Consider the following 55,200-nt stretch of genomic DNA (forward strand, 5'->3'; position numbering starts at 1 on the left):
CGGAATCAGACGCTACATTCACTACTACAATCACCACCGCATCAAGCTGAAGCTGAAAGGGCTGAGTCCTGTGATGTACAGAACTCAGCCCTTAGCGGCCTAGCCCAAAACTGTCCAACTTTGCGGGGTCAGTTCATCGCGTGGCCTTTTTGCATGAAGCGTCGAGCGACGCTTACCGCGGCAACTCGCTCGATCCCATCAGATACGCATCCACCGATCGTGCGCACTGACGTCCTTCGCGAATCGCCCAGACGACCAGCGACTGCCCGCGACGCATATCGCCGGCGGTGAAGACTTTATCGACCGACGTGTAATACGCCTTGTCGCCTTCGGTCGCGGCGCGCACGTTGCCGCGCGCATCCTTCTCGACGCCGAACGCATCCAGCACCGGCGACACCGGCTGCGTGAAGCCCATCGCGAGCAGCACGAGATCGGCCTTCATCTCGAACTCGGAACCCGGCACTTCCTGCATCTTGCCGCCCTTCCACTCGACGCGCACGGCGATCAGCTTCTCGACCTTGCCGTTCTTGCCTTCGAAGCGCTTCGTCGCAACCGACCAGTCGCGCTCGCAACCTTCTTCATGCGACGACGACGTACGCAGCTTGATCGGCCAGTACGGCCACACGAGCGGCTTGTTCTCTTCCTCGGGCGGCTGCGCGAGCAGTTCGAACTGCGTCACGCTCTTCGCGCCATGACGATTCGACGTGCCCACGCAATCCGAACCCGTATCGCCGCCGCCGATCACGACGACATGCTTGCCCTTCGCGAGCAGTTGATCCGGCAGCTTGTCGCCCGCGTTGACCTTGTTCTGCTGCGGCAGGAATTCCATCGCGTAGTAGATGCCTTCGAGCTCGCGCCCCGGCACCGGCAGATCGCGCGGCGTTTCCGAGCCGCCCGCGATCACGACCGCGTCGAACTGTTCCTTCAGCTCGTCGGGCGTGATGGTTTCCTTCGCCGTATTCGCGATGTATTCCGGCAGCGCATCCTTGCCGATGAACACGTTCGTGCGGAACGACACGCCTTCCGCCTCCATCTGACGCATGCGGCGATCGATCAGCCACTTCTCCAGCTTGAAATCGGGGATGCCGTAACGCAGCAGACCGCCGATGCGATCGTTCTTCTCGAACACGACGACTTCATGGCCCGCGCGTCCGAGTTGCTGCGCGGCCGCGAGACCCGCGGGCCCCGAACCGACGACGGCGACCTTCTTGCCCGTCTTGTGCTTCGGCGGTTGCGGCACGACCCAGCCTTCGGCGAAAGCCTTGTCGATGATCGCGTGCTCGATCGACTTGATGCCGACCGGATCGTCGTTGATGCCCAATGTGCACGCCGCTTCGCACGGCGCCGGGCAGATGCGGCCCGTGAATTCCGGGAAGTTGTTGGTCGAATGCAGCACGTTGATCGCGCTCTTCCAGTCCTGCTGGAAAACGAGATCGTTGAAGTCCGGAATGATGTTGTTGACCGGGCAGCCGTTGTTGCAGAACGGAATGCCGCAGTCCATGCAGCGCGCGCCTTGAACCTTCGCGTCTTCATCGGTCAGCGCGGCGACGAATTCCTTGTAATGCTTGACGCGGGTAAGCGGAGCTTCGTACGCCTCGTGGCGGCGTTCGAACTCGAGAAAACCGGTTGCCTTGCCCATTTCTTTCTCTGTATTTAGTGAGGATCGCGCGCGCTCCCGGAGCGCGCGTCTGTCTGATTGAACGAGGCTTAAGCCGCGACCGCTTCCTTGCCCTTCTTCGCGCCCATTTCGGTGAGCGCGCGACGGTACTCGGTCGGGAACACCTTGACGAACTGACGGCGAGCCGAATCCCAGTTTTCCAGCAGCGACTTCGCGCGCGGCGAGCCGGTGAACTGGAAGTGACGCTCGATCAGCCCCTTGAGCAGCGCTTCGTCGGTCTTGCCGGCGTGCCACAGCGTGCGATCCACCGTGCGCTCCTGTTCGGCCTGCTGCAGCACCGGATCGAGCGCGACCATCGACTTGTTGCACTTGCCGGCGAACGCGCCTTCCGGGTCGTACACGAACGCGATGCCGCCCGACATGCCCGCCGCGAAGTTGCGGCCCGTCTCGCCGAGCACGACCACCGTGCCGCCCGTCATGTATTCGCAGCCGTGATCGCCCGTGCCTTCGACGACCGCCGTCGCACCCGAGTTGCGCACGCAGAAGCGCTCGCCCGCGACGCCGCGGAAATACGATTCGCCTTCGATCGCGCCGTACATCACCGTGTTGCCGCAGATGATGTTTTCCTCGGACTTGCCGCGGAAGTCGTTGGTCGGGCGAATGATGATGCGCCCGCCCGACAGGCCCTTGCCGACGTAGTCGTTGCCGTCGCCGACGAGATCCAGCGTCACGCCCTTCGCGAGGAACGCGCCAAAGCTCTGGCCCGCCGTGCCCTTCAACTGGATGTGAATCGAGTCGTCGGGCAGGCCGTCGTGACCGTGCGTCTTCGCGATGAGGCCGGACAGCATCGCGCCGACCGTGCGATTCACGTTGCGCACCGGCTGGATGAACGACACATGCTCGCCCTTCTCGATCGCCGCCTTCGACTTCTCGATCAGCACGTGATCGAGCGCCTTGTCGAGACCGTGATCCTGCACGTCGACGTGCTTGCGCGCGACGTCTTCGCCCACCGGCACCTGATAGAAGATGCGCGAGAAGTCGAGGCCCTTAGCCTTCCAGTGCTCGATGCCCTTCTTCATGTCGAGCAGATCGACGCGGCCGATCAGGTCATCGAACTTGCGGATACCGAACTGCGCCATGATTTCGCGCACTTCTTCCGCAACGAAGAAGAAGAAGTTGACGACGTGTTCCGGCTGGCCCGAGAACTTCGCGCGCAGCACCGGGTCCTGCGTCGCGACGCCGACCGGGCACGTGTTCAGATGGCACTTGCGCATCATGATGCAGCCTTCGACGACGAGCGGCGCCGTCGCGAAGCCGAATTCGTCCGCGCCGAGCAGCGCGCCGATCACGACGTCGCGGCCGGTTTTCATCTGACCGTCGGCCTGCACGCGAATGCGCCCGCGCAGACGGTTCAGCACCAGCGTCTGCTGCGTTTCGGCGAGGCCGAGTTCCCACGGCGTGCCAGCGTGCTTGAGCGACGACAGCGGCGATGCGCCCGTGCCACCGTCATGGCCCGCGATCACGACGTGATCCGCCTTCGCCTTCGCAACGCCCGCGGCCACCGTGCCGACACCGACTTCCGACACCAGCTTCACCGAAATGCTCGACGACGAATTCACGTTCTTCAGATCGTGAATGAGTTGCGCGAGGTCTTCGATCGAATAGATGTCGTGGTGCGGCGGCGGCGAAATGAGGCCGACGCCCGGCACCGAATAACGCAGCTTGCCGATGTATTCGGACACCTTGTGGCCCGGCAGCTGACCGCCTTCGCCCGGCTTCGCGCCCTGCGCCATCTTGATCTGGATCTGGTCCGCCGACGACAGATACTCCGCCGTCACGCCGAAACGTCCCGACGCGACCTGCTTGATCTTCGAGCGGAGCGAATCGCCTTCCTTCAGCGGGATGTCGGTGACGACTTCCTTGCCGATGATCGATTGCAGCGTGTCGCCGTTCTTGATCGGAATGCCGCGCAGTTCGTTGCGATAACGCGTTTCGTCCTCGCCGCCTTCGCCCGTGTTCGACTTGCCGCCGATGCGGTTCATCGCGACGGCGAGCGTGGCGTGCGCTTCCGTGCTGATCGAGCCGAGCGACATCGCGCCCGTCGCAAAGCGCTTGACGATTTCCTTCGCCGATTCGACTTCATCGAGCGGAATCGCCTTCGACGGCGACACCTTGAACTCGAACAGACCGCGGAACGTCATGTGACGCTTCGTCTGGTCGTTGATGATGTGGGCGTATTCCTTGTACGTCTGATACGAGTTGCTGCGCGCCGAGTGCTGCAGCTTGGCGATCGCATCCGGCGTCCACATGTGCTCTTCGCCGCGCACGCGATACGCATATTCGCCGCCCGCGTCGAGCATGTTCGCGAGGACCGGGTTGTCGCCGAACGCTTCGCGATGCAGATGAATCGCTTCTTCCGCCACTTCGAAGATGCCGATGCCGCCGACCTTCGTCGCCGTGCCCTTGAAATACTTCTCGACGAGTTCCGACGACAGGCCGACGCCTTCGAAAATCTGCGCGCCGGTGTAGGACATGTACGTCGAAATGCCCATCTTCGACATGACCTTCAACAGGCCCTTGCCGACCGCCTTCGTGAAGTTGTAGATGACCTTGTCCGCCGACAGATCGCCCTTCAGGCCTTCGGCCATGTTGGCGAGCGTTTCCAGCGCGAGGTACGGGTGAACGGCTTCCGCGCCGTAGCCCGCGAGCAGCGCGAAGTGATGCGTTTCGCGCGCCGAGCCCGTTTCCACGACGAGACCCGTGCTCGTGCGCAGACCGTGCGCGACGAGATGCGAGTGAATCGCGGACGTGGCGAGCAGCGCCGGGATAGCGACGTTGTCGCGGTCCATCTTGCGGTCGGACACGATCAGGATGTTGTAGCCGGAGCGCACGGCATCCACGGCTTCCGCGCACAGCGACGCGATACGCGCCTCGATGCCTTCCTTGCCCCACGCCACCGGATAGCAGATGTTCAGCTCATACGAGCTGAATTTGCCGCCGGTGTACTTGTCGATCGCGCGGATCTTCGCGATGTCCTTGAAGTCGAGCACGGGCTGCGACACTTCGAGGCGCATCGTCGGGTTGATGTTCGTCGTGTCGAGCAGGTTCGGTTTCGGGCCGATGAACGAGTTGAGCGACATGACGAGGTTTTCGCGGATCGGGTCGATCGGCGGGTTCGTCACCTGCGCGAACAGCTGCTTGAAGTAGTTGTAGAGCGTCTTGTTCTTGTTGGACATGACCGCGAGCGGCGAGTCGTTGCCCATCGAGCCGACGGCCTCTTCGCCCGATTGCGCCATCGGCGCCATCAGGAACTTGAGGTCTTCCTGCGTGTAGCCGAACGCCTGCTGACGGTCCAGCAGTGCGGCGGCTTCGCGGCGCTGCGTTTCGACGTCTTCCGCCTTCGGCTCGATCTCGTCGAGCTTGATGCGAACCGCGTCGATCCAGCTCTTGTACGGCTTCGCGTTGGACAGGTTGTCCTTCAGCTCCTTGTCCTCGATGATGCGGCCCTGCTCCATGTCGATCAGGAACATCTTGCCCGGCTGCAGACGCCACTTCTTGACGATCTTCGACTCGGGAATAGGCAGCACGCCGGATTCCGACGCGAGGATCACGAGATCGTCGTCGGTGACGAGATAGCGCGCCGGACGCAGGCCGTTACGGTCCAACGTCGCGCCGATCTGGCGGCCGTCCGTGAACGCGATGGCGGCGGGGCCGTCCCACGGTTCCATCATCGCGGCGTGGTATTCGTAGAACGCGCGGCGGTTGTCGTCCATCAGCGTGTGCTGTTCCCACGCTTCCGGGATCATCATCATCATTGCGTGGACGAGCGGGTAGCCGGCCATCACGAGCAGTTCGAGACAGTTGTCGAACGAAGCCGTGTCGGACTGGCCCGGATAGATCAGCGGCCAGAGCTTCGGCAGATCGTCGCCGAGCACGTACGACGCGATCGCGCCGGTGCGCGCGTTCAGCCAGTTGACGTTGCCCTTCACGGTGTTGATTTCACCGTTGTGCGCGATCATGCGATACGGGTGCGCGAGTTCCCACGCGGGGAACGTGTTCGTCGAGAAGCGCTGGTGCACGAGCGCGAGCGCCGACACGACGCGCTCGTCCTGCAGATCGCGGTAATACACGCCGACCTGGCCGGCCAGCAGCAGCCCCTTGTAGACGACCGTGCGCGACGACATCGACGGCACGAAGTATTCCTTGCCGTGCTTGAGCTTCAACGCCTGGATGCGATGGCTCGCCGTCTTGCGGATGATGTACAGCTTGCGCTCGAGCGCGTCCGTCACGACGATGTCCTTGCCGCGCCCGATGAAAATCTGGCGGATCAGCGGCTCGCTCGCCTTCACGGTCGGCGAAATCGGCATGGTCGAATCGACCGGCACGTCGCGCCAGCCGAGCACGACTTGGCCCTCGGCCTTGACCGTGCGCTCCAGTTCCTGCTCGCACGCGAGACGCGATGCGTGCTCCTTCGGCAGGAAGATCATGCCGACGCCGTATTCGCCAGCAGGCGGCAAGGTCACGCCTTGCTTGGCCATTTCTTCGCGATAGAAGCCGTCCGGCACCTGAATGAGGATGCCGGCGCCGTCGCCCATAAGCGGATCGGCGCCGACCGCGCCGCGGTGATCGAGATTCTCAAGAATCTTGAGACCCTGCTGAATGATCTCGTGGCTCTTTTTTCCCTTGATATGGGCGACGAAACCGACGCCGCACGCGTCGTGTTCGTTCGCAGGGTCGTACATGCCCTGCGCGGCGGGAAGCGAACCGGCTGCCGGCTGCTGATGATCGTTCATGGGGACACCGTCTCTACTGTGAGGGGCCGAATCGACTCGGCCGTTGAACCATTTTCTTGTCGCTTGCGACGGTTTCTTTCAACTTGATGTGTCACGAAGCACGGTCGTGCGCGGCACGCTGCACCGCGGCAATTGCCGGAAATCGAAATATACGCGACGAATCAAAGCGATGGCAAATAAAACTTGATGTTCTGACACCGATTATCGATATGGTGCAAATGTGCCCCAACATATTGGGGCCGCATCGTTGACAGTCAAAAAGAAACGGCGAGACTCGGAAAATTCGAGACGCCGTTTCGTTTTTTGCTTCAGGAACGCCCGTGAAGGCCGTTATTGAGTCTGTGGAGTTTCGCGAATCTTGCGCGGACGTCCGCGCGGCAGCGGCGACACCCGGCGGTTGGCAGCATGCGACGCCCATTCCCGATAGGCATCGCTGCCGAGCACCCAGCCTTTAAGTGTCGCTTGCAGGAGACGGTTGGCCTCGCGCTCATCGGGCGGTTGCTCGCACAGTTCCTTGTAGGCGTGCTGGCGTTCGAACGGCGTATTGCCGAGCGACCAGAACAGCGGATGGTCGGTGATGAGGCTATCGAGCGTGAGCCCGATGTGATGACGGAAGCTGGACCATTTGTAGTCCTGCGGCGCCGCGACCAGTTGCGCGCGCACGGGCGCCATTTCTACGACGCGCGTGGCGAGCAGAAAGTATCGTTCGCCCTCGATGACCGTCGCGCGATAGCGGCCTTCCCAGAGCGTGCCGCGTCGCATGTATCGGCGATTGAAGTGCGCCACGTAACGACGTCCCACCGCTTGCATCGCTTTGGGCAGACTGGATTCGTCGCGCGGCGTGACGAGCAGATGTACCGCCTGCGGCATCAGCGCATAGGCGTGGATAGAGAGGTGATGATCACGTGAAGCAGTCCTCAAGCAGTCGATGAAGAGCTCGTAGTCCTGGTCGTCGACGAAGGCGGGTTGCTGGTCGAGACCACGCAGGATGACATGCTGCGGCTGTTCGGGAACGTAGAGTCGTGCAAGCCGTGCCATTCTGGATTTTCCGTTGGTCGCGTTTGTGTTACCCCGTTCGGGGACCTTTTGGAGCCGTTGCGGCAGCGTGGAGAGAACACATGCAATTGCCGTGCAACCAGACCCCAAAGCCGCTCTTTGCCCTAGGGAGAATGCTCTACGGCACCGCTATGGTTAATGTGAAATCTTGTGTTCATAATGAGCGTGCTTTTTCGGAGGAGCACAAATTGAAAATAAAACAAGTCATCACGGGGATCGCGGCATTAGCGTGTGTGTCCACCGCGGCACATGCGCAATCTGCTGGATCCTTCTATGCAACAGCAGGCTGGTTTCACTTCGCCCCGCAAGACAGTAGTGGTCCGCTCAAAGAAACAAGTGTAGGCGGATCTCCGGTCAATATCGACGTTCCCGGCACAGGCGCAGGCATTTCGAGCGCCGACACCGCCGGCTTCACGTTGGGCTACTTCGCGACCGACCACATTGCCGCCGAACTCGAAATGGGCGTGCCGCCCACGTTCGATCTCGAAGGCAAGGGCACCTTGTCCCAGTACGGAAAGCTCGGCAGCGCGAAGCAGTGGAGCCCGACGCTGCTATTCAAATACTTCTTCAATGCTCCCACGGCGAAGTTCCGTCCGTTCGTGGGTCTTGGCGTGACGCGCACCTGGTTCACCGACGCGCAGATCACGAATCAGCAATTCGAAGGCTCGGTCCTGCATGGTCCGACCACCGTCGACACGGATAGTTCGTGGGCGCCCGTGTTTAATGTCGGCGCAACCTACAATTTCACGGAGCACTGGTTCGCCGGATTTTCCGTGTCGTTCATTCCGTTGAAGGCCACCGCGAAGTTGAACACGCAGGCTCAAACGCCTGTCGGCACGCTCAACGTTCAATCGCAGGCGAAAATCACGCTGAACCCGATCGTCACATATTTGCGAGTGGGCTATCGATTCTGAAGTGAGACTGCTCACGAGCATGTAACGACGATATAAGCGCCATAAAAAGAGAGATAACGCCGGCATGATTCACATATGCCGGCGTTACTTTTTGCATCGCCCTTGTAAATGTGACCTTCGTAAAAACGGTTTGCTTGCAGTTCTTACGCGCGATCACGCGCGGAATGTGTTTCGCGGTCGCGCTTACCGAAGCTTTGCGCAACGTCGAAGCATCGGCATCGAATTTGCTGCATGATGAGTTTCCCCGCCACCTCGCGCGGGCTATCCACGACTCATCCATCGACGGAGCGATCTATGAACGCACTGCCTAATACGCGAGACGCCATCGGAGATTCCTGGACCACGACGAGCCGCCGCGCACGACGCATGGCACGGCATGGCCGCGAAGCAGCCGAGGATATCGGCTCCGAACTGCGCACCCTTCTCAGCGAACTCGAAAACACCCTGGCCGAAGGCACGTCGGCCGATGCGGCTGCGCTACGCGCGCAGATCAGCGACCGGCTCGTCAGCGCGCGCGCACGTCTGAACGACACGCACGCGGCGCTTCGCGAGCGCGCGGGCGCAGCGTTCGAAGACGCCGACGCCTTCCTTCACGAAAAGCCCTGGCAAACCATTGCATTGGTTGGCGGGTTGGCGCTGGTTGCGGGCGTGCTGCTCGCTCGCGTTCGCTGACATTTCAACCCTACGACGCCTCCAGAAAATCCGCGCCAATAATGTCGATGCGATCCGTGCAGATCGCATCGACGCCCCATTGCGCGAGCAACCGCGCGCGCGCCGGATCGTTCACCGTGTAGGCGAGAATGCGCAAGCCGGCATCCTTGATCTGCGCGACGAGCGCTTCATCGAGCGTGCGATGGTTCGCGTGCAGCGACACACACGATAACGCTGAAGTTTGCGCGCGCCAGTTCACGGGAACGCGCTCGTAAAGCATCCCTCGCGGAAGATTCGGCGCGACGTCGCGTGCGGCTTCCAGCGCCGCATATGAGAACGACGACATCAGCGGCGCAACTTCAGCGTCTGCCCACAAGTGCGCCGCCTCACGCGCGACGAGCACGCCTGTTTCCACGTCGCGCCCCTGACTCGGCTTGATCTCGATGTTCACCGCAAGCCCATGCTTCACGCATCGCTCGTGCACTTGGGCGAGCGTCGGCATACGCGCGTTTGCGAATTCGGCGCCGAACCAGGTGCCTGCATCGAGCGCGCGCAACTGCGCGTAGGTCATCGCTTTTGCCGCGCCGCGTCCGTTCGACGTTCGATCGACCGCGTCGTCGTGCAGCAGGAAGACGATGTCGTCAGCAGAAAGCTTCGCGTCGAACTCGATCATCTTGTGGCCGAAGCGCGCGCCCACGTCGATTGCTTCGAGCGTGTTCTCCGGCGCGAGTTTGCCGCCGCCGCGATGCGCGACGATCGCGGGATAAGGCCAGGTTCTCATCGCATCGCCTCCTTTAGTTCGCGCGCAGTCGCGTTGCCGGATCGAAAAAATGCAGATGCCGCGCGGGCAACGATACGCTCAACCGCTCGCCACGCTGCGGGCGATGCTCATGCGGCAAGCGCGCTGCGACGTCGTGCTTGCCCCACTTGCCGTGCGCGAGATTGTCCGCGCCAAGCAGTTCAGCCGAATCGACATCGAGCGTGGCGCTTGGCGCGTTCTCGTTGCCGGGCGTCATGTGCTCGGGACGAATGCCCACGATCCACTCGCGCCCGTGCATCGCGCTCGTCACGCCATTCGCGCCCGCGACCGGCAGCTTCGGACCGCCGCCCGCGATCTCGAAAGTCGATCCGTCTTCGGACAGACGTCCTTCGAGCAGATTCATCGCCGGCGATCCGATGAAGCTCGCCACGAATACGGTTGCCGGGCGTTCGTACACTTCGGTCGGCGCGCCGATCTGCTCCGCGTGACCCTTGTTCATCACGATGACGCGCTGCGCGAGCGTCATGGCTTCGATCTGATCGTGCGTAACGTAAAGGCTCGTGGTCGCGAGACGCGCGTGCAGCCGCTGAATTTCGAGGCGCATCTGCACGCGCAGCTTGGCGTCCAGATTCGACAACGGTTCGTCGAACAAGAACACCGCCGGCTCACGGACAATCGCGCGGCCCATTGCAACGCGCTGCCGCTGACCACCCGACAATTCGCGCGGCTTGCGTTCGAGCAGATGTTCGAGTTCGAGGATACGCGCGGCATTAGCGACGCGCGACTCGATGGTCTTCTTGTCCGCGCCGCCGATCTTCAGCGCGTACGCCATATTCTGCGCGACGCTCATGTGCGGATAAAGTGCGTAGTTCTGAAAAACCATCGCGATGTCGCGATCCTTCGGCTCCAGCTTGTTCACGACCTTGCCGCCGATTTCGATCGCGCCTTCGGACACGCTTTCGAGCCCCGCGACCATGCGCAGCAAGGTCGACTTCCCGCAGCCCGACGGCCCGACCATCACGACGAATTCGCCGTCCTCGATCGCGGCGTCGATGCCGTGCAGTACGTAGTTCGAGCCGTCGTATGTTTTCTTGACGCTTTTTAGATTCAATGCAGCCATGTTTTATTTCTCGGAATCGACGAGTCCGCGCACGAACCAGCGCTGCATCGTCAGGACGACCGCGAGCGGCGGCAGCATCGCGAGCAGCGTCGCGGTCATCACGTAGTGCCATTCGGTCGCTGTGTCGCCGGACGCGATCATGCTCTTGATGCCGACCACCGCCGTCTGCAGCGACACTTCGTTGGTGATGAGAATCGGCCAGAGATATTGATTCCAGCCGTAGATGAACGTGATGACGAAAAGCGCCGCGATGTTGGTCTTCGAAAGCGGCAGCACAACGTCCCAGAAGAAACGCAGCGGCCCCGCGCCGTCGATGCGCGCCGCTTCCATCAGTTCGTCGGGCAGCGTCATGAAGAACTGCCGGAAGAGGAACGTAGCCGTTGCGGAGGCGATCAGCGGCAGCGTCAATCCCGCATACGTGTTCGACAGATGCATCGACGAAACGACTTGCACCGTCGGGAAGATACGCACTTCGACGGGAAGCATCAGCGTGATGAAGATGAGCCAGAACGCGAGGTTCTTCAGCGGAAAGCGGAAGAAGACGATTGCATAGGCGGACACGATCGACACCGCGATCTTGCCGATGGAGATGACCAGCGCCATCACGAGACTGTTCGCCAGCATGCGTCCGAAGGGAGCGGCCGCGTTGCCGCTGCCGTGCGCCCAGATATACGCGATGTTCTCGAACAGATGCGTGCTCGGCACGAGCGAGAGCGGCACGCTGAACACTTCCTTCGAATTCATCGTGGCCGCGCAGAACGCGACGTACACAGGAAACACGATCAGCGCGACGCCGAGCAACAGCACCGCGTGACAGAAGATATCGAAGCCGCGACGGTTTTCGATCATGAGTATTGCACCCTGCGTTCGACGAAGCGGAACTGGACCACGGTGAGCACGACGACGATCACCATCAGCACGACCGACTGCGCGCCCGAACTGCCGATGTCGAGTCCCTGGAAGCCTTCCGCGAAGATCTTGTAGATGAGCGTCTTGGTCGATTGCGCGGGACCGCCGCCGGTCGCGGCGTCGATGACGGGGAACGTATCGAAGAACGCGTAGACGAGATTCACGACGAGCAGAAAGAACGACGTCGGCGACAGGAGCGGCAGCGCGATGCCGAAGAAGCGGCGCACGGGACCGGCCCCGTCGATGGCGGCGGCTTCGATCAGCGATTTCGGGATCGCCTGAAGACCCGCATAGAAGAACAGGAAGTTGTAGCTGACCTGCTTCCACACCGACGCGAGCACGACGAGGAACATGGCCTGCGTGCCGTTCAACGCGTGATTCCAGATGACGCCCTGCTTCGCCAGCGCATACGTCACGAGCCCGATGCTCGGATTGAACAGGAACGACCACAGCACGGCGGCGATCGCGGGCGCGACCGCATACGGCCAGATGAGCAGCGTCTGATACGCCTTCGCGCCGCGCGTCACGCGATCGGCGCACGCGGCGAGCAGAAGCGAGATCACGAGGCCCGACACGGTGACGAGCGCGCAGAAGATCATCGTCGTGTTGAACGACGACAGGTAGAGCGGATCGGCGAACAGTTGTTTGAAGTTCTGCAGGCCGACGAACTCGCTCGACGTGCCGAACGCATCCTGGCTTTGCGTGGCCTGCCAGAGGGCTTCGCCCGCGGGCCAGAGAAAGAACAGCGCGGTGATCGCGAGTTGTGGCGCGACGAGCAGATACGGCAAGACGCTCGTATCGAAACGAGAGCGCTTTTCCATGCTTTGATTTCCCGGAAGCGCCCGCGCTTCTACACGCGGGCGCGTGACCTTAATTGCCCGCCTTCTCGAAGCGGCGCAGCAGTTCGTCGCCGCGTTGCACCGACGCGTCCAGCGCCTGTTGCGGCGTCTTCTTCTCGGCCCAAACTTGCTCGAGCTCTTCGTCGACGATCGTGCGGATCTGAGGCATGTTGCCGAGGCGCAGGCCCTTCGTGTACGCGAGCGGCGGCTTGTTCAGCATCTGCTTGATCGCGATGTCCGCGCCGGGATTCTTGTCGTAGAAGCCCTGCTTTTGCGTGAGCTCGTACGCGGCCTGCGTGACCGGCAGATAGCCCGTGTCCTGATGCCACTTCGCCGCCACTTCCGGCGTCGCGAGATACGCGAGGAACTTGGCGACGCCCTTATAGACGGCCGGATCCTTGCCCGCCAGAACCCACAGACTCGCGCCGCCGATGATCGCGTTCTGCGGCGCGCCCTTCACATTCGCGTCGTACGGCATCATGCCGACGCCGTAATCGAACTTCGCGAATTTCGCGATGGTCGCGCGCGAACCCGACGAATTCGTGATGATCCCGCAATCGCCGCTATAGAACTTCGACACCGGCTCGTCCTTGCGGCCGACATACGTGAACGTGCCTTCCTTCGCCATGTTTTGCAGGAACTGGATGTGCGCGACCTGCAGCGGCTTGTTGAATTCGAGCTTCGCATCGAGGCCGTCGAAGCCGTTGTTCTTCGTCGCGAACGGCGCGGCGTGCCACGCGCTGTAGTTCTCGAGCTGAATCCAGCTCTGCCAGCCCGACGAATATCCGCACGAATAGCCCGCGGCCTTCAGCTTCTTCGCGTCGGCTTCGACATCGGCCCAGGTTTTCGGCGGCTGGTTCGGATCGAGGCCGGCCTTCTTGAACGCGTCCTTGTTGTAGTAGAGAACGGGCGTCGAGCTGTTGAACGGCATCGAGATGAGATGGCCGGTCTTCGCGTCGCTGTAGTAACCGGCGATGGTCGGCACGAACGCCTTTTCGTCGAGCGGCACGCCAGCCTGCTTGAACACGTCGGAGACCGGGATGACGGCCTTTTTCGCCTGCATCATCGTCGCGGTGCCGACTTCGTAGACTTGCAGGATCGCGGGCGCATTGCCGCTGCGATACGCCGCGATGCCCGCTGCGAGCGCCTGGTCATACGTGCCCTTGAACACCGGGACGATCTTGTAATCGCTCTGAGACTTGTTGAAATCGTTGGCGATGTCGTTCACGCGCTCGCCGAGCGCGGCTTCCATCGCGTGCCAGAACTGGATTTCCGTCGCGGCGTGCGCGGCGGTGCTGACGCCGAACGTCAAGGCGGCAGCGGTCGTGACCAGGCGAAACAGGGGCTTGCGGACCATCGATGAGTCTCCGTATAAAACGTTATAAGTTAATTGTTATCGATGACAAACAGTCGTTGATATTCCTTCAATGCGTAACGGTCCGTCATTCCGGCGATGTAATGCGCGATGAGCCGCGCCTGCGAACTGTCGTGGCTCGACGAAGCCGCGTCGTTCGCCGATTCCTCCGTCACCGGTCCGCGCGCCTGATACGCGGGCGGCAAGAGACGCGGATCGTCGGAGAAGGCTTCGAAAAGGCCCGTCACGACGCGCTTCGCCTTGTTGGCCATACGCATCACGCGATAGTGCCGGTACAGGTTCTTGAACAGGAAACGCTTGAGTTGCGCCGCCTGTGCCGCGACTTCATCGCTGTGCGCGACGAGCGTGGGCGCGTTGCGCACGTCGTCGAGCGATTGCGGCGCGACGCGTTGGAGATTGCGGCTCGTCGCCTCGATCAGATCGACGATCAGCGTATTGATGATGCGGCGGATGGTTTCGTGAATGAGCCTGCGCCCTTCGATGTCCGGATACTCCGCGCGCGCCGCGTCGAAATGCGTGTGCCAGAGGCTCACTTCGGAAAGCTGCTCGAGCGTGATGAGGCCGGAGCGCAGGCCGTCGTCGACATCGTGATTGTTGTACGCGATTTCATCGGCGACATTGGCGATCTGCGCTTCGAGGGAAGGCTGCTTGCCCGTGAGAAAGCGCTCGCCGAGATCGCCGAGCTTGCGCGCGTTCTCGCGCGAGCAATGCTTGAGAATGCCTTCGCGCGTCTCGAAGCACAGGTTCAGGCCGTTGAACGCGCCGTAGTGCTCTTCGAGCTGATCGACCACCGCGAGGCTTTGCAGGTTGTGCTCGAAGCCGCCGTGATCGCGCATGCAGTCGTGCAGCGCGTCCTGTCCGGCGTGACCGAACGGCGTGTGGCCGAGATCGTGCGCGAGCGAAATGGCTTCGACGAGATCCTCGTTCAGCCGCAGATTGCGCGCGACGGAACGCGCGATCTGCGCGACTTCGAGGCTGTGCGTGAGGCGCGTGCGAAACAGGTCGCCTTCGTGATTGACGAAGACCTGGGTCTTGTATTCGAGCCGCCGAAACGCGGTCGAATGCACGATGCGGTCGCGATCTCGCTGGAACTCGGTGCGCGCCGCCGGGGGCGCTTCGGCGAAACGCCGTCCGCGCGATTGCGACGCGTGCGCGGCGTACGCCGCGAGATGCGCTTCGAGCGCGAGCGTCGACGGCGCGCCCGGCAAAACTTGATGCTCTTCTTCGCTCACCGGCTGCTCCGCATCGTCATGGTTCTGGCCGCTGCTCGCGCGGATCAGACGCTGGCTGCGAGCGTCGCGCGCACGGCCTGATCGGGCGCGCTCGTGATCTCGGTCGCGCCGAAGCGGGTCAGCAAAATGAATTTGATTTCACCGGCTTCGGCCTTTTTGTCGACCTTCATCAGATCGACGTAGCGGTCGTCGCCGAGCTTCGGCGCCGTGACCGGCAGCTTCGCCGCTTCGATCACGCGCACGAGACGCTGGCGCGCGGCTTCGTCGAGCCTGCCGAGGCGCACGGACAAATCCGCCGCCATCACCATGCCGCAACCGACCGCCTCGCCGTGCAGCCATTCGCCGTAGCCGAGACCGGCTTCGATCGCATGACCGAACGTATGGCCGAAATTGAGAATCGCGCGCTGCCCGCCTTCGCGCTCGTCGGATGCCACCACCGACGCCTTGATCTCGCACGAACGCTTCACCGCGTGCGCGAGGGCGTCGTCGTCGCGGCGATTCAGCGCGTCGATATTGCTTTCGATCCAGTCGAAGAATTCGGCGTCCGCGATGGCGGCCGTCTTGATGACTTCCGCGATGCCCGCCGCCAGCTCGCGCTCCGGCAAGGTGTGCAGCGCGCCGATGTCCGCGATTACCGCTTGCGGCTGATAGAACGCGCCGATCATGTTCTTGCCGAGCGGATGATTGATGCCCGTCTTGCCGCCCACCGACGAATCCACTTGCGAGAGCAGCGTGGTCGGCACCTGGATGAACGGCACGCCGCGCATATACGATGCGGCCGCGAAGCCCGTCATGTCGCCGACGACGCCGCCGCCTAGCGCGATCAGCGTCGTCTTGCGGTCGGCGCGCTCGGTCAAGAGCGCGTCGAAGATCGTGTTGAGCGTTTCCCAGTTCTTGTGCGCTTCGCCGTCCGGAAGCACGACGGTCGTGACTTTCTTGCCGAGCGGCGCGAGAGCCGCGCGCAACTGCTCGCCGTAGAGCGGATCGACGGTCGAGTTCGTGACGATCGCCACGGACGCGCCCTTGATGTGCGGAGCAAAGAGCTCGGTGCGGCCGATCAGCCCTGCACCGATATGAATGGGATAGGCGCGCTCGCCCAGTTCGACGTTGACGGTAATCATGGCGGACATGTGATCTTCAGGCCGGTTTGACGACGCCGGCGACCTCCAGTTGCATCAGGACCATATTGACGAGCGCGTTCACGGTCGGCCGTCCGGTTTCCACGACGAAATGCGCGCATTCGTGGTACAGCGGATCGCGCGCCTGAAAGAGCGCTTCGAGCTTGCCGCGCGGATCTTCGGTCTGCAGCAGCGGGCGATTCTTGTCGCGCCGTGTGCGCTGCCAGAGATCGTGCGGATTGGCGCGCAGATAGATGACGATGCCGCGATTCTTCAGATGTTCGCGATTGTCGGGGCGCAGCACCGCGCCGCCGCCCGTCGCGAGCACGATGCCATCGCGCTGCGACAGCTCGTCGATGACGTTCGCCTCGCGCTGGCGGAAACCCGCTTCGCCCTCGAGTTCCCAGATCACCGGGATGCGGGCGCCCGTGCGCGCCTCGATCTCATGATCCGAATCGATGAAGGAGCGCTGCAGACGGCGCGCAACCGCACGTCCCACGGTGGTTTTACCCGCCCCCATGAGTCCGACGAAAAAAATGTTCGCGTTCGCGTGCCCTTCCTGCAACTCGGTTTCCTTCTAGTTCGATGCAATTTGTTCGTGCGGCAGCTTAAGGGCAAACCGCCCGCTTTGTCGAGTTTCGCGGCCCTCGTGACGGGCCTAGCCGCTCGACGCGATCACATGCGGCGTAATCAAAATGACGAGCTCGCTCTTCGAGCTGCGCCGCGCGTCGTTGCGAAACAGCCAGCCGATCAGCGGCAATTTCGACAGTCCCGGCACGCCGGTCGTGTCTTCGTGTTCGTCATCGGAATAAATGCCGCCGATCGCCACGGTGCCGCCGTTTTCCACTTCCACGCGCGTCTGGATATGCTTGGTATGGATTGCCGGCCCGTTCGCCGTCTGCTCGCCGACACTGTCTTTCGTGATGTCGAGATCGAGAATGACGTGGCCATGCGGCGTGATCTGCGGCTCAACCTCCAGTTTGAGCGTTGCGCGCCGAAACTGCACGCCCGACATGCCATTGCCGACCTTCGCCTGATACGGCACTTCCATGCCCTGCTCGACGATCGACTTCACGCGGTCCGCCGTCACGACGCGCGGCCGCGAAACGATTTGTCCGCGCCCTTGCGCCTCCAGCGCGCTCAGTTGCATGTTGAGCAGCCGGGTGGCCTGCGCGACGAACAACGTGAGCCCGGCCGTCGCCGCGTCGAAACCGTTGATCGGCCCCGCCGACAAATCGTATACCACACCGTCCGCGCCGCCCGCGAACCCGGTCGCCGGATCGTTCTGCGCCGCGATGCCCAGCTTGACGCCGAGATTGCGCGACAGTCCCGCCTCGCCCTCGACGATCTTCGCCTCGATCATCACCTGCGGCGTCGGCTTGTCGATCAGCGCGACGAGTTCGGCGACCTGCCGCACGCGAGCGTCGAGATCGGTGATGAAGAGCAGATTCGTGCGCGCATCGGAGATGGCGGAACCGCGCTTCGACAGCACGCGCTGGCTGCCCGAGCCGGACAGCATCTTGCGCAGCTCTTCCGCGCGCGAATAACGCAGCACGAACGTACGGCTCGCGAGCGGCTCGAGGTCCGCGGCGCGCGCGTGGGCCTCGAAGCGCAGCTTCTCGCGCGCCGCCAGTTCCGCGAGCGGCGCGACCCAAATGACATTGCCGTGCCGCTCCATCGCGAGTCCGTGGACTTCGAGGAACGTGTCGAACGCGCGCCGCCACGGCACGGCGACGAGATTCATCGACACTTGTCCACGCACCTTTTCGCTCGCGACGATGTTCAGGCCGGTGAAGCGCGCGAATGCGTGCAGCGCGGCGCTCAAGTCGGCGTTTTTCAGATCGAGCGTGATCGGCTTGCCGTCGTCGTCGCTCTGCGATGCGTCGCTCAGACGCTCGAGTTTCGGCAAAGGCACGGGCGGGCCTTCCAGCGCCTCTGCCGTTTCTGTCTTCTCCGTTTCCGCCTGCTCCGCCGCGGGCTTCGCGGGCTGCGCTTCGGACGTCGCGACGATAGGCGGGTCGACAGCCTGCGCGTCGAACGATGCGGGCAGCGGCGGAAGCGGCGGGACGATCGCATCGGCGCTATCGGCGGCAAACGCCGTGTGCGCAGACATCGACAGCGCAGCCGCCATTCCGATGAATCTGCCTGAAAGCTTCGCGAACCGGCTCACGTGCGATCCTCCGCGAAAGTCAGCTTGCGCGACATGCCGTCTTCTCGGGCGAGTTCGATTGCGCGCGGCACGACGCGCCCGAGCCGTTCGTCGCCGATTTTCTGCCCCGGCGCGAAGCTGTCGACGTCGCGGCCGCTTTGCAAAAGCGCCATCGCGCGACGCCGTGCGACGAACGTGCCCACCAGCAGCATGTCGCTTCCCTGCGCGGCGGCGTCCGCGCTGCCGAACGGATCGATGACGAACGCGTTGGCGCGCGACACTGCGGCGGGCGCGACCGCCGGCAACGTTTCGAAGATGCGCAATGTCGCTTCTATGGCGAGCGCGTTCGCCTGCCGCTTGATCTGCACGTTCTCGGGAACGACGAGTCGCGGCAGGCCGGCGAGCGCATCGAGAAAGCGCCGTAGCTCCGCGAAGCTGCCGTCCGCGCGCAGCTTGAGCGCGCGCTCAGGAAACGGCTCTCGCTGCTTCGGCGCCCCGCCTTTGACGGCGACAGGCTCGATGTCCGCGACGCGCACGCCGCTCTGGGCGGCCAGATCCGCGACCGCGCGCAACGCGTCGGCGGCGCTCCAGTGCTCCGGATCGAGGCGCCCCGACGACGCGCGCGCTCGCAAGCCGGACAGTTCGTCGGCAATGCGCGCCGCGTCCTGCGCCTTCGCTTGTGCCGCGGCCAACGCGACGCGGCTTTCATCGAGCCGGCTCGCGTCCGACATGCGCCACGCGCGCAGGCCGAACGCAAACACGACGACACTCAACGCGAGCGCGACACACGCGGTCCGTCGCCTCGACCAGTCGTCGAGCGGTTGCAGGATGGAGAGCGCGCCGCGCGAGCGCGTCTTCATGGCGATGTTCATCGGAATCGTGCTCATGGGCGTTCCCCCTGCGTTGCCGCCAAAACCGGACGTGCCTGACGCGACGCCGTTTCATCGCGCGAATGATCCGGCGCATAGCGCACCAGCGCGACGAACTCGAATCGCGCGGCGTGCTCGTCGGAGGCCGTCGATGCAGCGCGCCTGGCAGGCTGCGTCGACGGAATTCCGTTCGCGCGCCGTTTCATTTCGATCACTTCCACCGCCTGCACGCCGCGCAGGCGCTCCAGCCGCTTGAGCCATTGCGACGCTGCCTGCGAATCGGGTGCGAGCGCCGCCAGCTCGACCTCATTCGTTCGCTGCGACACGCGTTGAAGCGCGACGCCGCGTTGAAGAGGCGAGTCGGCGAGCGCTTCGAGCAGCGCGAGGAAACGCTCGCGCGGCAACGCCAACGGCTGCGCGGCCTCACGCGCGCGCCGCCGTTCGCTTTCTGCGCGCACGAGCCGTGCGTGTTCGTCGATCTGCGCGCTCGAAGCACGCAGCGACGTCTCCAGCGCGACACGCCGTTCATCCAGTCGCGCGCGCTCGAACAAGTCGCGGCCAGCGACGGCGCCAACGGCCGCGCAGCCCGCGAGCGTCACCGCGCCGATCAGCGCGAGCCGCTGCCGCCGTAGCTCGCGTCGCTTTCGCGCGCGATAAGGCAACAGATTGAATCCGTCGAACATGGCAGCGTTCATTGCATCACCTCGCGCAACGCCAGGCCTACCGCAACCGCGAAACGCGGCGAATGCTTGTGCACCGTCTGAATCTCGGCCACCCCGTTGCAATACGGCGCGGCTTCGAACGGCAATGCCGCGCAGCCGAAAGTCTTGCCGAGCACGGGAAGCGGAAGGCCCGCGTGCGCCATCAACTCGATCTGCCCGCCGACGTAGATGCAATCGAGCGGCGCGTGTTCGCCAGCGAGTTCGTGCAACGCGTCCGAAATGCTCCGATGCTCGGGCGCGGGATACCGGACTTCGTTTTCGACGCCGCGCGAGCCGACGAGCCAGCCGTGCAAGCCGCTGCTTTCCAGCCAGCAGACGAGATAGCGCGCGTCGGCGTCCAGTTCGACGGAACCTGCATGGCGCATCGCGCGCAATGCGGCGGCCGGCTCGCTGTCGATGGCCGATAGCGCGATGCCCGCCTCCGCCGCGGTCTCGACTCGCGCCTCGACGTGTCGCCGCGCCGTCGCCGCTATCGCGACCAGCGCGTCGCCGTCTTCCCGCGTCTGCACGGACCAGTCGACCGCCAGCGCGCCGCGTTCGATGCCCGCCGCGCGCTCGGCTTCGGCGAGTACGGCCGGCTCGAGCAAGCCGCGCGGATCGCCGCCGATCGGGGCTGCGAGCTGCTCGTGGGTGTCGATGAGTCGGGCGAGCGGAACTTGCGTCGTAAGCGTCGCCGACGACGGCAAGCCCATCGCGCAACGCAGCGCACGCCAAGCGCCGCTTTCCGGCAGCCGCCCGAACGCCTCGCGCAACGCCGCGACGATAGGCGCGCGATCGACGAAATCGCCGCCGACCACCGCACCTGACGGCAGCGCCACCGACTCCAGATGCTCGACGCACACCGCCGCATTCGCCCTCAACCGCCTGCTCACGATGGCGAGGCGCACCGCGTCCTCGCTCACGTCGATGCCCGCCGCGTAGCGCCGCGTGACCGTCAGCATCGTGCCGCGCAGCATGTTTTCCTTGCTCATGACCGCTCCTTCCATTCGATCGCGCACCGAACCGTTCGGGCGCTTGATGTCGGAAGAATTGTCGCGAGCGCCGATCGCGGCGAACACTCGGCCGAATGGCCAACGCTCGCGTCGGAGGGATGCTTCCGCGCAGGATCGCGCGTATCTTGAAGACAACGGCAGACGCGTGTGCAGGCGCACACGGCGGCAGCGTGCGCCGTGTGCGTCAAGAAAAGTCCGAAACCCGGGCAGCTATAATCGCGTGACTGTTTTTGGTGGTGCTATGCAATCCTCTTCCCCGTCCAACCCGCCGTCCACGCCGCCCGAGAAGCCGAAAAAAGCCAAACGCCCATGGTGGGCGAGGCTCATGCTCGGATTTTTCGTCAGCGTTTTCGCGCTCGTCGTCTGCGCGGGTCTGGTGCTCGGCTACGCGCTCGTCGTTGCGATGCCGAACCTGCCGTCGCTCGAAGCGCTCACCGATTACAAGCCGAAGGTGCCGCTGCGCATCTACACGGCCGATCACGTTCTGATCGGCGAATTCGGCGAAGAGCGCCGCAGTGTCGTGCGCATTCAGGACGTGCCCGATCATCTGAAAAAAGCCGTGCTCGCCATCGAAGACGCGCGCTTTTACGATCACGGCGGCGTCGATCTCACCGGCATTCTGCGCGCGGGCTCGGTCGCCCTGACCAACGGCCACGCGTCGCAAGGCGCGAGCACGATCACGATGCAGGTCGCGCGCAATTTTTTCCTGTCGAGCGAGAAGACCTACACGCGCAAGATTTATGAAATGCTGCTCGCGTACAAGATCGAGCGCGCGTTGACGAAGGATCAGATTCTGGAGGTCTATATGAATCAGATCTATCTCGGGCAGCGCGCGTATGGTTTCGCGAGCGCGGCGCGGGTCTATTTCGGCAAGGATCTGAAGGACGTCTCGCTCGCCGAGGCGGCGATGCTCGCGGGTCTGCCGAAAGCGCCCTCGGCGTACAACCCGGTCGTCAATCCGAAGCGCGCCAAGGTGCGGCAGGAGTACATCCTGCAACGCATGCGCGAGCTGAACTTCATCACGCAGGCTGAGTACGAGCAGGCCGTGCAGCAGCCGCTCGTCGTGAAGGGACAGGGCCGCGAATTCAGCGTGCACGCCGAGTACGTCGCGGAAATGGTGCGTCAGATGCTGTACGCGCAATACCGCGAAGAAGCGTACACGCGCGGCCTGAATGTCGTGACGACGATCGATTCCGCCGACCAGGACGCCGCGTATCGCGCGGTGCGCAAGGGCCTGATGGATTACGAGCACCGGCACGGCTATCGCGGGCCGGAAGGTTACATCGATCTGCCGGCGAACGCGGATGACCGCGAGCAGGCCATCGACGATGCGCTCGCCGAGCATCCCGACAACGGCGAGATCGTCGCGGCGGTCGTGACGTCGGCGAGTCCGAAGGAAGTGAAGGCGAGCTTCATCGACGGCAACACGGCAACCATCAGCGGCAACGATCTGCGTTTCGTGCAGTTCGCGCTCTCGTCGCGCGCGCAGCCGAACTCGCGCATTCGTCCGGGCGCGATCGTGCGTCTCATGAAGGACGACGACGGCGACTGGATCATCACGCAATTGCCGCAAGTCGAAGGCGCGCTCGTGTCGATGGTGCCGCAGGACGGCGCGATCCGTGCGCTCGTCGGCGGCTTCGACTTCAACAAGAACAAGTTCAATCACGTCACGCAGGCATGGCGCCAGCCGGGATCGAGCTTCAAGCCGTTCATCTATTCGGCATCGCTCGAAAAGGGTCTCTCGCCCGCGACGATCATCAACGACGGACCGCTTTTCTTCAGCGCCGCCGAGACGGGCGGCCAGGCGTGGGAGCCGAAGAACTACGGCGGCGGCTTCGACGGCCCGATGACCATGCGCTCCGCGTTGCAGCGCTCGAAGAACATGGTGTCGATCCGCATCCTGAGTCATATCGGCACGAAGTACGCGCAGCAGTACATCACGCGCTTCGGCTTCGATGCGGACCGTCATCCCGCCTATCTGCCGATGGCGCTCGGCGCCGGCCTCGTCACACCGCTGCAAATGGCAGCCGGTTACGCGGTGTTCGCGAACGGTGGATATCGTGTGAATCCGTATCTGATCGCCGATATCACCGATCCGTACGGGCGCGTCGTGTCGCATCCGCAGCCGCTCGTCGCGCAGCAAAGCGCGCCGCTCGCGATCACGCCGCGCAACGCTTTCGTGATGAACAGCCTGTTGCAGAGCGTCGCGCAGCACGGCACGGGCGCGAAGACGAATCAACTGAAGCGCGGCGATCTGGCCGGCAAGACGGGCACGACGAACGATTCGCGCGATGCGTGGTTCGCCGGTTATCAGCGCACGCTCGTGGCGATCGCGTGGATCGGCTATGACAATCCCCGCAGCCTCGGCGACAAGGAAACGGGCGGCGGTCTCGCGCTGCCGGTGTGGATGGATTACATGGGCCGCGCGCTGAAGGGCGTGCCCGAGTACAAGCCGATGATGCCGCCCGATATCACGTCGCTCGGCAACGAGCTGTACTACGACGACATGACGCCGGGCCGCGGCTTCGTCGCAACGATCGGTGTGAGCCAGGCGCCGCCGCAGGAAGGCGTGTCAGGCGTGACTGCGCCCGCGCCCGAGGTTGGCGAGCAGGAAAAGCAGGACATCATGAATCTGTTCAAGGGGCAGTAACCCGGCCCCTGCAAAGCAAAGCGAGCGGACCGAAAGGCCGCTCGTTTTTTTTACGCCTCGATTTATGCCTTGAAGCGGATCGGCTCGCCGGCCTGCTCGCTCGAATATTTGCTCAGCGTCGCGAAGAATTCGCTGTTGTCGCGCGTGTCGCGCCAGGCGCCGTCGACGTATTTGTAGTGGAATCCGCCCGCCTTCGCCGCGAGCCAGATTTCGTGCTTCGGCGGCTGCAAGTTGACGATCACCTTCGTGCGATTCTCGAATTCCAGCGTGAGCACATTGCCGCTGCGCTCGAATTCGATGTCCGCTTCGGCGTTGTCCACCGAGCGCTCGATGGCCGTCAGCGCGGCCTCCGCCAGCGTCAGGTATTCCTGGTCTGTCATGCTAAACTCCATCGATTAAACGTATAGGGACGGTCATGCGAGTCGTTTTCAAGATGAGCGCGATTGTAGCGGCTTTGAGCATCGGCGCCGCGGCAACGCTCTCGCTCGGCGGTTGTGGGCAACGTGGTCCGCTGTATCTGCCAAGAGTGCCGCCGCTGCCGCAACGTCCCAACGACCTCCAGAATACGCCGCCTTCGAACGTCGCTCCGGACAGCGAAACGGCATCGAGACAGCCGCTCTCGCTTTCGCCCGAGACCGATCTCAAAACCAGTCCCAATGGTGCATCGGCGCCGAAAGCCGCGTCGTCCGCTTACTGATCCTCGAGCCTTAACGCCTTCGTGGCGCACTTTCGATTCCACGCATGAGTGATTCCGCATTCCACTACGTCGACGGCGTGTTGCACGTCGAAGGCGTCTCAGCCGCGTCGCTCGCGGACCAGTTCGGCACGCCGCTCTACGTCTATTCGCGCGATGCCCTCACGCGCGCCTATCACGCTTACGCCGATGCCTGCGCCGGCCGCAAGGCAACGGTGCACGTCGCGGTGAAGGCGAACAGCAATCTCGCGGTGCTCAACGTGTTCGCGCGCATGGGCGCGGGCTTCGACATCGTGTCGTCGGGCGAGCTCGCGCGCGTGCTCGCGGCCGGCGGCAAGGCGGAGAACACGGTGTTTTCGGGCGTCGGCAAGACGGTGGCCGAAATGCGCGAGGCGCTCGAAGCGGGCGTCAAGTGCTTCAACGTCGAGTCGATTCCCGAGTTGCACGCGCTCAACGAAGTCGCGAAGTCGCTCGGCAAGAAAGCGCCGGTTTCGCTGCGCGTGAATCCCGACGTCGATGCAAAAACGCATCCGTACATCTCCACCGGCCTCAAGTCGAACAAGTTCGGCGTCGCGTTCAGCGATGCGCGCGCGACGTACGCGCAAGCGCATGCCATGCCGAATCTCGATGTCGTCGGCATCGATTGCCATATCGGCTCGCAGATCACCGAAATCAGCCCGTATCTCGACGCGCTCGACAAGCTGCTCGAACTCGTCGAGCAGATCGAAGCGGACGGCATGAGCATTCGTCACGTCGATGTCGGCGGCGGTCTCGGCATCACCTACGACGACGAAACGCCGCCCGATATCGGCGTGTTCGTGAAGACGCTGCTCGATCACATCGAGAAGCGCGGCCACGGTCAGCGCGAAGTGTATTTCGAGCCGGGGCGCTCGCTCGTCGGCAACGCGGGCGTGCTGCTGACGCGCGTCGAGTTCCTGAAGCCGGGCGAGGAAAAGAACTTCGCCATCGTCGATGCCGCGATGAACGACCTCGCGCGTCCCGCGATGTACGAGGCGTTTCATCGCATCGTGCCGGTCGTGAAGCGCGACGAGAAAGCGCATACATACGATGTCGTCGGTCCGGTATGCGAAAGCGGCGACTGGCTCGGACGCGATCGCGAGCTGTCCATCGCGCCCGGCGATCTGCTCGCGATCTGCTCGGCGGGCGCGTACGGCTTCGTGATGAGCTCGAACTACAACACGCGTCCGCGCGCCGCCGAAATCATGGTCGATGGGGAACGCGCGCGGCTCGTGCGCGAGCGTGAGGAAGTGAAGCAGCTGTTCGCCGGCGAATCGATTCTGCCGGACTGAAGCGCCGCGCTTCGAACGAAAAAGCGATGCCCTGACAAGCATCGCTTTTTTTATGCGCGTCGCGCTTTGAGCCAGGCGATCACGCGCCAGCCGAGCAGCACGATCACGATCGAGCCGTAGATCTTCGGCAGTTCGAGATCGTGTTTGCCCGCCTTCATCCACCAGAAATGCAGGATCGCGAGCGCGGCGATCAGATAGATCGCGCGATGCAAGGTCTGCCAGCGACGGCCGAGCTTGCGCACCATCGCTTTCGGCGATGTGACCGCGAGCGGAATCAGCAGCACGAACGCCGCGAAACCGACCGTGATGAACGGCCGCTTGCCGATGTCCTTCAGCATCGCGGCGACATCGAACCATTTGTCGAACCAGATGTACGTCGTGAAGTGCAGTACGGCGAAGAAGAACGCGAAGAGACCGATCATCCGGCGAAAGCGCGCGAGCGCCGTCACGCCCGTCAGGCGGCGCACCGGGGTGATCGCGAGCGTGATGCACAGATACACGAGCGTCCAGAGGCCGGTCGAGCGCGTGATGAATTCGATCGGATTCGCGCCCAGGCCGCCCGTCGCGCCGAGCAGCACGAGACGTGCGAGCGGAAACAGCATCGCGACGAACACGACGATCTTGACCGGAACGATCCATCGCGGTCCCGTCGCGACGCGCGCGCTTTTGATCTGGGAAGCGGACGACATCGTTCAGAAGTTCTTCTTCAGATCCATGCCGGCATACATCGACGCGACCTGATCGCCGTAGCCGTTGAACATGAGCGTCTTGCGTTTCGGCTGAAAGAAACCGTCCTCGCCGATGCGCCGCTCCGTCGCCTGACTCCAGCGCGGATGATCGACATTGGGATTCACGTTCGAAAAGAAGCCGTATTCGCTCGGCGCGTAGAGATTCCAGCTCGTTGGCGGCTGCTTCTCGACAAAGCGGATTTTCACCAGCGATTTCGCGCTCTTGAAACCGTACTTCCACGGCACGACGACACGCACCGGCGCGCCGTTCTGATTCGGCAGCACTTCGCCGTACAAGCCGACGGTCAGCAGCGTGAGCGGATTCATCGCCTCGTCCATGCGCAGACCTTCGGAATACGGCCATTCGAGGATCGGCGTCGAAAGTCCCGGCATCTGCGACGGATCGGCCAGCGTGATGAACTGCACGTACTTCGCGTTGCCCGTCGGCTCGGCGCGCTTGATGAGCTCCGACAACGACACGCCGATCCACGGAATCACCATCGACCAGCCTTCGACGCAGCGCAGCCGGTACACGCGTTCCTCGAGCGGCGCGAGCTTGAGAATGTCGTCGATGTCGTAGACCTTCGGATTCTTGATCGCGCCCTCGACGGACACTTTCCACGGCCGCGGACGCAGCGTGCCGGCGTGGGCGGCGGGATCGTCCTTGTCGGTGCCGAACTCGTAGAAGTTGTTGTAGCTCGTGATGTCCTTGAACGGCGTCGGCTTGTCGAGCGCGACGAACTTCGGGTTGGTCGTCGCGGCCAGCTTCTGGCCTTTGGCGTCGGGCGATGTCAGCGTCGCGTGGGCGAGGCCGCTCGCGCCGGCGAGTCCTGTCGCGGCGAGCGCGCCGAGCGAACGAAGCGTGCGCCGGCGATTCTCGAACACGTCGCGCGGCGTGATTTCGTGACTCGCAATGTCATCGCCGTACAGATTACGGCCTTGTTTGATCCACATGAAGCGTGACTCCTTCCGTTCATTCTTGTACGGAGAAAACAGCAGATTTGATGCCAGTATTCCACCGCAAAACGAAAAAAAACCGCCAGCGCTCGTCACGCATGGCGGTCTTTTTCGATTCGACGCTGCCGATCAGAGCTTGCCGTAACTATGCAAGCCCGAAAGGAACATGTTGACGCCGAGGAACGCGAAGGTCGTGACGATCAGGCCCGTCAGCGCCCACCATGCGGCGGCGGCGCCGCGCAGGCCTTTCATCAGGCGCATGTGCAGCCACGCGGCGTAGTTCAGCCAGACGATCAGCGCCCAGGTTTCCTTCGGATCCCAGCTCCAGTAGCCGCCCCACGCTTCCGCCGCCCACAGCGCGCCGAGGATCGTCGCGATGGTGAAGAACGCGAAGCCGACGGCGATCGACTTGTACATCACGTCGTCGAGCACTTCGAGCGACGGCAGGCGGTCCGCCATGAAACCGCGCTGCTTCGCGAGATACGCGACGGAGACCATCGCCGAGAGCGCGAAGCTGCCATAGCCGATGAAGTTCGCCGGAACGTGGATCTTCATCCACCAGCTTTGCAGCGCGGGGACGAGCGGCTGAATCTGCTGTGCATCGCGCGCGATCGAATACCACATCAGGAAACCGACCGCCGCGCTGATCACGAGCAGCACGAACGCGCCCATCGCGCGCGTCGAGTAATGCTGCTCGTAGTAGAGATAAAACAGCGACGTGATGAGGCAGAACAACACGAAGACTTCGTACAGATTCGAAATCGGAATATGGCCGACGTCCGAGCCGATCATGTAGGACTCGTACCAGCGCACCATCAGGCCGGTGAAGCCCATCAGCACCGCGACCCACGTCATGCGCGAGCCGATCGCGCCGCCCGTCTGCGAGCGCGTCGCAAGGCCGATCCAGTAGAAGAGCGTCGCGAGGATGAAGAGCGCGCTCATCCACAAGATCGCGGACTGGCTCGACAGGAAGTACTTGAGGAAGAAGTTCGTGTCGGCGCGAGCGAGGTCGTGGTGATAGAGCTGGATCGAGAAAAGCGACAACACCGCAATCAACGCGATCAGCAGGCGTACCGGTTTCCAGCGCCAGCCGAGCACGACGAACGTCGGCACCGCGCCGACCAGCACGGCCGTGTCGTACACGTCCATGTACGCGTGATAGCGGTTCAGCGCGAAACCCGCGCCCGCGACCATCGCGAGGGCGAAGAGCCAGTCGATCAGCGTGAGCCTGCGCAGGAACGGACGATCGTCGAACTCGGCGACATCGGGAAGCCCCGATGCCGGACGCTCCGTCTTGGCGGAGGCGTGGGAGGAAGTCTGTGTGAGGTCCATGATCTTACCGTGTTGAAACTTCCGAGCTCGGGGTCTCGGTTTGCGAATGCCGGTGCGCGTTTTGCGCCGGGGACGGATCGGCCGGTACTTCCGGCTTCACGCCGAGCGCCGCTGCGATCTGCGCGCGCGTACGCACGAACTCTTTCTCGAAATCGAACGTGCGGCGGGCTGTGGACATCGCCATCAGCACGCTCGCGCCGCCCTGGCCCGCATCTTTGAGCCAGAACCAGAGCCGGCGCTCGCGCACGTAAAACATCGCGAAAATGCCGACGACCAGCAGAAGGCTGCCAAGATACACCAGATTTTTACCCGGCGCGCGCGTCAACTGGAATACCGAAGCTTGCACCTGCCTGAAGTTGTCCAGTTGCAGAAAGACCGGCGAACCGTACAGAAAGCTGTCGGAAAGCGCGTTGATGGACGATTGCACGAACGCGGCGTTCTTATCGTCCACTTTAGCCGCGGGCTGGCCGTTTTGCTCTCGGGAAATCTGCCATACGTCCCACATCGCGCCTTCGAGCATCCTCATCAGCAGGCCGGCGGCTTTCTCCTGCTCGCCCTTCGGCACCGATTTGTCGATAAACATCGCGATGCTCTGGAAACCGCCAATCATCTGCGGATTCGTCGTCGCCTTGCCGGTTTCATCGGCGCCTGCGAAAAGATTCAGCACGCGGACGGCGCTTTCCTCCAGATGTTTCTGCAGTTCACCGTTTTCCTGCGGCACCGAACGCAACGCGAAACGATGCGCGGCTTCGGCGCGCGTCGCCGGCGTCGCGAGCGCGGCGCGCAGGTCCATCCACTGTTTGACGGTGCCCTGATCGTCGGCGGGAATGCGCAGATAGCGGAACGGATCGTTCGGGCTCAGGCGCATGCCCGCGAGGAACATGCGCTGGCCGCTCACGTCCACGGGCACCATGTAGTTGCTGTATTCGCGCGCCTGGCCGTCCGTGCCGCGCACCTTGTATTGCACCGACGGGCCGATATTGCGCAGATCCGTCGGTCTCGACGTTTTGGCGCCTGAGCCGAGGCGCTCGTCGAATGCATCGCGCAGCGTTTCCTTCTTGCCGACGCCGCGCGCGTCGGGCGCGCCGCTGCCGTCGGTCATGTTCTCGACGTTGATCGCGCGGAAATCCGTGAACTCGACCGTCTCGCCCTGCGCGCCCGCGAACTGCGCGCCGATGGGCGCCGTGCCGCCGATCGTCCCGCTGAACGGCGCGGTCTTCGCGCTGCCGCCGGTCATCGGCCAGGCGGTCATTTCGAGTTTCGAGCCGCCGTCCTGAAAGCTCGATTGATAGATCGAAATGCCGTCGTAGGTGAACGGCTTGTTCACTTCGATGCGCGCCGGAATGCGCTTGCCTGTCTTGTGATCGATCACGACGATATCGCTCGCGAAGAGCTTCGGCATGCCGGTCGAGTAGTAATCGACGATGAACTTATTGAGCTGAATCGAGAACGGCAGGTCCTGAATGATCGAGCCGTCTTGCTGATTCAGTATCGCCGTGCCGACGAACTGCCCTTCGGGCACCCATGCGTAGCCGCGGAAAGTCGGATTCGACGTTGAAAGACGATGCTCGCGCGGAATGTCGTTGATGACGGCGTTGCTGTTGATCGGCGTCTTGTTGAACATCCACATCTGCAGCTTGATGGGCAGATTGCTGTCCAGCAGACCGCCGATACAGATCACGACGATCGCCAGATGCGCCGAGATATAGCCGATCTTGGTCATCGCGCCGCGCTTGGCGGTGATGAGCGTCGCGCCGTTGTCGGTCTCGCGCGTCTTGAAGCGGTAGCCCATCTTCGCGGACAGGCGTTCGAGCGTCGCGGCGGTCTGCGCGCGATCGGCCGTGACCGTGAACTCGCCCTTGTGATGGAACGCGCGCAGCCCGCCTTCGTGCACGCGATCCTTCCAGCTCTTGATGTCCGCGATCATCTTCGGGCTGTTTCGGATCACGCACAGCGACACCGAGATCACGAGGAAAATCAGGATCAGCATGAACCACCATGCGCTGTACACGGTGTAGATGCTCAAGCCACGGAAGATGTCCGCCCAGAACGGGCCGAACTGATTGACGTAGTTGGGATACGGATCGTCCTGCGTAAGCACCGTGCCGATGATGCTCGCGATCGCCAGAATGACCAGCAATGCGATGGCGAAGCGCATCGAACTGACGAGTTCGACGAAATGCCTGATGGCCCGACGGCTCGACTTCGACTGCAAACCCGATGTGGTGACGCTCATTCAAACTCCGGCTGGACAGCAAAAAAGGGTGGAGACGCTGGCGGTCTTTGTCGACCGACGTCCCACCCTTTTCTTGTTTTCGCGCCGGTCTTCTCGGATAGTCCGGGACCGGCTTCGTAGTATGGGCGATTCTCCGTCTCTGCATGGAGAACCGCTGGACGCTGACTGCTATGCGTTCAATGCAAACCGGCGATGTAGTCGGCGACCGCCTTCATCTCCGCTTCGTTCAGGCGCGAGGAAATCTGGTGCATCGGCTCGCTGTTGGTGCGTTGTCCCGATGCGAAGGCGTTCAACTGCGCCACCGTGTAATCGCCCCACTGCCACGACAGCCGCGGATACTGCACCGGAATGCCCATGCCCGTCGCGCCGTGGCACGCCGCACACGCCGGCACGCCCTTGTCCGCGATGCCGCCGCGGTAGATCTTCTGGCCCAACGCGACGTCGTTCTTGTCGCGCGCGTAATTGGGCTTTGCCTTCTGCGACGCGAAGTACGCCGCGACGTTCACCATGTCCTGATCCGATAGCGCGCCCGCGATGCCCGCCATGATCGGATTGTTGCGCGCCGGTGCCTTTGCACCCGGCTGCGTCTTGTAATCCTTCAACTGCTTGACGATGTACTCGGCGTGCTGCCCCGCGAGCCGCGGAAATGCCGCGCCGGCGCTGTTGCCGTCTGCCGCGTGACACGCCGCGCACACCTGAGTCGCGATAGCCTGGCCTCGCGTCACATCCGGCTTGGCCGGTTGCGCGGGCTCCGCCGCACTCACTGACATCGATACCGCCAGACCACTCAAACCTGCACCGAAAGCCGCCGCTGCCCGAATCACCACCAGAGACCTGTACAGTCGGTTCATTCGCGTACCCTGTTTTTCGTCTTGTGAGAATGTGAGGTTCTGCAAAAAACGACGGCGACCGATCATCGCCGCAAGATACCCGAACTCGCTGAACGAAGAGGCCCAAAAGTATGCCTCTGAAAACTGTCTCGCTCCTTGTGGGTGCCGCCTGCGGCTTGGGTCTTGCGTGCCCGCTGATCTTTAAAAATCCGTCGTATTGTACAATAACCCGCTATACGCAAAGACGCCAGTCGGGGCATGCCCAGTATTTGCCGGGTTCTCAAGGCTTCGGTTTTCGCAGCGCTTTCGATTGGACCCGCCCATGTCATTCCTGCTTCATCAATCCCGCTTCTTCACGACCGTCAACCATCTGCGCGATCTGCCGCCGACGCCGCAACCCGAAATCGCTTTTGCGGGGCGCTCGAACGCCGGTAAATCGACGGCGATCAACATCCTCTGCAATCAGAAGCGGCTTGCTTTCGCGAGTAAAACGCCGGGGCGCACGCAGCACATCAATTACTTCTCCGTCGGTCCGGAAGCCGCGCCGGTCGGCTATCTCGTCGACCTTCCCGGATACGGTTACGCCGAAGTGCCGGGCGCCGCGAAGGAACATTGGCAGCGGCTGCTTTCGACGTACCTGCAAAGCCGCGCGCAACTGTGCGGCATGATCCTGATGATGGATTCGCGCCGGCCGCTCACCGACCTCGATCGCATCATGATCGACTGGTTCGCGCCGACCGGAAAACCGATTCACGCGCTGCTCACCAAATGCGACAAATTGACGCGACAGGAGATGACGAACGCTCTGCGTGCGACCAAGAAATCCTTCGCCGAATATAAAGACGCGGGCTATCGCGGCGAACTTACGGCGCAGCTCTTTTCGGCGCTCAAACGGACGGGCATCGACGAGGCGCATGAACAGATCGAAAGCTGGCTGATACCAGAAGAAGCCGGCGAAAACGCGTCAGAAGACGCAGCCGAGTGAGCGCGGCGCGTGCGCGCCGGCATAAAAAAACCCGCCGCATAACGGCGGGTTAATAGCCTAATCGAATAACGACAGGCACCCGCTCAGGGAGGAGAAGCGGGGAGTCCGGCGGCAAGCGCCTCGCTCGATCGGTATGATATACCATTGTCTCAAAGCGGTTTCAGACGCAGCCAAGTGCTTGTTCGGCAAGGGTTTAGGCGTCTCGGAACACGTTTTCGACCTCCCCTGAAGACCACCCAAATTCGAGTCGAAATATGAGCTTCTATCCTCACCATCGCCCGCGCCGGATGCGCCGCGATGACTTCTCGCGCCGTCTGATGCGCGAAAACATCCTCACGACGAACGACCTCATCTATCCCGTGTTCATCGTCGAAGGTACGAATGTGCGGCAGGCCGTGCCGTCGATGCCCGGCGTCGAGCGCACGTCCGTCGATTTGCTGATGAAAGTCGCCGAGCAATGCGTCGAACTTGGCGTGCCGGTGCTGTCGCTGTTCCCGGCGATCGAACCGTCGATCAAGACGCCCGATGGCCGCGAAGCCACGAATCCGGACGGTCTCATTCCGCGCGCCGTGCGCGAGCTGAAGAAGAACTTCCCGATGCTCGGCGTGCTGACCGACGTCGCGCTCGATCCGTACACGAGCCACGGCCAGGACGGCGTGCTCGACGAAGAAGGCTACGTGAAGAACGACGAAACGAGCGAAATTCTCGTCGAGCAGGCGCGCACCCAAGCTGAAGCGGGCGTGGATATCGTCGCGCCGTCGGACATGATGGACGGGCGCATCGGCGCGATCCGCGAGATGCTCGAAAGCGAAAGCCACATCCACACGCGCATCATGGCGTATGCGGCGAAGTACGCGTCGGCGTTCTACGGCCCGTTCCGTGACGCCGTCGGTTCCGCAGCGAATCTCGGCAAGAGCAACAAGATGACGTATCAGATGGACCCGGCCAACTCGGACGAAGCGATGCGCGAAGTGCGCATGGACATCGAGGAAGGCGCGGACATGGTGATGGTCAAGCCGGGCATGCCGTACCTCGACATCGTGCGGCGCGTGAAGGACGAGTTCCGCTTCCCGACGTACGCGTATCAGGTGAGCGGCGAGTACGCGATGATCAAGGCGGCCGCGCAGAACGGCTGGATCGATCACGACAAGGTCATGATGGAAGCGCTGCTCGCGTTCAAGCGCGCGGGCGCGGACGGCGTGCTGACGTACTTCGCGCTGGATGCGGCGCGGATCATTCGCGCTTCTGTGTAAGCGCCAAAAGGGCGATGCGAGTGCATCGCCCTTTTTTTATCCGTTCAGTTTATCGAGACTCTTCAGGAACGTATCCGCCGATTCATACCCGACCACGCGCGCGACTTCGTTGCCCTGCGCATCGAAGAAGATGATTCCCGGCGGCCCGAAAAGCTTGAAGCGCTTGAGGAGAATTTGATCGTTCGTGTTGTTGGCGGTCACGTCCGCGCGCAGAAGATTCAGTTGCGCGAGGCGCGCTTGCACACGGGCGTCGGAGAAAGTCAGCTTCTCCATTTCCTTGCACGACACGCACCAGTCCGCGTAGAAATCGAGCATCGCGGGACGCGCCGCCGCTTTCACCGCCGAGTCCAGTTCCGCCGATGAACGCACCGGCGCGAAGATCAGGCCCTGCGATTGCGCATTCGCCGACGGCTCGCTGCGGGAAGCCAGCACGGCGAGCGGGCGCAGCGGATCTGTCGAACCCGCCGCCAATCCGACGAGCAGCGTCGCCGCCCAGATCGCGAATGCCGCTCCGAGCCCGCGCCCGAGCCGCTTCCACACACCGACAGGCGCCGCCGCGCCCGACGAGAACAATCCGAGCGATGCCGCCGCGATCAGCAGCCATAGCGCCGCGAGCAGCATCTGCGCAACGCCGCCGATGACCGGCCAGACGATCCACAGCGCGGCCGCGAGCAGCACGACGCCGAAGAAGACCTTCACGCCGTCCATCCACGCACCGGCGCGCGGCAGAACCGAACCCGCGCCGAGCCCGATGACGAGCAGCGGCACGCCCAGTCCGATGCCCATTGCGAAGAGCGCGGCGCCGCCGAGCGCAGCGTTGCCGGTGTGCGCGATGAACGCGAGCACCGCGAAAAGTGGCGCAGTCATGCACGCGCCGACCACGAGCGCGGACAGCGCGCCCATCGCCGCGACTGCCGCGAACTTGCCGCCGCTGCGCTTCTGCGATGCTTCGTTGACGCCCGCTTGCCAGCGCGCGGGCAGCGCGATATCGACGCCCGAGATCAACGCGATGGCGAACGCCGCGAGCAGCAGGCCGAACGCGCCGAGCACCCACGGGTTCTGCAGCCACGCGCCGAGGCTTTGTCCGATCAACGCGGCAGCGACGCCGAGCGCGGTATAGACGAGCGCCATGCCGATCACGTACGAAACCGACAATGCGAATCCGCGCGAACGCGTCACACGCGCGCCTTCGCCGACGATGATCGCGGACAGAATCGGGATCATCGGATACGAGCATGGCAGGAGGCTCAGTACCATGCCGGCAAGGAAATAGAGTCCGACGACTGTGAAGAATCCGCCGCCCTCGAGCATCGATTGCGCGTAGTCGGCGCTGGTCGCACGCTCGAACCAGGAGTCGCCGGTGTTTGCGCTCGTCGTCGCAGTCGGTGCCGCGCCCGCGGGCTGGAGCGCGTCGCCGCGCACACGATAGGCCTTCTCCATCGGCGGATAGCAGATGCCGCCATCCGCGCAACCCTGCGACGTCACCGCGAGCTCGAACGGCCCGTTCGCTTTCGTCACCGGAATACGGATGATCAGTTCGCCGCGATACGTCTCGACGTCCTTGTTGAACGTCTGATCGAAATGAACTTTGCCCGCCGGAAGTTGCGCCGCGCCGATGGTCGCGTCGCCGCTCTTCACCGCGAACGCGAAACGCTCACGGTACATGTAGTAGCCGTCGGCGATCTTGTAGCGCACGTCCACTTCGCCCGGCTTTTCGGATGCGCTGAATTTGAACGCGACGTCGGGATCGAGGAAATCGTCGGCTGCGCGCGCGGCGCCCGACAGCAGCGCGAACGCCGCCAGGAAGAGAAACGCGCCGAAAAGTCGCCGCGTGACAAGGCGAGAAAACTCAAACATGAAGAGGACGCTGCGTTTCTGCGTTGACCCACTGGCCGTATCCCGGCGATGCATCGACCTGCCAGACGAGGATTTCGGGCGTTTCATACGGATGTCGAGCCTCGACGAAGCGCTGCAATTCTGCGCTGCGCGCGACGCTCGTCTTGAACAACAACTGCACTTCCTGCGACGACTCCAGCACGCCCTTCCAGTGATATTGCGACGACACGGCGCCGAGATTCGTCACGCACGCCGCGAGCCGCGCGTCCAGCGCCGCTTGCGCGAGCGCATCGGCTGCGGCGGCGTCGGGCAGCGTGGACAGCATCAAAACGACGGGGACGTTCACTCGGCGTGCTCCGAGAGGTTAATTGCGTATCGTAGCATCGGCGGCTGACACTCACTTTTACGCCTCGGCGCGCTGAAATGTCGCAGCCAGAAAGCAAAAAGGCCAAGCTCTAAGCCTGGCCTTTCTGCTAACAACCGAAAACGGGATTTATTCCGCTTCTTGCACTTCTTCCGTCTCTTCGACTTCCGGGCGATCCATCAGTTGGACCAGCGCCATCGGGGCGTTATCGCCGACGCGGAAACCGAACTTCAGGATGCTCAGGTAGCCGCCCGGGCGGTTCGCGTAGCGCGGGCCGAGGACGTCGAACAGCTTCGCGACGGAATCACGATCGCGCAGGCGGTTGAACGCCAGACGACGGTTCGCGAGCGACGGCTTCTTGCCCAGCGTGATGAGGGGCTCGACGACCTTGCGCAGTTCCTTGGCCTTCGGCAGCGTCGTCTTGATGACTTCGTGCTCGATCAGCGAGTTCGACATATTGCGGAGCATTGCCAGACGATGGCTGCTCGTGCGGTTCAGTTTCCGCAGACCATGCTTATGACGCATTTCAGTTCCTTTAACGAGTTTTGATCCAGCTCTTCTATTGCACCCTAATTTGAGTGCACGGGCCGGTCAGGTAAAAGCAAGACGCGGATTTTAAAGCAAAATCCGCGTCTTTGCCAAGTTACGCGACTGCGTTTGGTATTACTTGTCCAACCCGGCCGGCGGCCAGTTTTCGAGCTTCATACCGAGCGTCAGACCGCGCGAAGCCAGCACTTCCTTGATTTCGTTCAGCGACTTGCGGCCGAGGTTCGGCGTCTTCAGCAGCTCGTTTTCCGTGCGCTGGATCAGGTCGCCGATGTAGTAGATGTTCTCGGCCTTCAGGCAGTTCGCCGAGCGAACCGTGAGTTCGAGATCGTCCACCGGACGCAGCAAGATCGGGTCGATCTGCGGTGCGCGCGACGGTGCTTCTGCTGCCGCTTCCGTGCCTTCCAGTGCGGCGAACACCGACAACTGATCGACCAGAATGCGAGCCGACTGGCGGATCGCTTCTTCCGGCGAAATCACGCCGTTGGTCTCGATGTTCATCACGAGCTTGTCGAGGTCGGTGCGCTGTTCGACACGTGCGCTTTCGACGGCGTAGCTCACGCGGCGAACCGGCGAGAACGACGCGTCCAGCACGATGCGGCCGATGATCTTGGCCGACTCTTCGCCATAGCGACGCACGTTGCCCGGCACGTAGCCGCGGCCCTTTTCGATCTTGATCTGAACGTCGAGCTTGCCGCCCTTCGACAGGTGAGCGATCACGTGTTCCGGATTGATGACCTCGCAGTCGTGCGCGAGTTCGATATCGCCGGCCGTGACAACGCCTTCGCCTTCCTTGCGCAGCGTCACCGTGACTTCGTCCCGGTTGTGCAGCTTGAAGACGACACCCTTCAGGTTCAACAGCAGGTTGACCACATCCTCTTGCACACCATCGAGCGTCGAGTATTCGTGCACGACGCCTGCGATCGTCACTTCGGTCGGCGCGTAGCCGATCATCGACGACAGCAGCACGCGCCGAAGCGCGTTACCCAAGGTGTGGCCATAGCCGCGTTCGAACGGCTCCATAACCACTTTCGCATGGTTCTCACCAAGCGATTCAACTGCAATGATCTTGGGCTTCAACAAACTGGTTTGCATAGGTTTTCCTTTTCAATACCCTCGGCTCGTTACACCGATAAGGCTGACCGGTGACAACCTGAAAATAAACAGCCGAGGCCACCTCTTGCCACGAGCAATCAGGCTCCCCGGCTGTCCATCCATTACCGCCGCGATTAACGCGAATACAATTCGACGATCAGGCTTTCGTTGATGTCGCCGGCGATGTCGCTACGCTCGGGCATCGACTTGAACGTGCCTTCGAACTTCTTCTCGTCGACCGACACCCAGCTCGGCATGCCGCCTTGCTGCGCCAGCGAGAGAGCTTCGACGATACGAGCCTGCTTGCGCGACTGCTCGCGCACGGACACGACGTCGCCCGACTTCACTTGCAGCGACGGGATATTCGCGACTTGGCCGTTCACCATGATCGCCTTGTGGCTCACGAGCTGACGTGCTTCAGCGCGCGTCGAGCCGAAGCCCATGCGATACACGACGTTGTCGAGACGCGACTCGAGCAATTGCAGCAGGTTTTCGCCCGTCGGGCCCTTGCGGCGGTCGGCTTCAGCGAAGTAGCGGCGGAACTGACGCTCCAGCACACCGTAGATACGCTTCACTTTCTGCTTTTCGCGCAACTGGGTACCGTAGTCGGACGTACGCGCGCCCGAGGTGCGGCCGTGCTGGCCGGGCTTGCTGTCGAGCTTGCACTTGTCGGCGAGGGAGCGGCGTGCGCTCTTCAGGAACAGATCAGTGCCTTCACGGCGGGACAGCTTTGCTTTGGGACCGGTATAGCGTGCCACGTTGCATCCTTAAATATTGATCACGCAAACTTCCGTTGAACTTCAGTCTGCGCTAGTCCGAACCCTTTGGGCCGAACGGTGGGCTTAGTCAAAACTTACTAACGCACGAAACCCGCCGATACTCGCGCATCGACAGGCAACATGCGGTTGCGTCGACGTATTAGATACGACGGCGCTTCGGCGGACGGCAGCCGTTGTGCGGGACCGGCGTCACGTCGGAGATCGCGGTGATCTTGATGCCAAGACCATGCAACGCGCGCACCGCCGATTCGCGGCCAGGACCGGGGCCCTTGATCCGCACTTCGAGGTTCTTCACGCCGTATTCCATTGCCACGCGACCAGCCGATTCGGCTGCGACCTGAGCTGCGAAGGGCGTCGACTTACGCGAGCCCTTGAAGCCCTGACCACCCGAGGTCGCCCATGCCAGCGCGTTACCTTGACGGTCGGTGATCGTGATAATGGTGTTGTTGAACGACGCGTGAACGTGAACCACGCCCTCGGCGACGTTCTTCTTGACCTTCTTGCGAACGCGTTGCGCCGCGGAGTTGTTCGAAGCCTTAGCCATTACGTTTTCCTGTAACTGTCAGTTCCGCTTACTTCTTCAGCGATTGCGCTGCACGACGCGGACCCTTGCGCGTACGGGCATTCGTGCGCGTACGCTGGCCACGCAGGGGCAGGCCCTTGCGATGGCGCATGCCGCGGTAGCAACCCAAGTCCATCAGGCGCTTGATGTTCATCGTCACTTCACGGCGCAGATCGCCTTCGACGATGAACTTGCCCACTTCGTCACGCAGCTTTTCGAGGTCTGCGTCGGTAAGGTCTTTGACCTTCTTCGAAAATTCCACGCCAGCAGCGGTGCAGATGCCACGCGAACGCGTGCGGCCGATGCCGAAGATTGCCGTCAGGCCGATCTCGGTATGCTGGTGATTCGGGATGTTAACCCCTGCGATACGAGCCATTGTTTTTCCTCAAACAAAAAGCGCAAGCAAAAGCGCGGCGTTCAGCCTTGACGCTGTTTGTGGCGCGGATCAGAGCTGCAAATCACGCGCACAACGCCCTTGCGCTTGATGATCTTGCAATTGCGGCAAATGCGCTTAACCGATGCCATCACTTTCATGATATTACCCTTTTTTCAAATCACTTCGCCCGGAACACGATCCGTGCACGAGACAGATCGTAAGGCGTCAATTCAACCGTAACCTTGTCGCCCGGCAGGATGCGGATGTAGTGCATCCGCATCTTTCCGGAAATATGTCCCAGGACGACATGGCCATTTTCCAATTTCACCCGGAAAGTAGCGTTGGGAAGGTTTTCGATGACCTCACCCTGCATCTGGATAACATCGTCTTTGGCCATAGTCCTTATTAACGCATCGGGACGTTGCCACCCTTGAAGTTTGCCTTCTTGAGCAGCGATTCATATTGTTGCGACATAACGTACGACTGCACCTGAGCCATGAAGTCCATCGTGACGACGACAATGATCAGCAGCGACGTTCCACCAAAATAAAACGGCACGTTCCAGCGCAACACCAGAAACTCAGGCAGCAGGCACACGAATACGATGTAGATCGCACCAGCCAGCGTAAGACGCGTGAGGATGCGGTCGATATATCGTGCAGTCTGATCGCCCGGACGGATACCCGGAACGAAAGCACCGCTCTTCTTCAAGTTGTCGGCGGTCTCCCGGCTGTTGAACACCAGTGCGGTGTAGAAGAAGCAGAAGAAGACGATCGCCAACGCATACAGCAGCACGTACACGGGTTGACCGGGCTTCAGCGCCTCGGCCACGTTGTGCAGCGTGTTCGCGAACCAGTTGGTGCGCGTACCCGAACTGAACCAGTTCAGGATGGTTGCCGGGAAGAGGATGATCGACGACGCGAAGATCGGCGGAATCACACCCGACATGTTCAACTTCAGCGGCAGATGAGACGACTGTCCGCCGTAAATCTTGTTACCGACCTGGCGCTTCGCATAGTTCACGAGGATCTTGCGCTGACCGCGTTCGATGAACACGACCAGATACGTGACCGCCGCGATCAAGACCACGATGATGATCGCCGAGATGATGCTCATCGAACCGGTGCGAACCAGTTCGAACAGACCACCGATCGCGTTCGGGAAACCCGCTGCGATACCACCGAAGATGATGATCGAGATGCCGTTGCCGAGACCGCGCTCCGTGATCTGCTCACCGAGCCACATCAGGAACATCGTGCCCGTCACGAGCGTGACGACCGTCGTCAGCCGGAACACCATGCCGGGGTCCAGCACCAGAGCCGGCTGGTTTTCCAGCGCGACCGCGATACCGAACGCCTGGAAGGTCGCCAGAACCACCGTGAAGATACGCGTGTACTGCGTGATCTTACGTTGTCCCGCCTGCCCTTCCTTCTTCAGCGCCTCCATCTGCGGCGACACGATCGACAGCAACTGCATGATGATCGACGCCGAAATGTAGGGCATGATGCCCAGCGCAAAGATCGTGAACCGCGACAGTGCGCCACCCGAGAACATGTTGAACATGCCAAGGATGCCGCCCGACTGGCTCTGGAACAGCTTCGCCAGTTGATCCGGATCGATGCCGGGCACCGGAATATGCGCCCCAATGCGGTAGACGATCAGCGCAAGCAGCAGGAACACTGCACGCCGGCGCAGATCGCCGAATTTCGCCGCGCTTCGACCGGTTTTTGCGAGACTCGGGCTGTTAGCCAAGTACCTTCTCCGATGCTAGTGCTAGTAACGGCGAAAGCGCGTTACTCGGCGAAAGAGCCGCCAGCGGCTTCGATTGCCTCACGGGCGCCCTTCGTTGCCGTCAGGCCCTTCACCGTGACCTTGCGCGTGATCTCGCCGGTCTTGATGATCTTCGCGCTCTTGATGAGCTCGCCGACCAGACCCGCTTGCTTCAACGCCAACAGATCGATTTCGTCGACCGGCAGCTTCTCGAGATCAGCCAGGCGCACTTCACCGACGAATTCCTTCGTCAGCGAGGTGAAGCCGCGCTTCGGCAGACGACGCTGCAGAGGCATCTGACCGCCTTCGAAGCCGACTTTGTGAAAGCCGCCCGAACGCGATTTCTGACCCTTGTGGCCGCGGCCAGCGGTCTTGCCGAGGCCCGAACCGATACCGCGACCGACGCGACGCTTAGCGTGCTTCGCGCCTTCCGCCGGCTTCAGGTTATTCAATTCCATGTTCAACTCCTTGGATCCGTAGGTCGCGCTTAGGCGATGACCTTAACGAGGTACGAGACCTTGTTGATCATCCCGCGCACTGCCGGCGTGTCCTGCAGCTCGGAAACCGAGTTCAGGCGACGCAGGCCGAGGCCACGCACCGTTGCGCGGTGCGATTCGCGGGTCCCGATCAGGCTCTTGACGAGCTGAACCTTGACAGTTTTTTCAGACATGGTGACCACCTTAGCCCAGAATGTCTTCGACGGACTTACCACGCTTCGCAGCGATGTCTGCCGGGGTCGACTGCTTGCGCAGGCCGTCCAGCGTCGCACGAACGAGGTTGTACGGGTTCGTCGAACCGTGGCTCTTGGCCACAACGTTTTGAACGCCCATCACGTCGAACACTGCGCGCATCGGGCCGCCAGCGATCACGCCGGTACCGTCCTTCGCCGGAGCGAGGAGAACCGCCGATGCGCCGTGCTTGCCGTGCACTTCGTGTTGCAGCGTGCCGTTCTTCAGGGGCACCTTGAACATGTTGCGGCGGGCCTGCTCCATTGCCTTTTGAACGGCAACCGGAACTTCCTTGGCCTTGCCCTTGCCCATGCCGATCCGGCCGTCACCGTCGCCAACCACGGTCAGTGCGGCGAAGCCGAGAATACGGCCACCCTTCACGACCTTGGTCACGCGGTTGACCGAAATCATCTTTTCGCGCAGGCCGTCGTCGCGTTCGTCAGCCTGAACTTTCGCTTGCATCTTTGCCATGACGAATTCTTCCCTTAGAACTTGAGCCCGGCTTCACGCGCCGCATCAGCCAGCGCCTTCACGCGGCCGTGGTAGCGGAAACCCGAGCGGTCAAAGGCGACGGATTCGATGCCGGCAGCCTTGGCCTTTTCGGCGATACGCTTGCCGATCAAGGTCGCGGCGTTGACGTTGCCGCCCTTGCCCGACTTGTCGGCCAGTTCAGCGCGCACTTCAGCTTCCAGCGTCGAGGCGCTTGCCACGACCTTCGTGCCGCATGCCGAGAACACTTGCGCGTAGATATGCGTATTCGTGCGATGCACGGCCAGACGCGGAACCTGCAGCTCAGCGATCTTGATACGCGTCTGACGAGCGCGGCGCAGGCGAGATTGAGTCTTATCCATGATTGCGCACCCTTACTTCTTCTTCGTTTCTTTGAGGATCACGACCTCGTCGGAATAGCGCACGCCCTTGCCCTTGTACGGCTCGGGCGGACGATAGCCGCGCACTTCTGCTGCGGTCTGTCCGACTTTCTGCTTGTCGATCCCCTTGATCACGATTTCGGTCTGCGACGGGGTTTCAGCCTTGACGCCTTCCGGCATCTGGTGCACCACGGGGTGCGAGAAACCCAGCGACAGGTTCAGCTTGTCGCCTTGCGCTTGCGCACGATAACCGACGCCAACCAGCGTCAGCTTGCGCTCGAAACCCTTGGTGACGCCTTGCACCATGTTCGCCAGGAGGGCGCGCATCGTGCCGGACATCGCGTTCGCTTCGCGGCTTTCATCCGTCGGAGCCAGCTTCAACGTGCCGTCTTCGTTCGTCACGGCAACCAGCTTGTTGACCGGTTGCGAGATCGTGCCGAGCGGACCCTTCACGGTGATGACGTCGCTCTTGATGGCCACTTCCGCGCCTTGCAGCGCGATCGGGCTTTTACCTACTCGAGACATGTTTCTTCTCCTTAGGCGTTAAGCGACGTAGCAGATGACTTCGCCACCGACGCCGTTCTGGCGCGCCTTGCGGTCGGTCATCACACCCTTCGGCGTCGACACGATTGCAACGCCCAGGCCGTTCATCACGGTCGGGATGTCATTGCGACCGCGGTACACGCGCAGACCGGGCTTCGATACGCGCTCGAGGCGCTCGATAACCGGACGGCCAGCGTAGTACTTCAACGCGATGTTCAATTCCGTCTTCGCACCTTCCGACTTGACTGCGAAGTCGTCGATATAACCTTCGTCCTTCAAAACCTGCGCAATCGCAACCTTGACTTTCGACGAGGGCATAGTCACCGAAACCTTCTCGACCATCTGCGCATTGCGGATGCGAGTCAGCATATCGGCGATAGGATCACTCATGCTCATTTATGTTTCTCCTATTACCAGCTCGCCTTGGTCAGGCCAGGGATTTCGCCGCGGAAAGCGATTTCACGAATCTTGCCGCGTGCGAGTCCGAACTTGCGGAACGTGCCACGCGGACGACCCGTGATCGCGCAGCGGTTACGCTTGCGAGTGGGGTTCGAGTTACGCGGCAGTTGTTGCAGTGCCAGACGCGCGAGGTAACGCTCTTCGTCCGACTTGCTTGCGTCGTCGATCACAGCCTTCAGCTCAGCACGCTTCGGAGCGTACTTGGCTGCCAGGCGCGCGCGCTTCTTTTCACGTTCGATCAGTGCCAGTTTAGCCACGGTAACCTCAGTTTCTGAACGGGAACTTGAAGCCGGCGAGCAATGCCTTTGCTTCTTCGTCGGTCTTCGCGGTGGTCGTGATGCTGATGTTCAGCCCACGCAGCGCGTCGATCTTGTCGTAGTCGATTTCGGGGAAAATGATTTGCTCTTTCACACCGATGTTGTAGTTACCACGGCCGTCGAACGCCTTGCCCGACACACCGCGGAAGTCGCGCACGCGAGGCAGCGCAACCGTCACGAAACGGTCCAGGAATTCGTACATGGCATTGCCACGCAGGGTAACCATCGTGCCAATCGGGTAGCCTTCGCGGATCTTGAAACCAGCGATTGCCTTGCGCGACTTGGTGATGACGGGCTTTTGGCCCGCGATCTTCGTGAGGTCACCAACGGCGTGCTCAAGCACCTTCTTGTCAGCGACGGCTTCGCCAAGCCCCATATTCAGGGTGATCTTGGTGAGGCGCGGCACTTCCATAATCGACTTGTAGCCGAACTTTTCAACCAGTTCCGGCACAACCTTTTCTTTGTAAATCTCTTGCAGACGAGCCATTTTTTAACTCCGCGTCAGGCGTTAAGCGTGGCGCCGGTCGACTTCAAGAAGCGAACCTTCTTGCCGTCTTCGACCTTGATGCCCACACGCGATGCCTTGCCATTCGCGTCGACCAATGCGACGTTCGAAATATGCAGCGGCATCGTTTTGGCTTCCACACCGCCCGTCGTACCCTTCATCGGGTTCGGCTTCACGTGCTTCTTGACGAGGTTGATGCCCTCGACGGTGACACGGTCGTCCGCAACGGCCAGCACGGTGCCGCGCTTGCCCTTGTCCTTGCCGGTGGTGACGATGACTTCGTCACCCTTGCGAATCTTGTTCATCGCGACTCCTTACAGCACTTCCGGAGCGAGCGAAACGATCTTCATGAATCGTTCGCTACGCAGTTCACGCGTAACCGGCCCGAAAATACGCGTGCCGATCGGCTCGAGCTTCGTGTTCAGCAGAACGGCGGCATTGCCGTCGAACTTGATGAGCGAGCCATCCTGGCGACGCACGCCCTTGGCCGTACGAACGACCACGGCGTTGTAGATTTCGCCCTTTTTCACGCGTCCGCGCGGCGTCGCTTCCTTGACGGTCACCTTGATGATGTCGCCAATGCTTGCGTAACGACGCTTCGAGCCGCCGAGCACCTTGATGCACATGACTTCACGCGCACCCGTGTTGTCGGCCACTTCAAGCCGAGTTTCGGTCTGGATCATGGTTTATCTTTCCCAACTTAATCCGATTGCACCACCATGGCACAGCCGGTCAGTCTTGGTCCCGTCAGCCAAATGGCTGCTTGGGTTAGAACAGGCAGCAACGGCAGACGAAACCCGCCATCGCAATCCGGTGAATCTGTCGACTCAGGCTAGCGCCCGAACCGGCTTCCCCCACCAATTTCGCCCGCGACGGGGCTCCCACAAAGAGGGAAGACCGAGATTATAACAAATAATCCCGGTCTTGCAAGCGAAACTTACTGCGATACAACTACTTAAAGCATCGCGGCACTACAACTTCAGCTTTAGATCACGCGAGCCGCTTCAACCAGCTTCGACACAACCCAGGCCTTCGTCTTCGAAATCGGACGAGTTTCCTGGATTTCGACGAGATCGCCTTCGTTGTACGTGTTCGCGTCGTCATGCGCGTGGTACTTCTTGGAACGCACGACGTACTTGCCGTAGATCGGATGCTTCACGCGGTGCTCGACCAGCACGGTGACCGTCTTGTCCATCTTGTTGCTGACGACCTTGCCGACCAGCGTCCGCTTGAGCGAGGTTTTTACGCTATCGTTCATTTCTGGTTCGCCTTCTCGGTCATGACGGTACGCACGCGTGCGATGTCGCGACGGACCTTCTTCAGCTGGCTCGTGTTCGTGAGCTGCTGGGTCGCGAGCTGCATACGCAAGCCAAATTGCGCCTTGAGCAGATCGGACAGCTCCTTGTTGAGCGCGGCCTGGTCTTTTTGGCGAAGTTCAGTTGCCTTCATCATTTGCTCCTTAGGCGCCGAGCTGACGGACCACGAAGTTCGTCTTGAGCGGCAGCTTGGCTGCCGCCAGACGGAACGCTTCGCGCGCCAGTTCTTCGGAGACACCGTCCATTTCGTACAGCATCTTGCCCGGTTGAATTTCAGCGACGTAGTACTCAGGGTTACCCTTACCGTTACCCATACGCACTTCGGCCGGCTTTTGCGAAATCGGCTTGTCCGGGAAGATACGGATCCAGATCCGGCCGCCACGCTTGATGTGACGCGTCATTGCACGACGCGCCGCTTCGATTTGACGCGCGGTCAAACGGCCGCGACCGATAGCCTTCAGACCGTATTCACCGAACGACACCGCGTTGCCGCGCGTCGCCTTACCGGTGTTACGACCCTTCTGCTCTTTGCGATACTTTCTGCGTTTCGGTTGCAGCATCGTTATTCTCCAGTCTTCGCGTCACCGCCAGCGCGACGGGGTGCGCCACGACGCGCGCCGCCCGGAGCGCCTTCACCGTCACGGCGCGGACGGCGATCGCCACCCGGACGTGCGTTGCGGCGCGGACGCTTTTCTTCCGCCACTTCTTCCACGACCGGCGCTTCGTTGCGGCCCAGGGTATCGCCCTTGTAGACCCACACCTTCACGCCGATGATGCCGTACGTGGTCTTCGCTTCGGACGTCGCGTAGTCGATATCCGCACGCAGCGTATGGAGGGGCACGCGACCTTCGCGATACCACTCGGTACGAGCGATTTCGATACCGTTCAGACGACCCGCGCTCATGATCTTGATGCCTTGTGCACCAAGACGCATCGCGTTTTGCATCGCGCGCTTCATCGCACGGCGGAACATGATCCGGCGCTCGAGCTGCTGCGTGATGGAATCGGCGATCAGTTGCGCGTCCGTTTCCGGCTTGCGAATCTCTTCGATGTTGACGTGAACCGGAACGCCCATGCGCTTCTGCAGTTCAGCCTTCAGCGATTCGATGTCCTCGCCCTTCTTGCCGATGACAACGCCCGGACGCGAGCTGTAAATCGTGATGCGCGCGTTCTTCGCCGGACGCTCGATGACGACGCGACCAACCGAAGCGTTCTTCAGCTTCTTCTTCAGGTATTCACGAACACCGATGTCTTCCTGCAACATCGCCGCGAAATTGTTGTTGTTCGCATACCAGCGCGAAGCCCAATTGCGGCTGACGGCCAAACGGAAGCCAGTCGGATGAATTTTCTGTCCCATCGTTGGCTCCTTAATTCCCGACCGTCACAGTGATGTGACAGGATTGCTTCTCGATGCGATTACCACGACCCTTTGCGCGTGCGGTGAAACGCTTCAGCGAAGCAGCCTTGTCGACGTAGATGCTCGTGATCTTGAGCTCGTCGATGTCGGCGCCTTCGTTGTGTTCCGCATTCGCGATCGCAGACAGCACGACCTTCTTGACGATACCCGCCGCCTTCTTCGGCGAGAACGTCAGGACGTTCAGCGCCTTGTCGACCGGCAAACCACGAATCTGGTCAGCCACAAGGCGCGTTTTCTGCGCCGAGATGCGGGCACCGCGATGAATTGCTTTCACTTCCATCTTGATTGCCCCTTATTTCTTGGCCTTCTTGTCGGCCGCGTGACCCTTGAACGTACGGGTCAGTGCGAACTCGCCAAGCTTGTGGCCGACCATGTTTTCCGTGACGTACACCGGAACGTGTTGGCGACCGTTGTGAACAGCGATCGTCAGACCGATGAAGTCCGGCAGAATCGTCGAACGACGCGACCAGGTCTTGATCGGCTTCTTGTCACGCGTCGATGCAGCCGCCTCAACCTTCTTCAGCAAATGAGCGTCGCAGAACGGACCTTTTTTAGCAGAACGTGTCATTGCCTACTCCTTAACGCTTGTGACGGCGCTGGACGATCATCGTCGTCGTGCGCTTGTTGCTGCGGGTGCGATAACCCTTCGTCGGCGTGCCCCACGGGCTCACCGGATCGCGACCTGCAGCCGTCTTACCTTCACCACCGCCGTGCGGGTGATCGACCGGGTTCATTGCAACACCACGCACCGTCGGACGGATACCGCGCCAGCGGTTCGCACCGGCCTTACCGATTTGACGGAGGCTGTGCTCTTCGTTGCCGACTTCACCGATCGTTGCGCGGCACTCGACGTGCACGCGGCGGATTTCGCCCGAACGCAGACGCACTTGAGCGTAGACGCCTTCGCGCGCCAGCAGCATTGCCGACGTACCAGCCGAACGCGCGATCTGCGCGCCCTTGCCCGGCAGCATTTCGATGCAGTGGATCGTGGTACCGACCGGGATATTGCGGATCGGCAGAGCGTTGCCTGCGCGGATCGGCGCTTCCGAACCGGACATCAGTTGCGCGCCGACCGCCACGCCCTTCGGCGCGATGATGTAGCGACGCTCGCCGTCTGCGTACAGAACCAGCGCGATGTTCGCGCTACGGTTCGGGTCGTACTCGAGACGTTCGACCTTTGCCGGAATGCCGTCCTTGTTGCGACGGAAATCGACGATACGGTAGTGCTGCTTGTGACCACCACCTTGGTGACGCGTGGTGATACGGCCGTTGTTGTTACGGCCCGCCGACTTGGATTGCGTGTCGAGCAGCGCTGCGTGCGGCTTGCCCTTGTGCAGATCCTTGTTGACGATCTTGACCATCGCGCGGCGACCCGGCGAGGTCGGCTTAACTTTCACGATTGCCATGATTACTTGGCCTCCGCTTCAAAGTTGATTTCCTGGCCGGGCTTCAGGCAGACGTACGCCTTCTTCACGTCCTTGCGCTTGCCATTGAAGCGGCCAAAGCGCTTTGCCTTGCCCTTCGTGACGAGCACGTTGACGGAATTGACTTCGACCTTGAACAGCAGCTCGACAGCAGCCTTGACTTCCTGCTTCGTGGCGTCCGGCGCGACTTCGAACACGACTTGTTCGTTCTTGTCGGCAACCAGCGTCGCCTTTTCGGAGATCACCGGCGCGAGCAGAACTTGCATCAAACGATGATCGTTTTTGCGAATCTCGCTCATGACAGCAACTCCTCGATCTGAGCGACCGCAGCCTTCGTGATCAGAACCTTCTTGAAGTAGATCAGCGAGAGCGGGTCGGCGTAACGCGGCTCGACAACCGCCACGTGGGCCAGGTTGCGCGACGCGAGGTACAGGTTTTCGTCGACCGTATCGGTGATGACCAACACGGAGTCGAGACCCATTGCCTTGAATTTTTCGGCCAGCAGCTTGGTCTTCGGGGCTTCGAGCACGAAGTCTTCGACCACGGCGATACGGCCTTCGCGAGCCAACTGCGAGAAAATCGAGCGGAGACCCGCGCGATGCATCTTCTTGTTGACCTTGTGCGAGAAGTTTTCTTCCGGCGAATTCGGGAAGATACGACCACCGCCGCGCCACAACGGGCTCGACGACATACCGGCACGAGCGCGGCCCGTACCTTTCTGACGCCACGGCTTCTTGGTGGTGTGCTTGACCTGCTCGCGGTCCTTCTGCGCGCGGTTGCCGCTACGTGCGTTCGCCTGATAAGCGACGACGACCTGGTGAATCAGGGCTTCGTTGTAATCGCGACCGAACACGACGTCCGATGCGTTCACGCCAGCGCCTTCCTGACCATTGGCATTCAGGAGCTTAAGTTCCATTATTTCGCTCCTTTCACAGCACGCGTCTTGACGGCCGGGGTCACGAAGACCTTGCCGCCCTTCGCACCCGGAACAGCACCGCGGACGAGCAGCAGATTGCGCTCAGCGTCGATGCGGGCGATTTCGAGATTCTGGACCGTGACGGTCTCGTCACCGAGGTGACCGGTCATGCGCTTGCCGGGGAACACGCGGCCCGGATCCTGCGCCATACCGATCGAACCCGGAACGTTGTGCGAACGCGAGTTACCGTGCGATGCGCGGCCCGAAGCGAAGTTGTAGCGCTTGATCGTACCGGCGTAGCCCTTACCGATCGACGTGCCTTGCACGTCAACTTTCTGGCCGACTTCGAAAATATCCGTACCGACGACGGCACCATTCGACAGTTCACCTGCCTTGGCCGCATCGATATGGAATTCCTTGAGGATTTCACCGGCTTGAACGCCGGCTTTGGCGAGGTGGCCCGCCAACGGCTTCGTCACGCGCGATGCGCGGCGAGTACCGAATGCAACCTGAACGGCGGTATAACCATCCGTTTCAACGGTCTTGATCTGCGTCACGCGGTTGTCCGACACGTCCAGCACGGTGACGGGGATCGAATCCCCCTCAGGCGTGAAGATACGGGTCATGCCAACCTTGCGACCTACGAGTCCAAGGCTCATCGTTTTCTCCATTCCCAACTGCGATTGGTCGGGGCTGATTTACAAATGCCGGCTTCGTTACGAGAAACTGGGTCGGCTATTCTTGCACCACTTTCTTGCGCCTTTGCATGCGCATAGGCGCGAAAAGCCTTGGAGTATAACAAGGCTTTTCGAATCCTGCAAGCAATCAAAGACTTAGCTCCGTCTGGCACGCCAGCGGAGCTTTTGGACTTACTGCAGCTTGATTTCGACGTCGACGCCTGCCGGCAGGTCGAGCTTCATCAGCGCGTCGACGGTCTTGTCCGTCGGATCGACGATGTCCATCAGGCGCTGGTGGGTACGGATTTCGAGCTGGTCGCGCGACGTCTTGTTGACGTGCGGCGAACGCAGGATGTCAAAACGCTGAATACGCGTCGGCAGCGGCACCGGGCCACGAACGATCGCGCCAGTCCGCTTCGCCGTGTCGACGATCTCGGCTGCCGATTGATCGATCAGGCGATAGTCGAAAGCCTTCAGACGAATGCGGATTTTCTGGTTCTGCATGACGATTCCTTGAAAAGAGCGAGGCGGTATTGCACCGCACATTGGCAAAAGAGCGTGGGACCGAGCGCTCGCGGAGAGCGAACGCCCGGTCCCGGTCGATACTGCTACTGCTTTACTTCGAGTTCAATCGAGCAAGCCCGATATCTTACTCGATAATCTTCGCCACGACACCGGCGCCGACGGTACGGCCGCCTTCGCGGATTGCGAAGCGCAGACCTTCTTCCATGGCGATCGGAGCGATCAGCTTGACCGTGATCGACACGTTGTCGCCCGGCATCACCATTTCCTTGTCCTTCGGCAGCTCGATTGAGCCGGTCACGTCCGTCGTACGGAAGTAGAACTGCGGACGGTAGTTGTTGAAGAACGGCGTGTGACGGCCGCCTTCGTCCTTGCTCAGCACGTACACTTCAGCCGTGAAGTGCGTGTGCGGCGTGATCGAACCCGGCTTGGCCAGAACCTGGCCGCGCTCCACGTCTTCACGCTTCGTGCCGCGCAGCAGGATACCGACGTTGTCGCCTGCCTGACCTTGGTCGAGCAGCTTGCGGAACATTTCCACGCCCGTGCAGGTCGTCTTCACCGTCGGCTTGATACCGACGATTTCGATTTCCTCGCCGACCTTGACGATGCCGCGCTCGACGCGACCCGTCACCACCGTGCCGCGACCCGAGATCGAGAACACGTCTTCCACCGGCATCAGGAACGCGCCGTCAACTGCACGCTCCGGCGTCGGGATGTACGAATCCAGCGCGTCGGCCAGGTTCATGATCGCCACTTCGCCCAGCTCGCCCTTGTCGCCTTCCAGCGCCAGCTTGGCCGAACCCTTGATGATCGGGGTGTCGTCGCCCGGGAAGTCGTACTTCGACAGCAGTTCGCGCACTTCCATTTCGACGAGCTCGAGCAGCTCGGCGTCGTCCACCATGTCGCACTTGTTCAGGAACACGATGATGTACGGCACGCCAACCTGACGGGCCAGCAGGATGTGCTCACGCGTTTGCGGCATCGGGCCGTCAGCAGCCGAACACACCAGGATTGCGCCGTCCATCTGCGCGGCGCCCGTGATCATGTTCTTCACGTAGTCGGCGTGGCCCGGGCAGTCGACGTGTGCGTAGTGGCGGTTAGCCGTTTCGTACTCGACGTGCGCGGTGTTGATGGTAATACCGCGCGCCTTTTCTTCCGGCGCTGCGTCGATCTGGTCGTACGCCTTCGCTTCGCCGCCGAACTTCTGCGTGAGAACCGTCGTGATCGCTGCCGTCAGCGTGGTCTTGCCGTGGTCAACGTGACCGATCGTGCCCACGTTCACGTGCGGCTTGGTCCGCTCGAATTTACCTTTTGCCATGATTACCTTCGTTCAAAAGTTTGGTTATCGGTTTAAAGCTTGTGGCTTGCGCCGAATTACTTGCGGGAATTACTTACCCTTGGCGTTGATGATCGCGTCGGCGACGTTACGCGGAGCTTCAGCATAGTGCTTGAATTCCATCGTGTACGTTGCACGGCCTTGCGTCAGCGAACGCAGCGAGGTCGAGTAGCCGAACATTTCCGACAGCGGCACTTCGGCGCGGACGATCTTGCCGCCGCCAACCATGTCTTCCATGCCCTGGACGATACCGCGACGGCCCGACAAATCGCCCATCACGTTGCCCATGTAGTCTTCAGGCGTTTCGACTTCCACAGCCATCATCGGTTCGAGGATGACCGGGCTTGCCTTGCGCATTGCTTCCTTGAAGGCCATCGAACCGGCCATGCGGAACGCGTTTTCGTTCGAGTCGACGTCGTGGTACGAACCGAACGTCAGGTGAACCTTCACGTCCACAACCGGGAAGCCAGCCAGCACGCCCGACTTCAGCGTTTCCTGGATGCCCTTGTCCACTGCCGGGATGTATTCGCGCGGAATCACACCGCCCTTGATCTCGTCCAGGAACTCGTAGCCCTTGCCCTGCTCGTTCGGCTCGAGCGTGATGACCGCGTGACCGTACTGGCCGCGACCACCCGACTGCTTGACGAACTTGCCGTCGACGTCTGCCGCCGTCGTGCGGATCGTTTCGCGGTATGCAACCTGCGGCTTGCCGACGGTCGCTTCCACGTTGAATTCGCGCTTCATGCGGTCGACCAGAATTTCGAGGTGGAGCTCGCCCATGCCCGAAATGATGGTCTGGCCCGATTCTTCGTCCGTCTGGACGCGGAACGACGGGTCTTCCTGCGCGAGACGGTTCAGCGCCAGGCCCATCTTTTCCTGGTCAGCCTTCGTCTTCGGCTCGACTGCCTGCGAAATCACCGGTTCCGGGAAAATCATGCGTTCCAGAACGATCGGGTGCTGCGGATCGCACAGCGTGTCGCCCGTGGTCGCTTCCTTCAGGCCGACGGCCGCGGCGATGTCGCCCGCGCGAACTTCCTTGATTTCTTCGCGCTGGTTCGCGTGCATCTGCAGAATACGGCCCAGACGTTCCTTCTTGTCCTTGGTCGCGTTCAGCACGGTGTCACCCGAATTCACGACGCCCGAGTACACGCGGAAGAAGATCAGCTGACCGACGAACGGGTCCGTCATGATCTTGAACGCCAGCGACGAGAACTTCTCGTCGTCGGCTGCGCGACGCTCGGCCTTTTCACCGCTTTCGAGTTCGCCCGTAACCGGGGGAATGTCGACCGGCGACGGCAGGAAGTCGATCACGGCGTCGAGCATGCGCTGCACGCCCTTGTTCTTGAACGCGGTGCCGCACAGCATCGGCTGGATTTCGCACGCGATGGTCCGGTCGCGGATCGCCTTGACGATCTCCGCTTCGCTCAGCTCTTCGCCGCCGAGGTACTTTTCCATCAGCTCTTCGCTGGCTTCCGCAGCCGACTCGATCATCTTCTCCCGCCACTCGTTGCACGTGTCAACGAGTTCGGCCGGGATGTCGACGTAGTCGAACTTCGTGCCTTGCGATGCTTCGTCCCAAATGATCGCTTTCATCTTCAGGAGGTCGACGACGCCCTTGAAGTTTTCTTCAGCGCCGATCGGCACGACGACGGGAACCGGGTTCGCCTTCAGGCGGTTCTTCAGTTGGTCATAGACCTTGAAGAAGTTCGCGCCGGTACGGTCCATCTTGTTGACGAACGCGAGACGGGGAACCTTGTACTTGTTCGCCTGGCGCCACACGGTTTCCGACTGCGGCTGCACGCCGCCCACTGCGCAGTAGACCATGCACGCGCCGTCGAGAACGCGCATCGAGCGTTCCACTTCGATCGTGAAGTCGACGTGTCCCGGCGTGTCGATGATGTTGATGCGGTGCTCGGGGTAGTTGCCGCCCATGCCCTTCCAGAAGGCCGTGGTAGCAGCCGACGTGATGGTGATGCCGCGCTCCTGCTCCTGCTCCATCCAGTCCATCGTTGCTGCGCCGTCGTGAACTTCACCGATCTTGTGGTTCACGCCCGTGTAGAACAGGATGCGCTCGGTCGTCGTCGTCTTGCCGGCGTCGATGTGAGCGCTAATACCGATATTGCGGTAGCGCTCGATAGGTGTCTTGCGAGCCACTTTGGATCCTTTTTCGGTCGACGCGCCGGCGAAATACCGGCCGCGTCCTAACACAAACGGGCGAGGCGCCAAAACTAGCGCACCCGCCCTGATTTTCCGTTTGCCCGGTGAGCGGGAGCTTAGAAACGGAAGTGCGAGAATGCCTTGTTGGCTTCTGCCATGCGGTGAACTTCGTCGCGCTTCTTCATTGCGCCACCACGGCCTTCAGCCGCTTCCTGCAGTTCACCTGCGAGACGCAGGGCCATCGACTTTTCGCTGCGCTTCTTCGCGGCTTCACGCAACCAACGCATCGCCAATGCCATACGACGCGAGGGACGCACTTCGACCGGAACCTGATAGTTCGCACCACCAACGCGACGGCTCTTCACTTCGACCACCGGCTTCACGTTGTTGAGCGCAACCGTGAACACTTCCAGCGGGTCCTTGCCACCCTTGGTCTGGATCTGTTCAAAAGCGCCGTACACGATACGCTCGGCAACCGACTTCTTGCCGGAGAGCATCAGCACGTTCATGAACTTGGCTACATCTACGTTGCCGAACTTCGGATCCGGCAACACTTCCCGCTTGGGGACTTCGCGACGACGCGGCATGATTCTT

General features: G+C 61.8%; 63 protein-coding genes. 8 read left to right on the forward strand and 55 right to left on the reverse strand.

The window, feature by feature from the left end; translation table 11 throughout:
* A partial coding sequence (locus NCS00_RS12815; RefSeq protein ID WP_250439142.1) for an IS3 family transposase occupies window positions 1-103 on the forward strand: 103 nt, incomplete at its 5' end.
* A 69-nt stretch (window positions 104-172) separates the two neighbouring features.
* On the opposite strand, the gene NCS00_RS12820 is transcribed toward NCS00_RS12815, so the two are convergent.
* The 3 genes from NCS00_RS12820 to NCS00_RS12830 form a co-directional block, all read right to left on the reverse strand.
* Window positions 173-1,639 carry a glutamate synthase subunit beta gene (locus tag NCS00_RS12820; RefSeq protein ID WP_008344103.1) on the reverse strand — a complete coding sequence of 489 codons (1,467 nt, stop codon included), beginning with the start codon at window positions 1,637-1,639 and terminating at the stop codon, window positions 173-175.
* Between the two features lie 68 nt (window positions 1,640-1,707).
* Window positions 1,708-6,411 carry a glutamate synthase-related protein gene (locus NCS00_RS12825; RefSeq protein ID WP_250440239.1) on the reverse strand — a complete coding sequence of 1,568 codons (4,704 nt, stop codon included), beginning with the start codon at window positions 6,409-6,411 and terminating at the stop codon, window positions 1,708-1,710.
* A 330-nt stretch (window positions 6,412-6,741) separates the two neighbouring features.
* Window positions 6,742-7,449, reverse strand: a complete 708-nt coding sequence (locus NCS00_RS12830) for a transposase (RefSeq protein WP_008344100.1) — start codon at window positions 7,447-7,449, stop codon at window positions 6,742-6,744.
* Between the two features lie 206 nt (window positions 7,450-7,655).
* Between NCS00_RS12830 and NCS00_RS12835 the strand changes: the two genes are divergently transcribed.
* Both NCS00_RS12835 and NCS00_RS12840 read left to right on the forward strand, forming a co-directional pair.
* The gene (locus NCS00_RS12835; RefSeq protein WP_034473121.1) at window positions 7,656-8,381 is read left to right on the forward strand and encodes an OmpW/AlkL family protein; all 726 of its coding nucleotides are present in this window, start codon (window positions 7,656-7,658) and stop codon (window positions 8,379-8,381) included.
* Between the two features lie 294 nt (window positions 8,382-8,675).
* Window positions 8,676-9,053: an ElaB/YgaM/YqjD family protein gene (locus NCS00_RS12840; RefSeq protein WP_033536968.1), complete on the forward strand. Its 378-nt coding sequence runs from the start codon at window positions 8,676-8,678 to the stop codon at window positions 9,051-9,053.
* Window positions 9,054-9,063: 10 nt separating this feature from the next.
* Here the strand turns inward: NCS00_RS12840 and ugpQ are convergent, their stop codons facing one another.
* The 12 genes from ugpQ to pilM all read right to left on the reverse strand — a co-directional run bounded on the left by ugpQ (window position 9,064) and on the right by pilM (window position 21,096).
* Window positions 9,064-9,813, reverse strand: a complete 750-nt coding sequence (gene ugpQ / locus NCS00_RS12845) for a glycerophosphodiester phosphodiesterase (RefSeq protein ID WP_008344094.1) — start codon at window positions 9,811-9,813, stop codon at window positions 9,064-9,066.
* 13 nt (window positions 9,814-9,826) lie between these two features.
* Complete coding sequence (locus NCS00_RS12850) at window positions 9,827-10,912, reverse strand: sn-glycerol-3-phosphate import ATP-binding protein UgpC (protein WP_008344091.1); 1,086 nt, start codon at window positions 10,910-10,912, stop codon at window positions 9,827-9,829.
* Between the two features lie 3 nt (window positions 10,913-10,915).
* The gene (gene ugpE, locus NCS00_RS12855) at window positions 10,916-11,761 is read right to left on the reverse strand and encodes a sn-glycerol-3-phosphate ABC transporter permease UgpE (protein ID WP_008344090.1); all 846 of its coding nucleotides are present in this window, start codon (window positions 11,759-11,761) and stop codon (window positions 10,916-10,918) included.
* Complete coding sequence (gene ugpA, locus NCS00_RS12860) at window positions 11,758-12,642, reverse strand: sn-glycerol-3-phosphate ABC transporter permease UgpA (protein WP_008344088.1); 885 nt, start codon at window positions 12,640-12,642, stop codon at window positions 11,758-11,760. Before ugpA ends, ugpE begins: the two co-directional genes overlap by 4 nt.
* Before the next feature lie 49 nt (window positions 12,643-12,691).
* Window positions 12,692-14,017 carry a sn-glycerol-3-phosphate ABC transporter substrate-binding protein UgpB gene (ugpB, locus tag NCS00_RS12865; RefSeq protein ID WP_034473119.1) on the reverse strand — a complete coding sequence of 442 codons (1,326 nt, stop codon included), beginning with the start codon at window positions 14,015-14,017 and terminating at the stop codon, window positions 12,692-12,694.
* A gap of 29 nt (window positions 14,018-14,046) precedes the next feature.
* The gene (locus NCS00_RS12870; RefSeq protein WP_034473118.1) at window positions 14,047-15,267 is read right to left on the reverse strand and encodes a deoxyguanosinetriphosphate triphosphohydrolase; all 1,221 of its coding nucleotides are present in this window, start codon (window positions 15,265-15,267) and stop codon (window positions 14,047-14,049) included.
* A 44-nt stretch (window positions 15,268-15,311) separates the two neighbouring features.
* Window positions 15,312-16,388: a 3-dehydroquinate synthase gene (gene aroB / locus NCS00_RS12875; protein WP_034473117.1), complete on the reverse strand. Its 1,077-nt coding sequence runs from the start codon at window positions 16,386-16,388 to the stop codon at window positions 15,312-15,314.
* A gap of 16 nt (window positions 16,389-16,404) precedes the next feature.
* On the reverse strand, window positions 16,405-16,950 hold the full coding sequence (locus tag NCS00_RS12880) for a shikimate kinase (RefSeq protein ID WP_008344080.1): 546 nt from the start codon (window positions 16,948-16,950) through the stop codon (window positions 16,405-16,407).
* A gap of 93 nt (window positions 16,951-17,043) precedes the next feature.
* A complete protein-coding gene (locus NCS00_RS12885; RefSeq protein ID WP_250440240.1) occupies window positions 17,044-18,498 on the reverse strand; it encodes a type IV pilus secretin PilQ in 1,455 nt (484 codons plus the stop codon).
* A gap of 53 nt (window positions 18,499-18,551) precedes the next feature.
* Window positions 18,552-19,421: a type IV pilus inner membrane component PilO gene (locus tag NCS00_RS12890; RefSeq protein ID WP_250440241.1), complete on the reverse strand. Its 870-nt coding sequence runs from the start codon at window positions 19,419-19,421 to the stop codon at window positions 18,552-18,554.
* Complete coding sequence (locus tag NCS00_RS12895) at window positions 19,418-20,098, reverse strand: PilN family protein (protein ID WP_250440242.1); 681 nt, start codon at window positions 20,096-20,098, stop codon at window positions 19,418-19,420. The genes NCS00_RS12890 and NCS00_RS12895 overlap by 4 nt, the downstream gene beginning before the upstream one ends.
* Window positions 20,095-21,096, reverse strand: a complete 1,002-nt coding sequence (gene pilM, locus NCS00_RS12900) for a type IV pilus biogenesis protein PilM (protein WP_175983049.1) — start codon at window positions 21,094-21,096, stop codon at window positions 20,095-20,097. Before pilM ends, NCS00_RS12895 begins: the two co-directional genes overlap by 4 nt.
* Window positions 21,097-21,358: 262 nt before the next feature.
* On the opposite strand from pilM, the gene NCS00_RS12905 reads away from it, so the two are divergent.
* The gene (locus tag NCS00_RS12905; RefSeq protein ID WP_175983048.1) at window positions 21,359-23,767 is read left to right on the forward strand and encodes a penicillin-binding protein 1A; all 2,409 of its coding nucleotides are present in this window, start codon (window positions 21,359-21,361) and stop codon (window positions 23,765-23,767) included.
* Window positions 23,768-23,829: 62 nt separating this feature from the next.
* Here NCS00_RS12905 and cyaY read toward each other — a convergent pair whose 3' ends face one another.
* Entirely contained in the window at window positions 23,830-24,147 is a 318-nt protein-coding gene (gene cyaY, locus NCS00_RS12910; protein ID WP_008344070.1) for an iron donor protein CyaY, read from the reverse strand.
* Window positions 24,148-24,182: 35 nt separating this feature from the next.
* Here cyaY and lptM point away from each other — a divergent pair, with 35 nt between their 5' ends.
* Together lptM and lysA are read left to right on the forward strand one after the other, a co-directional pair.
* Window positions 24,183-24,464 (forward strand): LPS translocon maturation chaperone LptM, encoded by a 282-nt coding sequence (gene lptM / locus NCS00_RS12915; RefSeq protein WP_008344068.1) that lies wholly within the window; start codon window positions 24,183-24,185, stop codon window positions 24,462-24,464.
* 44 nt (window positions 24,465-24,508) lie between these two features.
* A complete protein-coding gene (gene lysA, locus NCS00_RS12920) occupies window positions 24,509-25,771 on the forward strand; it encodes a diaminopimelate decarboxylase (RefSeq protein ID WP_008344066.1) in 1,263 nt (420 codons plus the stop codon).
* 50 nt (window positions 25,772-25,821) lie between these two features.
* On the opposite strand, the gene msrQ is transcribed toward lysA, so the two are convergent.
* The 5 genes from msrQ to NCS00_RS12945 form a co-directional block, all read right to left on the reverse strand.
* The gene (gene msrQ / locus NCS00_RS12925) at window positions 25,822-26,460 is read right to left on the reverse strand and encodes a protein-methionine-sulfoxide reductase heme-binding subunit MsrQ (protein ID WP_008344065.1); all 639 of its coding nucleotides are present in this window, start codon (window positions 26,458-26,460) and stop codon (window positions 25,822-25,824) included.
* 3 nt (window positions 26,461-26,463) lie between these two features.
* The gene (gene msrP, locus NCS00_RS12930) at window positions 26,464-27,453 is read right to left on the reverse strand and encodes a protein-methionine-sulfoxide reductase catalytic subunit MsrP (protein WP_175983045.1); all 990 of its coding nucleotides are present in this window, start codon (window positions 27,451-27,453) and stop codon (window positions 26,464-26,466) included.
* 132 nt (window positions 27,454-27,585) lie between these two features.
* Entirely contained in the window at window positions 27,586-28,788 is a 1,203-nt protein-coding gene (ccsB, locus tag NCS00_RS12935; RefSeq protein ID WP_250440243.1) for a c-type cytochrome biogenesis protein CcsB, read from the reverse strand.
* 4 nt (window positions 28,789-28,792) lie between these two features.
* The gene (locus NCS00_RS12940) at window positions 28,793-31,024 is read right to left on the reverse strand and encodes a cytochrome c biogenesis protein ResB (RefSeq protein WP_250440244.1); all 2,232 of its coding nucleotides are present in this window, start codon (window positions 31,022-31,024) and stop codon (window positions 28,793-28,795) included.
* A gap of 176 nt (window positions 31,025-31,200) precedes the next feature.
* A complete protein-coding gene (locus NCS00_RS12945; RefSeq protein ID WP_250440245.1) occupies window positions 31,201-31,875 on the reverse strand; it encodes a c-type cytochrome in 675 nt (224 codons plus the stop codon).
* Between the two features lie 301 nt (window positions 31,876-32,176).
* Here NCS00_RS12945 and yihA point away from each other — a divergent pair, with 301 nt between their 5' ends.
* Together yihA and hemB are read left to right on the forward strand one after the other, a co-directional pair.
* A complete protein-coding gene (gene yihA / locus NCS00_RS12950) occupies window positions 32,177-32,839 on the forward strand; it encodes a ribosome biogenesis GTP-binding protein YihA/YsxC (RefSeq protein ID WP_008344055.1) in 663 nt (220 codons plus the stop codon).
* 254 nt (window positions 32,840-33,093) lie between these two features.
* Window positions 33,094-34,092, forward strand: coding sequence for a porphobilinogen synthase (gene hemB, locus NCS00_RS12955; protein ID WP_008344053.1), 999 nt, complete (start codon window positions 33,094-33,096; stop codon window positions 34,090-34,092).
* A 36-nt stretch (window positions 34,093-34,128) separates the two neighbouring features.
* On the opposite strand, the gene dsbD is transcribed toward hemB, so the two are convergent.
* The 34 genes from dsbD to rpsG form a co-directional block, all read right to left on the reverse strand.
* The gene (gene dsbD / locus NCS00_RS12960; protein ID WP_250440246.1) at window positions 34,129-35,949 is read right to left on the reverse strand and encodes a protein-disulfide reductase DsbD; all 1,821 of its coding nucleotides are present in this window, start codon (window positions 35,947-35,949) and stop codon (window positions 34,129-34,131) included.
* The gene (gene cutA / locus NCS00_RS12965; protein ID WP_008344049.1) at window positions 35,942-36,274 is read right to left on the reverse strand and encodes a divalent-cation tolerance protein CutA; all 333 of its coding nucleotides are present in this window, start codon (window positions 36,272-36,274) and stop codon (window positions 35,942-35,944) included. The genes dsbD and cutA overlap by 8 nt, the downstream gene beginning before the upstream one ends.
* A gap of 147 nt (window positions 36,275-36,421) precedes the next feature.
* Complete coding sequence (rplQ, locus tag NCS00_RS12970) at window positions 36,422-36,817, reverse strand: 50S ribosomal protein L17 (protein WP_008344047.1); 396 nt, start codon at window positions 36,815-36,817, stop codon at window positions 36,422-36,424.
* Between the two features lie 138 nt (window positions 36,818-36,955).
* Window positions 36,956-37,933, reverse strand: a complete 978-nt coding sequence (locus NCS00_RS12975) for a DNA-directed RNA polymerase subunit alpha (protein WP_008344045.1) — start codon at window positions 37,931-37,933, stop codon at window positions 36,956-36,958.
* Between the two features lie 134 nt (window positions 37,934-38,067).
* Entirely contained in the window at window positions 38,068-38,691 is a 624-nt protein-coding gene (gene rpsD, locus NCS00_RS12980) for a 30S ribosomal protein S4 (RefSeq protein ID WP_008344042.1), read from the reverse strand.
* Between the two features lie 160 nt (window positions 38,692-38,851).
* A complete protein-coding gene (rpsK, locus tag NCS00_RS12985) occupies window positions 38,852-39,256 on the reverse strand; it encodes a 30S ribosomal protein S11 (RefSeq protein ID WP_006052224.1) in 405 nt (134 codons plus the stop codon).
* A gap of 28 nt (window positions 39,257-39,284) precedes the next feature.
* Entirely contained in the window at window positions 39,285-39,650 is a 366-nt protein-coding gene (gene rpsM, locus NCS00_RS12990; protein WP_008344037.1) for a 30S ribosomal protein S13, read from the reverse strand.
* A gap of 41 nt (window positions 39,651-39,691) precedes the next feature.
* A complete protein-coding gene (gene rpmJ, locus NCS00_RS12995) occupies window positions 39,692-39,808 on the reverse strand; it encodes a 50S ribosomal protein L36 (RefSeq protein ID WP_004199844.1) in 117 nt (38 codons plus the stop codon).
* A gap of 20 nt (window positions 39,809-39,828) precedes the next feature.
* Window positions 39,829-40,047 (reverse strand): translation initiation factor IF-1, encoded by a 219-nt coding sequence (gene infA, locus NCS00_RS13000; protein WP_004521905.1) that lies wholly within the window; start codon window positions 40,045-40,047, stop codon window positions 39,829-39,831.
* An 8-nt stretch (window positions 40,048-40,055) separates the two neighbouring features.
* On the reverse strand, window positions 40,056-41,402 hold the full coding sequence (gene secY, locus NCS00_RS13005; protein ID WP_008343935.1) for a preprotein translocase subunit SecY: 1,347 nt from the start codon (window positions 41,400-41,402) through the stop codon (window positions 40,056-40,058).
* 41 nt (window positions 41,403-41,443) lie between these two features.
* Window positions 41,444-41,878, reverse strand: a complete 435-nt coding sequence (rplO, locus tag NCS00_RS13010; protein WP_008343934.1) for a 50S ribosomal protein L15 — start codon at window positions 41,876-41,878, stop codon at window positions 41,444-41,446.
* Between the two features lie 29 nt (window positions 41,879-41,907).
* Entirely contained in the window at window positions 41,908-42,090 is a 183-nt protein-coding gene (gene rpmD / locus NCS00_RS13015; RefSeq protein ID WP_006400644.1) for a 50S ribosomal protein L30, read from the reverse strand.
* A gap of 10 nt (window positions 42,091-42,100) precedes the next feature.
* Complete coding sequence (gene rpsE, locus NCS00_RS13020; protein WP_008343875.1) at window positions 42,101-42,619, reverse strand: 30S ribosomal protein S5; 519 nt, start codon at window positions 42,617-42,619, stop codon at window positions 42,101-42,103.
* 14 nt (window positions 42,620-42,633) lie between these two features.
* Window positions 42,634-42,999: a 50S ribosomal protein L18 gene (rplR, locus tag NCS00_RS13025; RefSeq protein ID WP_008343872.1), complete on the reverse strand. Its 366-nt coding sequence runs from the start codon at window positions 42,997-42,999 to the stop codon at window positions 42,634-42,636.
* Window positions 43,000-43,011: 12 nt separating this feature from the next.
* Window positions 43,012-43,542, reverse strand: coding sequence for a 50S ribosomal protein L6 (gene rplF, locus NCS00_RS13030; protein WP_008343868.1), 531 nt, complete (start codon window positions 43,540-43,542; stop codon window positions 43,012-43,014).
* 18 nt (window positions 43,543-43,560) lie between these two features.
* Complete coding sequence (gene rpsH, locus NCS00_RS13035; RefSeq protein ID WP_008343866.1) at window positions 43,561-43,956, reverse strand: 30S ribosomal protein S8; 396 nt, start codon at window positions 43,954-43,956, stop codon at window positions 43,561-43,563.
* A 14-nt stretch (window positions 43,957-43,970) separates the two neighbouring features.
* Window positions 43,971-44,276, reverse strand: coding sequence for a 30S ribosomal protein S14 (gene rpsN / locus NCS00_RS13040; protein WP_008343864.1), 306 nt, complete (start codon window positions 44,274-44,276; stop codon window positions 43,971-43,973).
* 7 nt (window positions 44,277-44,283) lie between these two features.
* Window positions 44,284-44,823: a 50S ribosomal protein L5 gene (gene rplE, locus NCS00_RS13045; RefSeq protein WP_008343862.1), complete on the reverse strand. Its 540-nt coding sequence runs from the start codon at window positions 44,821-44,823 to the stop codon at window positions 44,284-44,286.
* A gap of 14 nt (window positions 44,824-44,837) precedes the next feature.
* Window positions 44,838-45,146, reverse strand: a complete 309-nt coding sequence (gene rplX, locus NCS00_RS13050; protein WP_008343860.1) for a 50S ribosomal protein L24 — start codon at window positions 45,144-45,146, stop codon at window positions 44,838-44,840.
* A 9-nt stretch (window positions 45,147-45,155) separates the two neighbouring features.
* Window positions 45,156-45,524 carry a 50S ribosomal protein L14 gene (rplN, locus tag NCS00_RS13055; RefSeq protein ID WP_006998478.1) on the reverse strand — a complete coding sequence of 123 codons (369 nt, stop codon included), beginning with the start codon at window positions 45,522-45,524 and terminating at the stop codon, window positions 45,156-45,158.
* Window positions 45,525-45,826: 302 nt separating this feature from the next.
* On the reverse strand, window positions 45,827-46,099 hold the full coding sequence (rpsQ, locus tag NCS00_RS13060) for a 30S ribosomal protein S17 (RefSeq protein WP_008343854.1): 273 nt from the start codon (window positions 46,097-46,099) through the stop codon (window positions 45,827-45,829).
* Complete coding sequence (rpmC, locus tag NCS00_RS13065) at window positions 46,096-46,290, reverse strand: 50S ribosomal protein L29 (RefSeq protein ID WP_008343853.1); 195 nt, start codon at window positions 46,288-46,290, stop codon at window positions 46,096-46,098. The genes rpsQ and rpmC overlap by 4 nt, the downstream gene beginning before the upstream one ends.
* Window positions 46,291-46,300: 10 nt before the next feature.
* The gene (gene rplP / locus NCS00_RS13070) at window positions 46,301-46,717 is read right to left on the reverse strand and encodes a 50S ribosomal protein L16 (RefSeq protein WP_008343852.1); all 417 of its coding nucleotides are present in this window, start codon (window positions 46,715-46,717) and stop codon (window positions 46,301-46,303) included.
* A gap of 2 nt (window positions 46,718-46,719) precedes the next feature.
* Complete coding sequence (rpsC, locus tag NCS00_RS13075; protein WP_008343851.1) at window positions 46,720-47,514, reverse strand: 30S ribosomal protein S3; 795 nt, start codon at window positions 47,512-47,514, stop codon at window positions 46,720-46,722.
* Between the two features lie 10 nt (window positions 47,515-47,524).
* The gene (gene rplV, locus NCS00_RS13080; RefSeq protein ID WP_007730533.1) at window positions 47,525-47,854 is read right to left on the reverse strand and encodes a 50S ribosomal protein L22; all 330 of its coding nucleotides are present in this window, start codon (window positions 47,852-47,854) and stop codon (window positions 47,525-47,527) included.
* Window positions 47,855-47,866: 12 nt separating this feature from the next.
* Complete coding sequence (gene rpsS / locus NCS00_RS13085) at window positions 47,867-48,142, reverse strand: 30S ribosomal protein S19 (protein ID WP_008343850.1); 276 nt, start codon at window positions 48,140-48,142, stop codon at window positions 47,867-47,869.
* 10 nt (window positions 48,143-48,152) lie between these two features.
* Window positions 48,153-48,980 carry a 50S ribosomal protein L2 gene (rplB, locus tag NCS00_RS13090; protein ID WP_008343849.1) on the reverse strand — a complete coding sequence of 276 codons (828 nt, stop codon included), beginning with the start codon at window positions 48,978-48,980 and terminating at the stop codon, window positions 48,153-48,155.
* 2 nt (window positions 48,981-48,982) lie between these two features.
* Window positions 48,983-49,297, reverse strand: a complete 315-nt coding sequence (gene rplW, locus NCS00_RS13095) for a 50S ribosomal protein L23 (RefSeq protein WP_008343846.1) — start codon at window positions 49,295-49,297, stop codon at window positions 48,983-48,985.
* Window positions 49,294-49,914 carry a 50S ribosomal protein L4 gene (rplD, locus tag NCS00_RS13100; RefSeq protein WP_008343845.1) on the reverse strand — a complete coding sequence of 207 codons (621 nt, stop codon included), beginning with the start codon at window positions 49,912-49,914 and terminating at the stop codon, window positions 49,294-49,296. The genes rplW and rplD overlap by 4 nt, the downstream gene beginning before the upstream one ends.
* On the reverse strand, window positions 49,914-50,573 hold the full coding sequence (gene rplC / locus NCS00_RS13105) for a 50S ribosomal protein L3 (RefSeq protein WP_008343843.1): 660 nt from the start codon (window positions 50,571-50,573) through the stop codon (window positions 49,914-49,916). Before rplC ends, rplD begins: the two co-directional genes overlap by 1 nt.
* A gap of 210 nt (window positions 50,574-50,783) precedes the next feature.
* Window positions 50,784-51,095 (reverse strand): 30S ribosomal protein S10, encoded by a 312-nt coding sequence (gene rpsJ / locus NCS00_RS13110; RefSeq protein WP_006998489.1) that lies wholly within the window; start codon window positions 51,093-51,095, stop codon window positions 50,784-50,786.
* A 145-nt stretch (window positions 51,096-51,240) separates the two neighbouring features.
* Complete coding sequence (tuf, locus tag NCS00_RS13115) at window positions 51,241-52,431, reverse strand: elongation factor Tu (protein ID WP_008343820.1); 1,191 nt, start codon at window positions 52,429-52,431, stop codon at window positions 51,241-51,243.
* A gap of 69 nt (window positions 52,432-52,500) precedes the next feature.
* Window positions 52,501-54,603 carry an elongation factor G gene (gene fusA / locus NCS00_RS13120; RefSeq protein WP_008343818.1) on the reverse strand — a complete coding sequence of 701 codons (2,103 nt, stop codon included), beginning with the start codon at window positions 54,601-54,603 and terminating at the stop codon, window positions 52,501-52,503.
* A gap of 119 nt (window positions 54,604-54,722) precedes the next feature.
* Complete coding sequence (gene rpsG / locus NCS00_RS13125; RefSeq protein WP_008343817.1) at window positions 54,723-55,193, reverse strand: 30S ribosomal protein S7; 471 nt, start codon at window positions 55,191-55,193, stop codon at window positions 54,723-54,725.
* Window positions 55,194-55,200: the final 7 nt, after the last annotated feature.

The sequence above is a fragment of the Caballeronia sp. AZ1_KS37 genome (genome assembly GCF_023631165.1).
Taxonomy (GTDB): domain Bacteria; phylum Pseudomonadota; class Gammaproteobacteria; order Burkholderiales; family Burkholderiaceae; genus Caballeronia; species Caballeronia zhejiangensis.

Bases quoted from the DNA above. Each gene is read 5' to 3' on its own strand.
- rplN (WP_006998478.1), bottom strand. From the start codon at position 45,524: ATGATCCAGACCGAAACTCGGCTTGAAGTGGCCGACAACACGGGTGCG.
- rpsE (WP_008343875.1), bottom strand. From the start codon at position 42,619: ATGGCAAAGATGCAAGCGAAAGTTCAGGCTGACGAACGCGACGACGGC.
- NCS00_RS12840 (WP_033536968.1), top strand. From the start codon at position 8,676: ATGAACGCACTGCCTAATACGCGAGACGCCATCGGAGATTCCTGGACC.
- rpsH (WP_008343866.1), bottom strand. From the start codon at position 43,956: ATGAGCATGAGTGATCCTATCGCCGATATGCTGACTCGCATCCGCAAT.
- NCS00_RS12825 (WP_250440239.1), bottom strand. From the start codon at position 6,411: ATGAACGATCATCAGCAGCCGGCAGCCGGTTCGCTTCCCGCCGCGCAG.
- hemB (WP_008344053.1), top strand. From the start codon at position 33,094: ATGAGCTTCTATCCTCACCATCGCCCGCGCCGGATGCGCCGCGATGAC.
- rplW (WP_008343846.1), bottom strand. From the start codon at position 49,297: ATGAGCGAGATTCGCAAAAACGATCATCGTTTGATGCAAGTTCTGCTC.
- ugpQ (WP_008344094.1), bottom strand. From the start codon at position 9,813: ATGAGAACCTGGCCTTATCCCGCGATCGTCGCGCATCGCGGCGGCGGC.
- dsbD (WP_250440246.1), bottom strand. From the start codon at position 35,949: ATGTTTGAGTTTTCTCGCCTTGTCACGCGGCGACTTTTCGGCGCGTTT.
- rplF (WP_008343868.1), bottom strand. From the start codon at position 43,542: ATGTCTCGAGTAGGTAAAAGCCCGATCGCGCTGCAAGGCGCGGAAGTG.
- rplQ (WP_008344047.1), bottom strand. From the start codon at position 36,817: ATGCGTCATAAGCATGGTCTGCGGAAACTGAACCGCACGAGCAGCCAT.
- rpsS (WP_008343850.1), bottom strand. From the start codon at position 48,142: ATGACACGTTCTGCTAAAAAAGGTCCGTTCTGCGACGCTCATTTGCTG.
- ugpE (WP_008344090.1), bottom strand. From the start codon at position 11,761: ATGATCGAAAACCGTCGCGGCTTCGATATCTTCTGTCACGCGGTGCTG.
- ugpB (WP_034473119.1), bottom strand. From the start codon at position 14,017: ATGGTCCGCAAGCCCCTGTTTCGCCTGGTCACGACCGCTGCCGCCTTG.
- lysA (WP_008344066.1), top strand. From the start codon at position 24,509: ATGAGTGATTCCGCATTCCACTACGTCGACGGCGTGTTGCACGTCGAA.
- msrQ (WP_008344065.1), bottom strand. From the start codon at position 26,460: ATGTCGTCCGCTTCCCAGATCAAAAGCGCGCGCGTCGCGACGGGACCG.
- rplB (WP_008343849.1), bottom strand. From the start codon at position 48,980: ATGGCAATCGTGAAAGTTAAGCCGACCTCGCCGGGTCGCCGCGCGATG.
- rpsC (WP_008343851.1), bottom strand. From the start codon at position 47,514: ATGGGACAGAAAATTCATCCGACTGGCTTCCGTTTGGCCGTCAGCCGC.
- tuf (WP_008343820.1), bottom strand. From the start codon at position 52,431: ATGGCAAAAGGTAAATTCGAGCGGACCAAGCCGCACGTGAACGTGGGC.
- msrP (WP_175983045.1), bottom strand. From the start codon at position 27,453: ATGTGGATCAAACAAGGCCGTAATCTGTACGGCGATGACATTGCGAGT.
- rplC (WP_008343843.1), bottom strand. From the start codon at position 50,573: ATGAGCCTTGGACTCGTAGGTCGCAAGGTTGGCATGACCCGTATCTTC.
- rplR (WP_008343872.1), bottom strand. From the start codon at position 42,999: ATGGATAAGACTCAATCTCGCCTGCGCCGCGCTCGTCAGACGCGTATC.
- NCS00_RS12890 (WP_250440241.1), bottom strand. From the start codon at position 19,421: ATGAGCACGATTCCGATGAACATCGCCATGAAGACGCGCTCGCGCGGC.
- rpmD (WP_006400644.1), bottom strand. From the start codon at position 42,090: ATGTCTGAAAAAACTGTCAAGGTTCAGCTCGTCAAGAGCCTGATCGGG.
- rpsM (WP_008344037.1), bottom strand. From the start codon at position 39,650: ATGGCTCGTATCGCAGGGGTTAACATCCCGAATCACCAGCATACCGAG.
- rpmC (WP_008343853.1), bottom strand. From the start codon at position 46,290: ATGAAGGCAACTGAACTTCGCCAAAAAGACCAGGCCGCGCTCAACAAG.
- rpsQ (WP_008343854.1), bottom strand. From the start codon at position 46,099: ATGAACGATAGCGTAAAAACCTCGCTCAAGCGGACGCTGGTCGGCAAG.
- NCS00_RS12850 (WP_008344091.1), bottom strand. From the start codon at position 10,912: ATGGCTGCATTGAATCTAAAAAGCGTCAAGAAAACATACGACGGCTCG.
- rplE (WP_008343862.1), bottom strand. From the start codon at position 44,823: ATGGCTCGTCTGCAAGAGATTTACAAAGAAAAGGTTGTGCCGGAACTG.
- infA (WP_004521905.1), bottom strand. From the start codon at position 40,047: ATGGCCAAAGACGATGTTATCCAGATGCAGGGTGAGGTCATCGAAAAC.
- NCS00_RS12830 (WP_008344100.1), bottom strand. From the start codon at position 7,449: ATGGCACGGCTTGCACGACTCTACGTTCCCGAACAGCCGCAGCATGTC.
- rplV (WP_007730533.1), bottom strand. From the start codon at position 47,854: ATGGAAGTGAAAGCAATTCATCGCGGTGCCCGCATCTCGGCGCAGAAA.
- lptM (WP_008344068.1), top strand. From the start codon at position 24,183: ATGCGAGTCGTTTTCAAGATGAGCGCGATTGTAGCGGCTTTGAGCATC.
- rplO (WP_008343934.1), bottom strand. From the start codon at position 41,878: ATGGAATTGAATAACCTGAAGCCGGCGGAAGGCGCGAAGCACGCTAAG.
- yihA (WP_008344055.1), top strand. From the start codon at position 32,177: ATGTCATTCCTGCTTCATCAATCCCGCTTCTTCACGACCGTCAACCAT.
- pilM (WP_175983049.1), bottom strand. From the start codon at position 21,096: ATGAGCAAGGAAAACATGCTGCGCGGCACGATGCTGACGGTCACGCGG.
- NCS00_RS12945 (WP_250440245.1), bottom strand. From the start codon at position 31,875: ATGAACCGACTGTACAGGTCTCTGGTGGTGATTCGGGCAGCGGCGGCT.
- rplD (WP_008343845.1), bottom strand. From the start codon at position 49,914: ATGGAACTTAAGCTCCTGAATGCCAATGGTCAGGAAGGCGCTGGCGTG.
- rpsK (WP_006052224.1), bottom strand. From the start codon at position 39,256: ATGGCTAAGGCTTCGAACAACTCCGCGGCGCAACGCGTTCGCAAGAAG.
- ccsB (WP_250440243.1), bottom strand. From the start codon at position 28,788: ATGGACCTCACACAGACTTCCTCCCACGCCTCCGCCAAGACGGAGCGT.
- rplP (WP_008343852.1), bottom strand. From the start codon at position 46,717: ATGCTGCAACCGAAACGCAGAAAGTATCGCAAAGAGCAGAAGGGTCGT.
- rpsG (WP_008343817.1), bottom strand. From the start codon at position 55,193: ATGCCGCGTCGTCGCGAAGTCCCCAAGCGGGAAGTGTTGCCGGATCCG.
- aroB (WP_034473117.1), bottom strand. From the start codon at position 16,388: ATGATTACCGTCAACGTCGAACTGGGCGAGCGCGCCTATCCCATTCAT.
- NCS00_RS12940 (WP_250440244.1), bottom strand. From the start codon at position 31,024: ATGAGCGTCACCACATCGGGTTTGCAGTCGAAGTCGAGCCGTCGGGCC.
- cyaY (WP_008344070.1), bottom strand. From the start codon at position 24,147: ATGACAGACCAGGAATACCTGACGCTGGCGGAGGCCGCGCTGACGGCC.
- rpmJ (WP_004199844.1), bottom strand. From the start codon at position 39,808: ATGAAAGTGATGGCATCGGTTAAGCGCATTTGCCGCAATTGCAAGATC.
- NCS00_RS12820 (WP_008344103.1), bottom strand. From the start codon at position 1,639: ATGGGCAAGGCAACCGGTTTTCTCGAGTTCGAACGCCGCCACGAGGCG.
- ugpA (WP_008344088.1), bottom strand. From the start codon at position 12,642: ATGGAAAAGCGCTCTCGTTTCGATACGAGCGTCTTGCCGTATCTGCTC.
- NCS00_RS12905 (WP_175983048.1), top strand. From the start codon at position 21,359: ATGCAATCCTCTTCCCCGTCCAACCCGCCGTCCACGCCGCCCGAGAAG.
- rpsJ (WP_006998489.1), bottom strand. From the start codon at position 51,095: ATGCAGAACCAGAAAATCCGCATTCGTCTGAAGGCTTTCGACTATCGC.
- rplX (WP_008343860.1), bottom strand. From the start codon at position 45,146: ATGAACAAGATTCGCAAGGGTGACGAAGTCATCGTCACCACCGGCAAG.
- NCS00_RS12895 (WP_250440242.1), bottom strand. From the start codon at position 20,098: ATGAACGCTGCCATGTTCGACGGATTCAATCTGTTGCCTTATCGCGCG.
- NCS00_RS12885 (WP_250440240.1), bottom strand. From the start codon at position 18,498: ATGTCTGCGCACACGGCGTTTGCCGCCGATAGCGCCGATGCGATCGTC.
- NCS00_RS12975 (WP_008344045.1), bottom strand. From the start codon at position 37,933: ATGCAAACCAGTTTGTTGAAGCCCAAGATCATTGCAGTTGAATCGCTT.